This is a genomic window from Pseudomonas sp. QS1027 (genome assembly GCF_002814235.1).
Classification (GTDB): Bacteria; Pseudomonadota; Gammaproteobacteria; order Pseudomonadales; family Pseudomonadaceae; genus Aquipseudomonas.
This window is the reverse complement of the sequence record NZ_PHSU01000042.1, coordinates 56,859-112,304: the sequence shown is the minus strand read 5'-3', so window position 1 is coordinate 112,304 and position 55,446 is coordinate 56,859. Positions and strand designations below refer to the sequence as shown.

Below are 55,446 nucleotides of genomic sequence, written 5' to 3'. Positions count from 1 at the left end.
GAAACCGTCGATGCGCTTGCCGGCGGTGGCGCCCAGGGTATGGGCGAAATGCCGGGCCAGTGGCGCGATGTCCTCGACCCGCTCGCGCAGGGCGGGTAGGGGAATCGGGAAGACGTTCAAGCGGTAATAGAGGTCTTCGCGAAACTCCTTGTCGGCCACCGCTTGCAGCAGGTTCTTGTTGGTCGCGGCAATCACTCGCACATCGACCTTGCGCTCGCGCGGATCGCCCACCGGCTCGATGATCCTCTCCTGTAGTGCACGGAGGATCTTGGCCTGCAAGGCCAGGGGCATGTCGCCGATTTCATCGAGAAACAGCGTGCCCTTGTCGGCCTGCATAAAGCGCCCGACGCGGTCCGCAACGGCCCCGGTAAAGGCGCCCTTGCGATGGCCGAACATCTCGCTTTCCAGCAAGCCTTCGGGAATTGCCGCGCAGTTGACCGCGACAAACGGCATGTCGGCGCGGTTGCCATGCTTGTGGATGGCCCGGGCGACCATTTCCTTGCCGGTGCCGCTTTCACCGGTCAGCAGGATCGTGGCGTTGCTCTCGCGCACCGAATCCACGGCTTGCAGGACCCGGCGGAAGGTCGGGCTGTCGCCCACCAGGCTGTCGATCTGCTGGTGCTCGTCAAGCTCGGCGCGCATGCGCGCGTTGTCCCGCAGGATGTCGCGAAATTGCAGGGCCTTGTTGACGGTGATGTCCAGCTCGTCGATGTCGAACGGCTTGGCGATATAGTCGAAGGCGCCGTTGCGCATCGATTGCACGGCATTCTTCACGGTGCTGTAGGCGGTCATCACGATGACCGGCAACTGCGGGAAACGCAGCTTGACCTCCGAGAGCAACTGCGGCCCGTCCATGCCGGGCATGCGCCAGTCGCTGATGACCAGATCGATGTCTTCCTGTTCCAGCACCACCAGGGCTTCCAGGCCGTTGCCGGCGGTGAAGACCCGGATATCGTTCTGGCTCAGTGCCGAGCTCAGCAGGTCGCAGAGTTTGGGCTCGTCATCGACCACCAGAACGTTATGCGTCATCGTCTTCTTCCTCATCCTCGTGGTCCAGGTCGCCACCATGGGCCGGAATGTACAGGTTGAAGGTCGCGCCGGCATCTTTTTCGCTGATGCACTCGATACGCCCGTCATGGTTTTCCATGATCGAATAGACCTTCGCCAGGCCCAGGCCGGTGCCCGAGGCCTTGGTGGTGACGAACGGCGTGAAAATACGTTCGATCATGTCCGGTTCTATGCCCTGGCCGGTGTCGGTCACGCTGATGATGGTGTAGCGCGGGTCCTTGGTAATGCCAATGGTCAGGCGCCCGCCCTTGGGCATGGCGTCGATGGCATTGAGGATCAGGTTCAGGCAGGCCTGTTTCAGCTGCCGGGAGTCGGCATACAGGGTGGCGCCGGGCGCCTGGTCGTCGATCTGTGCGTCGATATTGTGGATCGCCAGTTCCGGGGCGCAGAAACCGAGGATTTCCTCGGCCAGCTCGCGGGCCGGGTAGAGCGCGCGAATCGGTGCGCTGGGCTTGGCGAAATCGAGGAACTCGGTGATCAGGTCGTTGATCCGCGAGACTTCGCTGATCACGTATTCCAGGTGACGCTTGTCGGTGTCCGGCAGGTTGGCGCGACGGTGCAGCAACTGCGTGGCGGTCTTGATGATGCCCAGCGGGTTGCGGATTTCGTGGGCCAGGCCCATGGCGACTTCGCCCAGGGCGTGCAGGCGATCGCGACGGCGCAACTGGGCTTCGAGGTGATGCAGTTCGCCCAGGCGCTCGGTCATGTGGTTGAAGGTATGGCTCAGTTCCGACAACTCGTCGCTGCCGGTCACCGGGATACGCTTGTTGTAGTCGCCGGAGATCACCGCGCTGACGCCTTCGGCCAGGCCGCGCAAGGGCAGGGTCAGGCGCCGCGAGACCAGCCAGCCGACACTCAGGGACAAGACCGAGCCGAGCATGAAAATCAGGATGAACAGGTTGCTCTGGTTGACCAGGCCGACCAGGCTGGTATGGCGCAGCAGGCCACTGAAAATCACCCCTTGCAGGTCACCGGTGTCGTTGAAGATCGGCCAGTACAGGCCGCTGTAGCGATTGGTGAAGACCTCGCTGGGCTGGCGGGTTTCACGCAGGTTGTCGGTGATGTTGTCGGGCACGTTGCTGGGGTGATCTTCGAAACGCTGGGTGGAGAATATTTCCGAGAAGCCCTGGGGGTTGGCCAGGTACAGGCGCAGGTCCAGGGAGTGCACGTCGGCGACACTGTTGAGGAAACTGCTGTCCAGGTAGGTGGCGATGACCATCTGGTAGTCGACGCCGTCCTGGGTGGTGTCGAAGGTCGAGACCACCACGCCGGTGGTCACGCCCGCGACCTGGATGGTCTGCAACACGGCATTCGGCGCGGTGCTGATCTGCGAGACGATGTCATCCGGCTGGGTGGTGAACACCACCTTGTGATCCTGGGTGCGCACCAGCGCGACCAGGTCGATGCCCATGGCGTCGGCGATGTCGGCGGTCAACTTGTCATGCTTGGCGGCCCGGTGCGAGCTGGGCGGGCGGGTGTAGAGCAGGAACAATTGCGCGACGCGGGCGTTGGAACGCTTGATCTCGCTGATTTCGTCCTTGACCACCTTCGTCGATTCTTGCAGCCAGATGCGCACGTTGCTGTCGAAAATCTGCGACAGGGTAGTGGCCGCCAGTTCCGCGGCAATCATGGTCGGTATCACGCTGACCAGCCAGAACGCCAGCAGCAACTTGCGTTGCACGCTCCAGCGCGAGATCGAGAAGGGGCGTCGTTTTCGGCGGCGTTCTGGCGTGGTGGTCATCAGGTTTCGCTTATTGCAGCAGACATGGCAGGGTCGAATCGATCCGGGCGAACCAACAGTTTGACCCCTCTGAGGACATTGTTGATCAGCCAGTTGCGATGATGGAAAAACATATTGTTGCCCTGGAAGCTGCATCCCAGGCGAATCTTGCTGGCATAGCCGGCCTGCCCGGACTCGTAGACCGGAATCTGGTGGCGGATGCAGTACTCGACATTGGCCAGCCAATTGCGGAAATAGAGATTGGGTTCGCGGCTTTGGTTCACCTCATGCCCGAAAAACTTGTCGATCAGGCGGTCGCCGTCGAACAGCACCAGGTTGAACGCCACGAGGCGGTCGCCGGCCCAGTACAGGACGCAGGCCGCGCGTTCGTCCATGTGTTCGAGCACATTGGTGAAGTAACCCGCCGGTAGCCGTTCGAATTGCAGCTCGCTACGGGCCAGCGTTGCCTGGTACAGGTCCATGATCCGTGGCAGCACATCGTCGATGTTGCGTCGCCATTCGATCCGTGGCCCGGGCAGCCGCAGTTTGCGCCGCAGGTCCTTGCGGGTGGTCTTGTCCAGGGTCCCCAGGTAGGCGTCGATGGAGCCGAACGGGATCGGCAACAGCGCGTTGGGCAGGCTGGGCATGGCCTGGTAGCCGGCGGCCTTGCAGCTGCGGCTCCAGTCGTTGTCGTCGCTGGGGGCGTCCTTGACGGCGATCAGGCGGATGCCCAATTGCCGGGCGTCATCGCGGGCCAGGGCGAGCAACTGTCCGAGCAGGGCCTGGCGCCGTACCGGCGGCACATGGCTGGCCGTTCCGGCGGTGCAGCGCTCCGCCACCGGCGAGCCGATGGCGTAGAGCGGAAATTCGAGCAATCCTGGCAGGAATCGATTGATCCAACCGGTGATGCGTTTAACCAAACCCTGCACCGTGGTGTCGAGTTTGTAGGAAGTCAGGAAGGCGGGGGCGACCGCCAGCAAACGACCGTCTTCGAACAGCGCCAGGTAGCGCCATTCAAAGTCTTCGATGCCGGCTTTCTCCACCGCCAGGTAATACTCCCAATTCTCCAGGACGCCGACAAAGCAATCGTTCCAGGCGTTACGGTCGATAGCCTCGATGGTCGAGAAGGCTTGGGCGCTGATCACGGGGTCTTTCCTTAGGCCTGTTGCCGCTGTGCTTCAGGCTCGCTCGAGATGCCGCTCAAACGCTCGACGTAGTCGGCGCTCAGCTCGATCACTTCCTTGTATTGCAGGTCGACGGTGATCATGTGATAGCAGTTGTCGAGCATGACCTTGGTCACCGGACCACCCAGGTGACGCTCGACGTAGTCGGCGTTCCATGGGCTGGTGATGTCGTCCTCGATGGAGTGGATCACCAGGGCCGGGGTCTTGATCGACGGCATGCGGCGCATGACCACGGCGTTCATCCGGTGCAGTTCGCGCACCGTGATGCCTTCCATGGTCAACAGCCCCGCATCGCTGCTCTGGCCGGCTTTCATCTGGCGCTCGACGATGGCCCGCAGGCGTTCGTTCTTGATGCCATACGGCGGCTTTTCCTCGAAACGGCAGATGTGCACGCCGAACGGGATCTTCATCAGCAACGGCGTCAGGAACGCCAGCTTGTGAATGCTCCAGCCGTCGTAGCGCAGGGTGGTCGAGTACATCAGCAGCCCGGCGATCTGGCCCGGGTGCTCGGAGGCCATGTACATGGACATCACCGCACCCATGGACAGGCCGCCGACGAAAACCTGTTCGTGGCGTTGTTTCACTGCCACGAACGTCTTGCGTACGCCTTCATACCAGTCCAGCCAGCCGGTGGCCTGCAGGTCTTCGTTGCCGCCGCAGTGCCCGGCCAGGGTCGGCACGTAAACCGTGCAGTTGCCCTTCTTGGCCAGGCCCTGGGCCACCCGACGGAGTTCCGTCGGGGTGCCGGTCAGGCCGTGGATCAGCAAGATCCCGACCGGACCCGAGCCGAGTACGAAGCCAGCATCGCCTTCGCCCAGATCGATAGGTGTCATGTTCACCGCTTCATGGCTCGGTTCAGCAGTTGCTCGAGCAGTTTCAGACCCAGGTCGATTTCCGGATAGCTGATTTCCAGCGACGGAGCCAGGGTGATCACGTTCTTGTAGTAGCCGCCCACGTCGAGAATCAGGCCGAGTTTCTGACCGTCAACCACCATGTCGCCCTTCATGCCTTCCTCGACCATGTAGTCCAGGGTCGCCTTGTCCGGGGTGAAGCCGTCAGCGGTGCAGATTTCGCAACGCAGGGCCAGGCCCAGGCCATCGACGTCGCCGATGATCGGGAAGCGTTTCTGCAGCTCTTGCAGGCCTTCGAGGAAGTACTTGCCCTTGGCCATGACCATGGCGCCGTAGTCGACTTCACTGGTCATTTTGAACATTTCCAGGCCAACGGCCGTACCCAGTGGGTTCGAGGCGAAGGTGGAGTGGGTGGAGCCTGGTGGGAAGATCTTCGGGTTGATCAGTTCTTCACGGGCCCAGATGCCGCCCAGCGGGTTCAGGCCGTTGGTCAGCGCCTTGCCGAAGACGATCACGTCCGGCTTGACGTCGAAGTGTTCGATCGACCACAGCTTGCCGGTACGCCAGAAGCCCATCTGGATTTCGTCGACGACCATCAGGATGCCGTGCTGGTCGAGGACCTGCTTCAGCTCGCTGTAGAAGTTCATCGGCGGGATCACGTAGCCGCCGGTGCCCTGGATCGGCTCGACGTAGAACGCGGCGTATTCGCTGGTACCGACTTTAGGGTCCCAGACACCGTTGTATTCGGTTTCGAACAGACGGGCGAACTGCTGCACGCAGTGGCTGCCGTATTCTTCCTTGGTCATGCCTTTCGGGCCGCGGAAGTGGTACGGGAACGGGATGAACTGTGCGCGCTCGCCGAAGTGGCCGTAGCGGCGACGGTAGCGGTAGCTCGAAGTGATCGAGGACGCGCCCAGGGTACGGCCGTGGTAGCCGCCTTCGAAGGCGAACATCAGGCTCTTGCCGTTGGTGGCGTTACGCACGACTTTCAGCGAGTCTTCGATGGACTGCGAACCGCCGACGTTGAAGTGCACGCGACCGTCGAGGCCGAACTTGTTCTTGGCGTCGACTGCGATCATTTCCGACAGTTCGATCTTGCCTTTGTGCAGGTACTGGCTGGCGATCTGCGGCAGGGTGTCGATCTGCTTTTTCAGGGCATTGTTCAGACGTGGGTTGGCGTAGCCGAAGTTGACCGCCGAGTACCACATTTGCAGGTCGAGGTAGGCTTGGTCTTCGGTGTCCCAGACATAGGAACCTTCGCAGCGGCTGAAAATGCGCGGTGGTTCGATGTAGTGAACTGTATCGCCGTAGGAGCAATATTTGGCTTCTTTTTCCAGAAGCACCTGGTCTTCGGCTGTAGCGATACGAATATCAGACATGGTGGAAGAGTTCCTGTTGTTCAAGATCGATAGAGTAGTTGCCGGCGTTCGCCGCGATGTCGTTCGGCAGCAGGGCCAGCATGGCTGGCAGCTCGGCGAAGGAGTCGAAGCGCGCGTAAGGAATGTTGTTGCGTTCGCAATGCTCGGCCAGGCGGCCCTTGGCGAAAACGAAGTCGGCGGTGCCGGCCACGCACATGTCCGATTGACCGTCGCCGATCACCAGGATGCGTTTGCCCTTGGGCGCGGACTTGCATTTGCAGTTGCCGGAGGCGGCACGGCAGGCGTCGCTGGAATACGGGAAGTCGATGCGCCAGCTGTTGTGGTCGACCTGGCGCAGGCGGTTGGCGAGGATCGGCAGCAAGGTCACGTAGTTGCGCGAGAGGATCCGCGCGATGCCTTGTTCGATGCCGTCGCTGACCACTTCGATGGACGCGCCCAGGCCCATGACATGATCGACGAAGTCCGGGAAGTCCGGGTCGATATCGATGGTGTCGAAGTACGCCAGCAAATCAGCGGGCGAAGCCTTGACCAGCGCCAGTTGGCGGCTGAGGCATTCACGCGAACCGATATGACCGTCCAGCCACTCTTGTTCGATGCTTTCCCAGCTCGGGTCGGCGAATCGCTCAAGGATGTTGTCGATCGCGTCGGTGCGGGAGATGGTCCCATCGAAATCACACACGATATGCCAGTGCATCATCTGCTTGTACCTGTTGAATAAGAGCGCACACTGCGCATGCCCTACGCAGAGCACGGAGTGTGCCAAGTGCTTAAATCCGGTATTCTCGTGGGATAAATCCCGTGCATGTATCAGATTACGTACATGGAGCTACAAAATTTGTAGCTTCCTACAAACAACATCAGTGCTTGCCTACTAAAAGTCGTGTTCGTGAACGCGAAGGCATGTATCGACAAGGACACTTTCATGATTCGTCTGACCTCCTCATTGCTGCTGGCCGGCCTTTTTTCGTTGGGTGGCTGGAGCCACGCCGCCCTGGCGGATGAAGGTCCGACCGGGCAGGTAGGGGCTGGGGTGGGTTATCAGCCCTATGATCCGTCGGGTAGCCGTTATGAAGTCACGCCCCTGCCGTATGTGGACCTGGACTGGGGCAATGTCAGCCTCAGCGGCGATGACGGCCTGACCTGGGACGCGTTCAAGGCCAACGGTTTCAGCATCGGGCCTTTTGCCAATTACGTGCCAGGGCGCGACTCCAACGGCTCGTTGCGTGGTTTGCGCGATGTGCCGGACATGGGCGTGGTGGGTGGTTTCGTGGAATACGCGCCGGCCGACTTCTGGCGGCTGTTCGCCGAGCTGGGCAGTGCCGTCGGCGGCGGTAGCGGGCAGGGCGGCCTGTTGGGACGCCTGGGCGGTGAGCTGGGTTATCCGCTGGGCATGGGGATTATCGGCCGCAGCAACTTCACCGCGCACTATGCCGATGAGCGCCAGGCGCAGACTTTCTTCGGTGTGAGTGCCCAGGAGGCACAGGACTCGGGGATCCGTCAGTACCACGCCGGCGGTGGTTTCCAGAATGTGACGCTGACCCAGAGCTTTGCCATCCCCCTGGGCGGCAACTGGTCGCTGATGACCAGCGCCAGCTGGATTCACCTGGTGGGTTCGGCGGCGGACAGCAGCATCGTCAAGCAGAAGGGCGACAGCGACCAGGGTCAGATCCAGACGGCGATCAGCTACAAGTTCTGAGGCCGGAGCTGATCCTGCAGGAGCGTCGGTCGACGCTCGATTGCCGGCGATAGCGGTGTCACATTCACCGCCATCGCTGGCTAGTTCTTCTCACCTTCGGCCAGCAACGCAATCCCGCCGATGATCACCGCCACACCGATCCAGTGCAGCAGGCTGATCTGCTCGTTCAGCCCCAGCCAGGACGCCAGCAGCACCGCGACAAACACCAGCGAACTCAGCGGAAACGCCAGGGACAGCGTGCTGCGTCGCAGAATCAGCATCCAGACGAAAAACGCCCCGATATAACAGGCTACCGCCACCCAGACACCCGGGTTGAGCAGTACCGCGTGCAGCCATTGCAAACTGAAATCGGTCTGCCCGAGTTGGTCGCCGCCGATCTTGGTGGCGATCTGTCCGCCGCTTTCGCAAGCGATCAGCAAGGCCCAGAGCACGATGGTGCCGAAGCGCCCGTGCAGCCAATCGATGTGTTTTGAACCGCTCATCAACAATTTCCTTCGAACATGAATGGAGCCCTCAAGCGCCGGAAATGGCCACCAGCATCACGCCGGCGGTGATCACCAGGGTGCCGAGCCAGCGGCGGCGGCTGACGGTCTCGCCCAGCACCACCTTGCCAGCCAGCACCACGCCGCAATAGGCCAGGGCCCCGATGGGAAACACCAGGCTCAACGGGGCCCGGGACAGGGCTTCGATCCAGACAAAAAACTCGATGACATAAGAACCGATCCCGCACCACAGCAGGGGCGCGTTGAAGACCTGGCCCCAGAAGGCTCTCAGCCTGAAGCCACCTTCCAACTCTGGCAGACGGTCCAGGCCCATCTTGAAACAGAGCTGGCCGATCACGTCCAGGACAACGGAAAAAAGTACCAGCAAAAAAACGCCAAGGGTCACGGAAACAGCTCCTAGAACAGCAGGGTCAACGCTTTATGGCGCGCCGGATTGCACAGTCGCTCGGCTTCGCTCCAGCGTCCATGAAGGCGCACAGCGTAAGGGCTTTGCCGGCAAATGCAAAGGACAGGCCTGCACAAAACGGACGGGGAGCCGGGCGACGGCGGCGGATCAGCCGTGAAAACGCAGCCAGAGGCTGACCAGCACGCTGGCCGCCAGCAACCAGGCGAGTACCGCCAGTGCCAGCGATGTCTCCAGGCGCAGCCGGTCCACCAGCACATACAGGGTCGCCAGGTAGATGAAGTAGGGAATGATCGACCACATGCCGAACAGGATCGTGGTCTTCAGGTCCTCGATCGAACGCCCCTTGCCGACGATGTAGTGCGCGATCAAGGCAAAGGTCGGGAACAGTGGCACCAGCCCGGCAATGTAGTAGTTGCGGGTTTTCGACAGGGCGGCGAGCAGCACCACGACCAGGGCGCCAAGGGCGGCTTTCAACAGTAAATCCATTGTGCTTGCCCGCCGTCAGTGACTCAAACCGTACTTCTTGACCTTGTCGAACAAGGTGGTCTTGGCCATGCCGAGTTCGTGGCTGGCCTGGCTCAGGTTGCCGCCGCTGCGTTGCAGGGCCTCGTTGAGCAGGTTGCGTTCGAAGGCTTCCACGGCCTCGGCAAAGCCCAGCCCGCTGCTGCTTTGCGCGCCGGCTTTCTTGAAGGGCGGCAGGCCCAGGGCGAAGCGCTCGGCGACGTTGCGCAGTTCGCGCACATTGCCCGGCCAGTCGTGGCTCATGAGGCTGGACAGGGTCTGGTTGTCCAGTTCCGGGGCGATACGGTCGAAGCGCAGGGAGGACTGCTGCAGGAAGTGCTCGAACAATTGCAGGATGTCTTCGCGCCGTTCGCGCAGGGGCGGCAGTTCCAGGGTCACCACGTTCAGCCGGTAATAGAGGTCGCTGCGAAATTCGCCGGCGCGGCCCATTTCGTCGAGGTCGAACTTGGTGGCGGCGATGACCCGGCAATCGACGGCCACGCTCTGGTTCGAGCCCAGGCGTTCCAGGGTGCGCTCCTGCAAGACCCGCAGCAGTTTGATCTGCATGGGGATCGGCATGCTTTCCACTTCGTCGAGGAACAGCGTGCCGCCATGGGCGTGCTCGATCTTGCCGATGCGGCGTTTGCCGGCGCCGGTAAAGGCATTGGCCTCATGGCCGAAGATTTCACTCTCGAACAGGTTTTCCGGCAGCCCGCCGCAGTTGAGCGCGACGAACTGTTGCGATTTACGCCGGCTGAAGTCATGCAGGCAGCGGGCGACCAGTTCCTTGCCGGTGCCGGTCTCGCCTTCGATCAGCACGTTGGCCGAGGTGTCGGCGACATTGGCGATCAGTTCCCGCAGGTTCTGCATGGCCGGCGAGCGGCCGATGATCCGGCCTTCCAGCGAGTCGCGTTCGGCCAGTTGCCGACGCAGCGACCAGACTTCCCGGGCCAGGCCGCGCTGCTCCAGGGCGCGGCGGGCGACGTCCACCAGGCGCTCCGGGGAAAAGGGCTTTTCCATGAAGTCATAGGCGCCGTTGCGCATGGCACCGACGGCCATGGAGATATCGCCGTGACCGGTAATCAGCACCACCGGCAGGCTGCTGTCGCGAGCCTTGAGCCGGGTCAGCAGTTCCAGGCCGTCGATGCCCGGCAGGCGGATGTCGCTGATGACGATACCGGGGAAGTTGTCGCCGATCCGCGCCAGGGCTTCCTCGGCACTGCCGACGCCTTCGCTGTGGATATCTTCCAGGGACAGCGCCTGCTGGCAGCCGAGCAGGACATGGGGGTCGTCCTCGACAATCAGGACAGTGAGGTCGTTGTTCATATCGGCTGGGCCTTGGCAGGGTTGACCCGCGGTAAAGTGAGGACGAAGGCGGTGCCACCCATGAGGGGATGTTCGACCCCGAGGTGGCCGCTGGCCGCCGCCGCGAGGCTGGCGGAGAGGGTCAGGCCGAGGCCCAGGCCCTGTTCTCCCGGCTTGGTGGTGAAGAAGGGTTCGAACAGGTGCTTGCGCGCCTCGGGCTCGATGCCGTGGCCGTTGTCGCGCACCAGCAGACGGTATTTGCCTTCGACGAAGTCGCCTTCCAGCCACAGTTCCGGCAAAGGTTGGGCCTGCATGGCGTCGAGGGCGTTGCCGACCAGGTTGACCAGGATCTGTTCCAGGCGGGTCTGGTCGATGGCCAGTTGCACGTCGTCGAAGTCTCGATGGACTTCCAGGTGCAGGGTTTCGACCCGGCTGCCGAGGACCTGCAGGGTGGCGTCGATGGCCTTGGCCAGGCTCGACTCGCCCTTGTCGTCGCCACGCCGGGCAAACGCGCGCAGGCTGGCGGTGATCCGGCCCATGCGGTCGATCAGGTCATTGATGGTGCGCAGGTTGGTGCTGGCGGTGTCCAGCTCGCCGCGCTCGAGGAAACGCACGGTGTTGCCGGACAGGGTGCGCAACGCGGCCAACGGCTGGTTGAGTTCATGGGCGATGCTGGTGGACATCTGGCCGATGGCGGCCAGCTTGCCGGCCTGGACCAGTTCGTCCTGGGCGCGGCGCAGGGTTTCCTCGGCCTGGCGCCGTTCGCGGATCTGGTCCTTGAGCCGATCGTTGCTGGCGCGCAGGTCGACGGTGCGCTCGGCAATCCGCCGCTCCAACTGGCTGTTGGCTTCCTGCAGGGCCTCGCGGGCGGCCAGGCGGGTGGCGATAACCTTGCGCCGCTCGTTCCACGCAATCAGCAGAAAGGCCACCAGGGCGAAGGCCACGGCCACCAGCATGCCCTGGTTGGCGGCTTCGCGGCGCAGGTCCTGCAAGGGGGTGAGCAGGGTGAGATGCCAGGGCGTATCGCTCAGGCGCCGGGTCTGGGCCAGGTAGCTGACGCTGTCGCCGTCCTTGGCCAGCTCGGTGTTGGCCGGGAAGGTCAGGGTTTCCACACCCTCGGCCAGGCGTTCGCGGGCGAGGGGTTGCAGCTCGTTCAGCGGCCACCAGTAATATTGCAGGCTGCGGGCCAGGCGCTCCTTGATCTCCGGGGTCAGCGGGCGCACGGACTTGAGGCGCCGGGCCGGGTCGCTGGAGAGGATGATGATGCCGTTCTCGTCCGTGACAAAGGCCTCCAGGCGGGCCCGTTGCCAGCGTTCTTCAAGGGCTTCGAGGCGCACCTTGATCACCGCCACGCCGATGATCTTGCCATGTTCTTCCAGGCCGTGGGCCAGGTAATAGCCGGGTTCGCCGCTGGTGCTGCCGATCCCGTAGAAACGCCCGGGCAGGCCGCGCACGGCGTCCTGGAAGTAGGCGCGAAAGGACAGGTCTTCACCCAGGTAACTGTCGGCATCGCGCCAGTTGCTGGCGGCCAATACCCGACCGGTGGTGTCCATGACATAGATGGCCCGACTGCGGCTGCGCCGGTTCAGGCCTTCGAGGTAGTCGTTGACCGCCTGGCGGTGTTCGGCGTCGGGCTCCTTGAGCAGGGCCGAGACGCTGGATTCAAGCTCCAGCAGGCTGGGCAGGTAGGTGTACTTGCTGATCTCGCTTTCGACGGTGCGGGCGTGCAGCTCCAGCTGGCGTTCGCCGTTTTCGCTGAGGGTGCGGATGCCATAGTGTTCGCTGATGCGATAGCCGGCGTAGCCCAGGCCGATCATCAGCAGGATGATCAGGGGCGGCAGGAACAGTTGGCGGATCAGGCGGGGTTTCACGGCGAATGAGGGCGGCGTCGCGCGATAGAGGTTGGGGTCGCATTTCATCACGTTTGCCTTGGGTCAACCAGATCGTATTTCTTGTGGAAAAGAGGATCGGGATGTACGCATAACCTGTGGGAGCAGTGCTCTGCTCCCGCAAATGTCCGCTCCCCCACAGCTATGGCGCTGTGTCGGGAGCGGGTCGTTTCAGTGCTGCAGGATTTTCTCGAGGAAGTGCTGCGCACGTTCCGAACGGGCACTGATGTCGCCGAAGAACTCGTCCTTGTTGCAGTCCTCGATGATCTTGCCCTGGTCCATGAAGATCACGCGGCTGGCAACCTTGCGCGCAAAGCCCATTTCGTGGGTCACGCACATCATGGTCATGCCTTCCTGGGCCAGTTGCACCATCACGTCGAGCACTTCGTTGACCATTTCCGGGTCGAGGGCCGAGGTCGGTTCGTCGAACAGCATCACCACCGGGTCCATCGCCAGGGCGCGGGCAATCGCCACACGCTGTTGCTGGCCGCCGGAGAGTTGCCCCGGGTGCTTGTGGGCATGGGCCGACAGACCGACGCGATCCAGCAACTGCAGGCCTTTCCTGGTGGCTTCTTCCTTGCTGCGACCGAGGACCTTGATCTGCGCGATGGTCAGGTTTTCGGTAATGGTCAGGTGCGGAAACAGCTCGAAATGCTGGAACACCATGCCGACCCGCGAGCGCAGCTTCGGCAGGTTGGTCTTCGGGTCGGCGATGGAGGTGCCGTCGACCACGATGTCGCCTTTCTGGAAGGGTTCCAGGGCGTTAACGCACTTGATCAGGGTGGACTTGCCCGAGCCCGAAGGACCGCAGACCACCACCACTTCACCCTTGCTGACCTCGGTGCTGCAATCGGTCAGCACCTGGAAGTCGCCATACCACTTGTTGATGTTCTTGATAGAGATCATACGGCAAACCTTTTTTGCAGACGCTTGACCAGCAGCGAGGCGGCAAAGCTGATTGTGAAGTAGACGAGCCCTGCGAAGATCAGGAATTCATTGGAGCGGCCGATGATATCGCCGCTCGAGCGCGAGGCGTTGAGGAAGTCCACCAGGCCCACGGTGTAGACCAGCGACGTGTCCTGGAACAGGATGATGCTCTGCTGCAACAGCAGTGGGGTCATCTTGCGGAACGCCTGGGGCAGGATGATCAGGCGCATGGTCTGGCCATAGCTCATGCCCAGGGCCTGGGCGGCGCCCATCTGGCCCTTGGCGATCGACTGCACGCCGGCCCGGACGATTTCGCAGAAGTACGCCGCTTCGAACATCATGAAGGCCACGATGCAGGAGGCGAACGCACCGATCGGCGTGTCTTCGCCGGTGATCCAGCGCAGGACGAACGGCACTGCCAGGTAGAACCAGGTGATCACCAGCAGCAGCGGGATCGAGCGGAAGTAGTTGACGTAGGCACCGGCGAGGTTGGCCAGCAGCTTGTTCGAAGACAAGCGCATCAAGGCCAGGAGCGTACCGATGACCAGGCCGCCGACAACGCCCAGCACCATCAGCTGCAGGGTCATCAACATGCCGTTCCAGAGACCCGGAATGGCCGGGACGATACCACTGAAATCGAAGTCCATTATTTACCCCCCACGGAGATCAGGCCGGGCACCGCGACTTTCTTCTCGACCAGGCGCATCAGCAGCATCAGGCTCATGTTCAGGGTGAAGTAGATCAGCGTCGCCAGGGTGAAGGCTTCGAACAGGTTGGCGGAGAACTCGGCGGTCTGCTTGGTCTGCGCGAGCAGTTCCATCAAGCCGATCAGCGAGGCCACGGAGGAGTTCTTGAAGACGTTGAGGAATTCCGAGGTAAGCGGCGGAATGATGATCCGGTAGGCTTGCGGCAGCAGCACGTTCCAGTAGATCTGCGGCAGCTTGAAGCCCATGGCGCGGGCCGCCGATTCCTGGCCGCGGGGCAGCGCCTGGATACCGGTGCGCACTTGTTCGCAGACCCGCGCGGCGGTGAACAGGCCCAGGCAGACGACGACGCTCAGGTAGGCCGAGGTGGTCGGGTTGAGGTCCTGTTTGTACCAGTCCTGCAGGTTTTGCGGCAGCAGATCGGGCACCAGGAAGTACCAGATGAACAGTTGCACCAGCAGTGGCACGTTGCGGAAGATTTCCACGTAGACCGTGGCAATGCCCGATACCACGCGGTTTGGTACGGTGCGCATCACGCCCAGCAGCGAGCCGAGGATCAGTGCAACGATCCAGGCCACCACGGCGATGGCGATGGTCCAGCCCAGCCCGGAGATGAACCAGTCGAGATAGGTCTCGCTGCCCACGCCGGTGGACTTGAAGAACACGCCCCAGTCCCAGTTGTAATTCATTCGGGTCTCCCCTCGGATCAATCAGTGGTCACGCACGTGCTTCCCGGGACTCCGCCCCGCCTGACGTGCTTCGTCAGGCACACACGTACCGCTCGCGGTCCGAGTGTCTTTCCCATCTCAATAGAAGAAGCCAGTACAGCAGGTGTCAACAAACTCCCGGATGCGCGTTCGCGCCACCGGGAGTTCGCTCAGAGGTGCATCAGATCTTTTTGTCCGGTGCTGGCTTGTCGTTCGGATTGGCCAGCAGCGCCTTGAGCTCTTCGCTCATCGGGAAGTTCAGGTTCAGGCCTTTTGGTGGAATCGGCTGGGTGAACCACTTGGCGTAGATCTTGTTGATCTCGCCGGACTTGTAGGTCGCGACGATGGCGTCATCCACGGCTTTCTTGAAGGCCGGGTCGTCCTTGCGGACCATGCAACCATAGATTTCGTAGGACTGAGGGGTACCGGTCACGGCCCAGTCATCCGGCTTCTTGGCCTTGGCCATTTCCCCGGCGAGCAGGGCGTCGTCCATCATGAAGGCCACGGCGCGGCCGCTTTCGAGCATGTTGAAGGCTTCGCCATGGTCCTTGGCGGAGATAACGTTCATGCCCATCTGCTTGTCGGCGTTCATCGCCTTGATGATGCGCTCGGACGTGGTGCCGGCGGTGGTCACGACGTTCTTGCCCTTGAGGTCGGCGAAGTCCTTGTAGGTGGAGTCTTTCTTCGACAGCAGGCGGGTGCCGATTTCGAAGATACCAACCGAGAAGTCCACTTGCTGGCCACGTTCGGCGTTGTTGGTGGTGGAACCACACTCAACGTCGACGGTGCCGTTCTGCACCAGCGGGATACGGGTCTGGGAAGTGACCAGGTTGTACTTGACCTTGAGGTCCGGCAGACCGAGGTCTTTCTTGATGCCGTCGACGATGGCCAACTGGATATCGTGGGAGTAGCCCACTGGCTTGCCGGAAGCATCCGCGATGTAGGAGAACGGAATGGAGCTGTCGCGATGCCCGAGGGTGATGGTGCCGGACTCTTTGATCTTCTTCAGGGTGCCGGTCAGTTCATCGGCGAAAACTGGAGTACTGATCAGAGCAACAGCGATAGCTGCGCCCAGAAGCTGGGGAACGATGCGCATCAGATGATTTCCTCGAGATTGTTTTTCTTATGGAGTCGGTTAGCCGACTCTCGGGTGCTTCGAACCGCTCATACGACCCAAGGGACGGCTTGAGTATTCGGTACCGAGTGTAGAGCACGACTCATGCCAGGCTTGGCGGTGTGGGTTTAGCTATTGATTTTAAAGGGGATTCTGATTGTTTCGAGAGATTTCGGAGCGTCTGGCGTCCGGTTCGCCGAATGGTGGGCGAAGGCTTGTTCGGAAAACCGAATGGGAAAGGGATGTAGGAAGGATGTGGATTTCGAGGCTTTCGGTGATCTTGGACATGTTGAAAAAACTGTAGGAGCCGGCTTGCTGGCGATGGCGCCCGGATGGGCGCTGCAAGGCTCAGGGCCTCATCGCCAGCAAGCCGGCTCCTACAAAGGGAAAGCGTTCAGTCTTGAGACGGGCCTGAAGTCAGGCCGCTTCGATCTTGCCGCGATGCTGCTCGACCTTCTCCAGGTAGTGCTGCAGCTGTTGCTGTTCGGCCGCCGTGGTAAACAGGCCCAGCTTGCTGCGCCGCCACAGGATATCCACCGCCGCGCAAGCCCACTCTTCGCTGCACAGGTAATCGACTTCGCGGGTATAGAGGCCGCCACCCAGGTGTTCGCCCAGGTCGCTGAGGTTCTGCACGCCCTCCAGCAGACGCCAGGTGCGGCTGCCGTAGGTGCTCGCCCAGCGCCGGGCAATCTCGCTCGGAATCCAGTCGAAGCGGGTGCGGATCTCGTGGCTCAGGGCCTGGCGCGTGGTCATGTCTTCGCCACCGGGCAAGGTCGAGGTGGCGGTCCAGCTTGGCTTCATGTTCTTGAAGAACGGCGCCAACTGGGCCAGCGCCGATTCGGCGAGCTTGCGGTAGGTGGTCAGCTTGCCGCCGAACACCGAGAGCAGCGGGGCTTCGGCGTTGCCGCCGGACAGCGCCAGGGTGTAATCGCGAGTCACCGCCGAAGGATTGTCGGACTCGTCGTTGCACAGCGGCCGAACGCCGGAATAGCTGTGCACGATATCGCCGCGGGCCAGCTGCTTCTTGAAGTGCGCATTGACCACCTTGAGCAGGTAGTCGGTTTCAGCTTCGGTGATGCTGACCTTGGCCGGGTCGCCCTGGTATTCGCGGTCGGTGGTGCCGATCAGGGTGAAACGGTCCAGGTACGGAATGGTGAAGACGATGCGCTGGTCCTCGTTCTGCAGGATGTGCGCGTGTTCACCTTCGTACAAGCGGGGCACGATCAGGTGGCTGCCCTGGATCAGGCGGATGCCGTAGGGTGATTCCAGCTTCAGGTCGTCCTTGATGAACTTGGCGACCCAGGGGCCGGCCGCGTTGACCAGGGCCTTGGCCTGGATCGAGAAGCGTGTGCCGTTGCCGCGTTCCATCTCCAGGTGCCACAGGCCGTTGTCGCGGCGGGCGCTGACGCAGCGGGTGCGGGTGTGCACATGGGCGCCGTTTTCCCGCGCCGCCATGGCATTGAGCACCACCAGGCGCGCGTCGTCGACCCAGCAGTCGGAGTATTCGAAACCCTTGGTGATTTCGGCCTTGAGCGCACTGTCGGCGCCGAACTTCAGGCTTTTCGAACCGGCGAGTTTCTCGCGCTTGCCCAGGTGGTCATAAAGGAACAGGCCGGCACGAATCATCCAGGCCGGACGCAGGTGCGGACGGTGCGGCAGGACGAAACGCATCGGCTTGACGATATGCGGGGCCTTGGCGAGCAGGACTTCACGTTCGGCCAGGGCTTCGCGTACCAGACGGAATTCGTAGTGCTCCAGGTAACGCAGGCCACCGTGGATCAGTTTGCTGCTGGCCGAGGAGGTGTGGCTGGCCAGGTCGTCCTTTTCGCAAAGGAACACCGAGAGACCGCGACCGGCTGCGTCCGCGGCAATCCCGACACCATTGATACCACCGCCAATCACGGCGATGTCATACAGCTCGGCAAGGGGTGGGGCAGGCAAGGTGCTGGGGTTCATCGGTGAGCCTCGCAGGGTCTTCTCTATATTTGAATTCGAACATTAATGTTCATTTTCGAAAATAGTAGCGGATAAACGCGCCCACGACCAGTCAACCCTGATTGAAAAAATCCATCAGGATGGGTGGAAAGGAAAATTATCGAACATTGTAGGGCGAGAGCCGCGTAGGCGCTGTGGCGAGCGGGCTTGTCGGAACGCCGCACCGCCGCGCTGGGGCGCGCAGCGGCCCTAAAACCTGCGAGCTCGGTCTTTCAGACAGATCGAGATGACCGATTTTGCGACTGGTTCGCAGCCGAGCGCGGGCAAGCCCGCTCGCCACAGGGGGCAGGCCTGAACCTCAGACCACTTCCAGGCGGATCTTGTGCTGGTGCAGCAACTGGGTCAGCGAGGGCACGGGCGCCTGGTCGGTCACCAGGCAGTCGATCAGGGTGATAGGTCCCAGGCGGACCATGGCATTGCGTCCATACTTGCTGGAATCTGCCGCGAGGATGACCTGACGGGCGTTGGCGATGATGGCCTGGGAAACCCGGACTTCCTGGTAATCGAAATCCAGCAGGCTGCCGTCTTCGTCGATGCCGCTGATGCCCACCAGGGCGAAGTCGACCTTGAACTGGTTGATGAAGTCGACACTCGCCTGGCCCACCACACCACCGTCACGGCGCACGTTGCCGCCGGCCAGTTGGACTTCGAAATCGTCCTTGGCGCTGAGGATCGAAGCCACATGCAGGTTGTTGGTGATGATCTTCAGGTGATTGTGATTGAGCAGCGCCCGGGCGATGGATTCGGTGGTGGTGCCGATATTGATGAACAGCGAGGCGTGGTCGGGAATATGGGCGGCGATGGCCTCGGCGATGCGTTGTTTTTCATCGCGCATCTGGTCGGCGCGCATGGCGTAGGCGGTGTTTTCCACGCTGGAATCGTAGGCCGCGCCACCGTGGTAACGACGGAGCAGATTGGAGTCCGCCAGTTGGTTGATATCGCGGCGGATGGTCTGCGGGGTCACGACAAAAAGCTGGGCCATTTCCTCGATGCTGACATAACCGCGTTCGCGGACCAGTTCGAGGATTTGTTGCTGGCGGGGAGGCAGATTCATTGGGCGTCCTTTGGGCTGCCGTACAAATTCTTCCATCATGCCGCAGGAAGGACCTGTCTGCCACTTGCGGGGCCAATCAATCGTGGATGTGCGGTGGGTGCGTCGTGTGTTGTTGCTATCGAGGTCGCTCTTGTTCCGGCGGCCCGTTGAATGTCGTCCGATCTCGGGAACACCACAACACCTGTAGGAGCAGGGCTTGCCCGCGAAGCTTTTGGCGGCCTCAAGGGCCTCTTCGCTGGCAAGCCAGGCTCCTACAGGAGTGTATTCAACCTAACGATCAACGTCAGGCTTGGTTGCTTTCTTCGTGCGGTTCCCAATCGCGGGTACGGCTCACAGCTTTCTGCCAGCCAGCATAGAGTTTTTCCTTCTCGGCCTCAGGACGCTGCGGCTCGAACTCGCGCTCGATCACCGCCTTGCCCCGCAACTCTTCCAGGCTGCCCCAGAAACCGCACGCCAGGCCGGCCAGGTAGGCCGCGCCGAGTGCCGTGGTTTCGCGCATTTGCGGGCGCTCGACCTGGGTCCCGAGAATGTCGGCCTGGAACTGCATCAGGAAGTTGTTGGCCACCGCGCCGCCGTCCACGCGCAGGGCCTTGAGGCGTTCGCCCGAGTCCTGTTGCATGGCGTCCAGCACGTCGCGGGTCTGGTAGGCGATCGATTCCAGGGCGGCACGAATGATGTGATCCACCTTCACCCCGCGGGTCAGGCCGAACAGCGCGCCACGGGCATAGGGGTCCCAGTACGGAGCGCCCAGACCGGTGAAGGCCGGTACCAGGTACACGCCGTTGCTGTCCTTGACCTTGCTGGCGAAGTACTCGGTGTCGAAGGCGTCGTTGATCAGCTTGAGTTCGTCACGCAGCCACTGGATGGTCGAGCCACCGTTGAACACCGCGCCTTCCAGGGCATACGCCACTTCGCCGCGTGGGCCGCAGGCGATGGTGGTGAGCATGCCGTGCTTGGAACGAACGGCCTTGGTGCCGGTGTTCATCAGCAGGAAGCAGCCGGTGCCGTAGGTGTTTTTCGCCTGGCCTGGCTCCACGCACATCTGGCCGAACAGGGCGGCCTGCTGGTCGCCGGCGATACCGCCGATGGCGATGCCGCTCTTGGTGTGGCCATAGATTTCCGAGGACGACTTCACTTCCGGGAGCATTTCACGGGGAATGTCGAGGATCTCGAGCATCTTCGAATCCCACTCCAGGGAGTGGATGTTGAAGAGCATGGTGCGCGAGGCGTTGGTGTAGTCGGTGACGTGGGTCTTGCCGCCGGTAAATTTCCAGATCAGCCAGCTGTCGATGGTGCCGAACAGCAACTCGCCGTTGCGTGCGCGATCGCGGCTGCCTTCGACGTTGTCGAGGATCCATTTCAGCTTGGTGCCGGAGAAGTACGGGTCGGTGACCAGGCCGGTGGTTTCGCGGATGTACTCTTCGTGACCGTCGCGCTTGAGCTGCTGGCAGATCTCGGTGCTGCGGCGGCACTGCCAGACGATGGCGTTGTAGATCGGACGGCCGCTGACCTTGTCCCAGACCACGGTGGTTTCACGCTGGTTGGTGATGCCGATGGCGGCGACCTGGTCGTGGTGCAGGCCGGCTTGCGCCAGGGCTTCGACCATCACCGCGCTCTGGGTGGCGAAGATTTCCATCGGGTCGTGTTCGACCCAGCCGGCTTGTGGATAGTGTTGCTGGAATTCGCGCTGGGCGGTGCCGACCACGTTGGCGTCGCGATCGAAGATGATCGCCCGCGAGCTGGTCGTACCCTGATCGAGGGCAATGATGTAGTTCTTATTCTGAGTGTCGGTCATTTTCGATTGCCTTGATGAATAGAGGGAAAAAGTGCCGGGATGAGTGCCCTCAGGGAGAAGGGCGCTCACAGGGAGTGGCATCTTGCGGGTGTTTCAGGAAGCCTGGACCTTTTTGGCAGCGATCGCGGGCTCTTCCTGTAGTGCGGGTTGGGCGCTGGGCAGATGGCGGGCAATCATCCCGCGGTACGCCGCGGCGCCGAGGGAGGCACCGATAATCGGTGCAAAGATCGGAATCAGGAAATACGGAATGTCGCGCCCGCCGGTGAAGGCGATGTCACCCCAACCGAAGAGGAAGGTCATCAGCTTGGGCCCGAAATCCCGCGCAGGATTCATCGCAAAACCGGTCAATGGACCCATCGCGCTGCCGATCACGGCGATCAGCAGGCCGATCAGCAGGGGGGCCAGCGCGCCTTTGGGCAGGCCGTTGTTGTCGTCGGTCAGGGACATGATCACGCCCATCAGGATCGCGGTGATCACCACTTCCACGAGGAACGCCTGGGCGGTGCTCAGGGCCGGGTTGGGGTAGGTGGAAAACACCGACGCCAGCTCCAGGCTGGCCTGGGAGCCGCGGATCATATGGTGGGTTTGTTCGAAATCGAAGAACAGGTTGCTGTAGAGCGTGTAAACCAACGCGGCGGCACAGAAGGCCCCGGCGATCTGGGCGAGGATATAGAACGGCAGTTTGCGTTTGTCGAAATCGGCGAACAGGCACAGCGCAATGCTCACGGCCGGGTTCAGGTGAGCGCCGGAAACGCCAGCGGTCAGGTAGATCGCCATGCTCACGCCCATGCCCCAGATGATGCTGATTTCCCACAGACCAAAGGTGGCACCCGCGACCTTGAGCGCGGCAACGCAGCCGGTGCCGAAAAAGATCAACAGCGCGGTGCCGAGGAATTCGGCGATGCATTGGCCCGAGAGCGATGGTTGTTTCAAAGCGGTACTCATTGGACACCTCGATTTTTGTTGTTGTTAGACGTCCGTCCCAATGACGGACGTGGACTTTCACCGATGCTCAGGAATCCCCATCTCTGATTTCGGCTTACCGCTCGTTGCTGCTGAGTGTAGGACTGTAATCTTCAGTTTCGAAAAAATATAGACAAGAAACGCTGATGTCAAAGGTCGAAAATGAACGATAGTCCACTTTTTGGGGAATGACTGCGTAAATGAGGATGATTTGTATGTAGGACTCAGGTGTTTTTTACGTATTTATTGGCTATGGTCAGCCTGGGAAAAGCGTGATGCTTGGCCTGTCATAGAGCCTTTTCGTTGTGAATAGCCTAAAATCCACGCCTGTCTTTCGAGCCGCCTGGACCTGCCATGACCCCCGCATTGGACCTGCTGAAAAAAGTTCGTGCCGAACATCGCGTGCACAGTTATGAACACGATCCGAAAGCGGCTTCCTATGGCCTGGAGGCCGCGGAAAAACTGGGATTGGCTCCGGCGCAGGTGTTCAAGACACTGCTCGCCAGCACGGAAAAGGCCGAATTGCTGGTGGCGGTGGTGCCGGTCGTCGGAAGTCTGGACCTGAAGGCGTTGGCCCAGGCGGCGGGGGTCAAGAAGGTCGAGATGGCGGATCCGGCGGCGGCCCAGCGGGCCACCGGTTATCTGCTCGGCGGCATCAGCCCGCTCGGGCAGAAGAAGCGCCTGCGGACTTTTATCGATCAGAGCGCGCAGCCCTTCGCGAGTATTTTCGTCAGTGCCGGCCGTCGGGGTCTGGAAGTGGAATTGGCGCCAGCGGTGCTGGCCGAGCATACCCAGGCGAAGTTCGCCGATATCGGCCGCGCCTGATCCCGCTCACGGTCTACGCGGCGGGCTGGAACAGCACCAGGTGCTCGGCCGCCACGCGAATACCGACCTGGATCCCTGGCAGGTGATCGACGTGACTGGGGAAAATCGATTCCAGCTGGCTGCCCGTTGGCAGTTGCAGGCGATACAGGGTCGAGGCGCCAAGGAAAGTCTTGCCGATGACCGTTGCCTTCAGTGCGCTGTCCGGGGCATGGACGATGTCATCCGGCCGCAGCAGCACATCCACTGCGCCGCCGAGGGGCCAGGCGTAGGCCCGGTTGCCACGCAGCACGCCGAGTTCGGTTTGTACTGACTCGGGGCTGCTCAGTTGCCCACGAATGAAGTAGCCCTGGCCGACAAAACTCGCGACGAAAGGCGTCTGCGGTTGGTGATAGAGGTTGTAGGGCGTATCCCACTGTTCCAGGCGGCCCTCCTTGAACACACCGACCTGGTCGCTGACGGCGAAGGCCTCTTCCTGATCATGGGTCACCAGGATCGCGCTGGTGCCGCGTTGCTTGAGGATGTCCCGGACTTCCTGGCTGAGCTTGCGCCGCAGCTCGACGTCGAGGTTGGAAAACGGTTCGTCGAGCAGCAGCAATTGCGGCTCCGGCGCCAGGGCGCGGGCCAGGGCCACCCGTTGCTGCTGGCCACCGGAGAGTTCATGGGGATAGCGCTTGCCCAGCCCCTTGAGGTTGACCAGCTCGAGCATTTCTTCGGTGATACGGGCCTTGCGCGGGTGCAGGCGAATACCGAAGGCGATGTTGTCGGCGACGCTCAGGTGCGGAAACAGCGCGTAGTCCTGGAACACCATGCCGATCCGGCGTTTCTCCGGCGCGAGGGTGAAACCGGCGCGGGAGATGACTTCGCCCGCCAGCTGGATTTCGCCTTCGTGCACCGGCTCGAAACCGGCAATGGCTCGCAGGGTGGTGGTCTTGCCGCACCCGGACGCGCCGAGCAGGCAACCGATGTCCCCGCTGTTGAGATGCAGGTTGAGGTTCTGCACAACCCGTTGCGCTTGATAGCCGCAGGCCAGGTCATGCAGGTTCAACAGCAACGAATGACTCATGCAGGGCGATACGCCGGCGCGACCAGGAATTCGAGCAGGGCCTTTTGCGCATGCAGGCGGTTTTCGGCCTGGTCCCAGGCAACCGAGCGCGGGTCGTCGAGCAGGTCGAGGCTGATTTCCTCGCCACGGTGGGCTGGCAGGCAGTGCAGGAACAGCACGTCGGGCGCGGCCAGGTCGAGCAGTTCGCGGGTGACTTGCAGGGGCGCGAACAGGGCCAGGCGCTTGGCGGTTTCTTCTTCCTGGCCCATGGAGGTCCAGACATCGGTGCTCACCAGGTGCGCGCCGCTGACCGCTGCACGCGGATCGCGGACCAGCTGGACCCGCTCGCCGGCCTGGGCCAGCAGCGCCGGGCTGGGGTCATAACCCTCGGGGCAACTGACCCGCAACTGGAAGTCGAACTGGATGGCCGCCTCGATATAGCTGTTGCACATGTTGTTGCCGTCGCCGATCCAGGTCACGGTCTTGCCCTGAATCGAGCCGCGGTGTTCGAGGAACGTCTGCATGTCCGCGAGCAACTGGCAGGGATGCAGGTCATCGGACAGGCCGTTGATCACCGGTACCCGGGAGTTGGCGGCGAACTCGGTCAGGGTGCTGTGCTTGAAGGTACGGAGCATGACCGCGTCGAGCATGCTCGACAGGACGATGGCGCTGTCGCCGATAGGCTCGCCCCGGCCCAGTTGGGTGTCGCGCGGCGAGAGGAAAATCGCCTGGCCGCCCAGCTGGATCATGCCGGCTTCGAAGGACACGCGGGTGCGCGTCGAGGATTTCTCGAAGATCATCCCGAGAATCCGGCCCTTGAGTGGCTCGAAGAGTACGCCGCGGTTACGCAGGTCCTTCAGCTCGATGCCTCGACGAATCACGCTGACCAGCTCTTCGGGCGTGCAATCCATCAGGGAGAGAAAGTGCCTTGCGCTCATCATTAACTACCTTTTTGCAACAGACCGCAGATACTCAAAGCCGGGTTTTACGGAAAAACGGGCGAGACCTGCGGCGTAAGCCGCACGGGGCGACGAAATAGGGGAAGACGCGATCGTATAAGAAAATGTCGCGTGTTACCAATAGGAGGCTTAGATTCAGGGTGGTTGGGGTTCGCATCGTCTCGATGAACGTGACCTTTTCCCGGCCTGATACACGCCTGCCCACTGGCGACAGCGGGTCTTTGTACACTGTGCCCCGAACCCTTGGCAATCGGGGGCGGCGGGCGCAGGCGGCCCCTGGTCGCTTTCTGACTGCCCAGGCGAAGTATTGGCGTGCAAGATGGCACTCGTGGAAACATTTCCTAAACTAATCTGCTAGGTTGTAAAATGTGTCACCGTGGACACAGGGAGGCTTTGGAATGGAATCGAAAGAGCAACAGTTGATGGAATTGCTGAAGCTGACGGCACAGGCACTGACTCATATGACCGCCTCCGTGACCTCGATGTCGTTCGAGTTGTTGCGTAGCGAAGATGAAGTGACCCGGGCGGCCGGCCGCCGGATGATTGATCGGATGGCGACTATCAGTTCCGGTCTCGACGAGCATTGGCGCCTGATCGGCGAGCTGACCGGGGTCCATATGAGCCAGGAGCAGCTTGAGACGATTCAGGAGATCCAGTTGCAACCCGCCCCCAGGCTGCCCCTGGCCTGACTTCCAGGCCGCCATCGGCAGGCCTGATGCCCCCCGATTCACAAGACGAACGTCGCTGGCATGCTGCCCGGCGTGGGGCCATAGTTTTGTTCTCGCAACCGATCCGGGTTGCCTTGAACAAAACAGAGACTGGCCATGACCAAGACTCTCCATCACCGTGCCTGCCACCTGTGTGAGGCCATTTGCGGCCTGACCATCGAAACCACCGCCAGCGAAGAGGCGGTGCTGATCACCTCGATCAAGGGCGATCCGCTGGATACCTTCAGTCGTGGGCATATCTGCCCCAAGGCAGTGGCGCTGCAGGATATCCAGAACGACCCGGATCGCCTGCGCCAGCCGATGCGTCGGGTGGGCACTGAATGGTTGCCGATCGAGTGGGATGAGGCCTTTGCCCTGGTGGCCGAGCGCCTGTCGGCGATCCAGGCCCGACATGGCCAGAATGCCGTGGCGATCTATCAGGGCAACCCCAGCGTGCACAACTATGGGTTGATGACCCACAGCAACTACTTTCTCGGCCTGCTGAAAACCCGCAATCGCTTTTCCGCGACCTCCGTCGATCAATTGCCGCACCACCTGAGCAGTCACCTGATGTACGGCCATGGCCTGTTGCTGCCGATTCCGGACATCGACCACACCGATTTCATGCTGATCCTGGGCGGCAATCCCCTGGCCTCCAACGGCAGTATCATGACCGTGCCGGATGTGGAGAAACGCCTGAAGGCGATCCAGGCCCGGGGCGGCAAGGTCGTGGTGGTCGATCCCCGCCGTAGCGAGACGGCGGCCATGGCCGACCAGCACCTGTTCGTTCGCCCGGGCGGTGATGCAGCCTTGCTCTTCGGTCTGCTCAACACCCTGTTCGCCGAAGGGCTGACGCGTGCCAGTCATCTGCCGGTGGACGGCCTCGACGAGGTACGCCAGGCCGTGGCCGGTTTCAGCGCCGAATCCATGAGCCCGCTGTGCGCGGTGCCGGCGGCGCAGATCCGCCAGTTGGCGCGGGACTTCGCCGCGGCGGACAAGGCGGTCTGTTATGGGCGGATGGGTGTCTCGACCCAGTCGTTCGGCACCCTGTGCCACTGGCTGGTGCAGTTGATCAACCTGGTGACCGGCAATCTCGATCGGGTCGGCGGGGCCTTGTGCACGGAGCCTGCGGTGGACCTGGTGGCCTCGACCTCCGGCGGCCATTTCAACCGCTGGCAAAGCCGGGTGTCCGGGTTGCCGGAATACAGTGGTGAGCTACCGGTGTCGGCCCTGGCCGAGGAAATGCTCAGCGAAGGGGAAGGGCAGGTGCGGGCGCTGGTGACGATTGCCGGCAACCCGGTGCTGTCCACGCCCAATGGCCGGCAACTGGAGCAGGCGCTGGACGGCCTGGAGTTCATGGTCAGTATCGACCTGTACATCAACGAGACCACCCGTTATGCCGACCTGATCCTGCCGTCGACCTCGGCCCTGGAAAACGATCACTACGACACCACGTTCAATATGTTCGCGGTGCGTAACGTCAGTCGTTTCAACAAGGCGATCCTGGCCAAGCCCGTGGGCGCGTTGCACGACTGGGAGATTTTTGTCGGCCTGGCCAAGGCGTTTTCCAGCCTGACCGGCCAGGTGCTCAAGCCGACCATGGCCCCGGCGCAGATGATCGACATGGGCTTGCGCATGGGGCTGTATGGCGATGCTTCACCGCACCAGCTGTCGCTCAAGACCCTGGAAGACTTTCCCCATGGCGTCGATCTCGGTGCGCTCAAGCCCAACCTGGCGTCACGTCTCAAGACGCCCGGGCAACGGGTCCAGGCGGCGCCGGCGGTGATCCTCGCGGACCTCGCCCGCTTCGCCGCGCAACAGGCACCGCCAGTCGGGGAGTTGCTGATGATCGGTCGCCGGCATGTGCGTAGCAATAATTCCTGGATGCACAATTATCACCGGTTGGTGAAGGGCAAGCCGCGCCATCAATTGTTGATGCACCCCGATGACCTGGCCAGCCGCAGCCTCGAGGATGGCCAGCGGGTGCAGGTCCGTTCGCGGGTCGGCATGATCGAAGTGGAGGTGCTCGCCAGCCTGGAGATGATGCCCGGCGTGGTCAGCCTGCCCCATGGCTGGGGGCATGCGCGGCCCGGGGTGAGGATGGGCATTGCCAGCGGCCAGCCGGGCTCCAGCGCCAACGACCTGACCGATGAGCGCCACCTGGATATGTTGTCGGGCAATGCGGCGTTGAATGGCGTGCCGGTCACCGTGGCGGCCGCCTGATGGCGGATGTCGGGGAGACCGAGCACCACGCTTGGCTTTCCGTTACAATGCCTCACCGTGCCGACAACAGAGTCGGAAAGTTCAGAAGAGGTGCCTTGTGGATATCATCGAAACGATTAAAGAGCAGATTGCCAACAACACCGTTCTGCTTTACATGAAAGGCTCGCCGAATGCTCCACAGTGCGGCTTTTCCGCCAAGGCCGCGCAGGCCGTGATGGGTTGTGGCGAGAAGTTCGCTTACGTGGACATCCTGCAGAATCCGGAAATCCGCGCCAACCTGCCGAAGTACGCCAACTGGCCGACGTTCCCACAACTGTGGGTCGGTGGTGAGCTGGTCGGCGGCAGCGACATCATGGCGGAAATGTTCGCCAACGGTGAGTTGCAGACCCTGGTCAAGGAAGCAGCGACCAAAGCGGCAGCGGCCAAGACCGAAGCCTGAGTCGATTGCACAGAACCCTGCAGGAGCCGGCAAGCCGGCTCCTGCAGGGGGGGGTGTTTATTCGGCACCCGTAAAAAAGCCCCGCACTCTGAACAAGAGTGCGGGGCTTTTTAATGGGCGCTGTTTATTCGCCCATTTGCGACTGCAGGTAGTTCTCGAGACCGACTTTGTCGATCAGGCCCAGTTGGGTTTCCAGCCAGTCGATATGTTCTTCCTCGGATTCGAGGATATCTTCCAGCAGTTCGCGGCTGCCGAAGTCGCCTGTGGCTTCACAGTGGGCAATGGCGGCTTTCAGGTCGGCATGACCGGTGCGTTCGATACGCAGGTCACACTCGAGCATTTCCTTGGTGTGTTCGCCGATGTGCAGCTTGCCCAGGTCCTGCACGTTCGGCAGGCCCTCAAGGAACAGGATGCGCTTGATCAGCTTGTCCGCGTGTTTCATCTCGTCGATGGACTCGTGGTACTCGTGCTTGCCCAGCTTGTTCAGGCCCCAATCTTCATACATGCGTGCGTGCAGGAAGTATTGGTTGATCGCGACCAGCTCATTGGCAAGGATCTTGTTGAGATGCTGGATGACCGTGATATCGCCTTTCATGGTAGGGACCTGTCCTGTAGTAACTGACTATAAGACGGAGTTTGATCCCGGCAACTTCGAGTGTCAAACCTAAGTTATTGAATCATATATGAAAATTAATCGGAATAAGAATGTTTGTGTTCCGCGTCTTAGTCCTAAGCAATTGAATTGCAGGCATAAAAAAACCGGACACGGGGTCCGGTTCTTTGGGAATGGGTTCTTTACGCGGCCGAAAATTCTACCGGGTAGGGGATCGCCGCCTGCTGGCTTTGCAGCTCGGTCAGGGTTTCGCGCACCACTTGCTTGGCGAGGCACGCACATTTGCCGCATTGGCTGGCCACGCCGGTGGCTTGTCGCACTTCGCGATAGCTGCAGCAACCGTCATAAATCGCTTCGCGGATTTGCCCATCGGTGACGCCAGTGCAGAGGCAGACATACATAAGGTGAGAACCATCGCTGATTAAGGCTCGATTGCGCTGGATCTTAATGTTAACGAGAATGATTGTCAAAGTGCTTTCGGTAAAGCTTTTGTCAACGGACTGCTTGTCTGACGAATGGTGTCACCGTCGTGGCGGGCGAGTTTGTAAAAAGCGTTGGGGACAGTCGAAAAACGCGGTGTATGATGGTCGGTCCTTAAGGAAGGTAGGTCACGTCACAGTCCTGTCGTCTGCTTATGGCAGGCTGGGCTTTGACCTCAGTTCTTCACCGCATCACACCAGGAGATATCCAATGAGCGTACTCGTAGGCAAACAAGCCCCCGACTTCACCGTCCCTGCCGTACTGGGCAATGGCGAAATCGTTGAAAGCTTCACCCTGTCCTCGGCCATCAAAGGCAAATACGGCCTGGTGTTCTTCTACCCGCTGGACTTCACCTTCGTCTGCCCGTCCGAGCTGATCGCCCTGGACCACCGCATGGACGATTTCAAGGCACGTAACGTTGAAGTCGTGGCCGTTTCGATCGACTCGCACTTCACCCACAACGCCTGGCGCAACACTGCCATCAACGACGGCGGCATCGGCAAAGTCAAATACACCATGGCTGCCGACATGAAGCACGACATCGCCAAGGCCTACGACGTTGAGTCCGAAGGCGGCGTGGCATTCCGTGGCGCGTTCCTGATCGACGACAAGGGCGTTGTCCGCTCGCAGATCATCAACGACCTGCCGCTGGGCCGTAACATGGAAGAACTGATTCGTCTGGTCGACGCCCTGCAATTCCACGAAGAGCACGGCGAAGTCTGCCCGGCCAACTGGAAAAAAGGCGACAAGGGCATGGACGCTTCGCCAGAAGGCGTTGCCAAGTACCTGACCGAGCACGCCGGCAAGCTGTAAGCGCCTGGCTTCACGCGTCACCCATAAAAAAACCGGTCTTCATGACCGGTTTTTTTATGGGCGGGGATTTTTTCGTCGACCCAATCAGTCGTTGTAGTCTTCCCAGCCGCCCATCTGCTTCCAGCGGTTGACGATGCCGCAGAACAGATCGGCGGTCTTCTCGGTGTCGTAGCGGGCCGAGTGGGCTTCACGTCCGTCGAAGTCGATATCGGCTGCCTGGCAGGCCTTGGCCAATACGGTCTGGCCGTAGGCGAGGCCGGCGAGAGTGGCGGTGTCGAAGCTGGAGAACGGATGGAACGGGTTGCGCTTCATGTCCAGCCGCGCCACGGCGGCGTTGAGGAAGCCCAGGTCGAAGCTGCTGTTGTGACCGACCAGGATCGCGCGTTTGCAACCGTTGGCCTTCAGGGCCTTGCGCACACCACGGAAAATGTCGGTCAGCGCGCTTTCTTCGCTGACGGCCATGCGCAGTGGGTGATCGAGCTTGATCCCGGTGAATTCCAGGGCAGCGGCTTCGATATTGGCGCCTTCGAACGGTTCGACGCGGAAGAAGTAGGTGTGCTCCGGGAACACAAAGCCTTTTTCGTCCATGCCGATGGTGGTCGCGGCGATTTCCAGCAGGGCGTCGGTGGCAGCGTTGAAACCGCCGGTCTCGACATCGACGACAACCGGCAGGTAGCCACGAAAGCGTGCGGCCATCGGGTGCCGGGAGCCGGTACCGCCGCCATTGCCTTCTTGTTCGTCGTCGAAATGCTCTTCACTCACAGCGTTTTCTCCAGCAGGCGCCAGCGCAGTTTTTCACCGGCGCGCAGCGGGATGACTGACAGCTCGCCGAATGGCAGGCTGGTCGGGGCGGTCCATTCTTCACGGACCAGGGTGATCTGTTCGGTGTTCGCCGGCAGTCCGTAGAAACGCGGGCCATGCAGGCTGGCGAAACCTTCGAGCTTGTCCAGCGCGTTGCGCTGTTCGAAGGCTTCGGCATACAACTCGATCGCGGCATAGGCGGTGTAGCAACCGGCGCAACCGCAAGCGGCTTCCTTGGCGTGCTGGGCGTGGGGCGCCGAGTCGGTGCCGAGGAAAAACTTCGGATTACCGCTGGTTGCCGCCGTCAGCAGGGCTTCCTGGTGCGTGCCGCGCTTGAGGATCGGCAGGCAGTAGAAATGTGGCCGGATACCGCCCACCAGCATGTGGTTGCGGTTGTACAGCAGGTGATGGGCGGTGATGGTCGCGCCGACGTTGGCCGAGGCCTCGCTGACGAACTGCACCGCATCCGCCGTGGTGATGTGTTCGAACACCACCTTCAGGCTCGGGAAACGTTCGACGACGCGGCGCATATGCTCGTCGATGAACAGCTTCTCGCGGTCGAACACGTCGACCTCGCCACGGGTGACTTCACCATGGATCAACAGCGGCATGCCGACGTCGGCCATGACTTCCAGGACCGGGAAAATCGTGTCGATGCTGGTGACGCCGGAGTCCGAGTTGGTGGTCGCACCGGCCGGGTAGAGCTTGGCGGCGTGGACGAAACCACTGGCCTTGGCGGCACGGATGTCCTCGGGCTGGGTCCGGTCGGTGAGGTAGAGCACCATCAACGGTTCGAAGCGGCTGCCGGCCGGGCGCGCAGCGAGAATGCGCTGGCGATAGGCGTCGGCTTCCTCGGCGTTGCGCACCGGTGGCACCAGGTTTGGCATGATGATGGCGCGGCCGAAGGTGCGCGCAACATCCGCGACAGTGTGGGGTAACGCAGCACCATCGCGAAGATGAATATGCCAGTCGTCGGGACGCAGCAGGGTCAGGCGGTCGGACATTGGGGATTCCAGGCGGGTCGAACTGAAGGGAATGCTACCGGAAAAGACGGCCTCAGGCACTCGCTATCAAGTTTTGCCACGGCCAACCGATACCACAGAGGTAGGGCGTGGAATCGGCATGCCTGTCTTGACGATGTAGACATTCAGTGGAGCCTCCCGTGCGCCAGCGTTATTTAGCCTTGCTCAGTATGTTCGCCAGCCTGCCCGCCATGGCCATGACTTTCCAGACCCGTCTGGAGAGCATCGAGTGGAAGGTGGAGGGGGACAAGTTCGAGTGCCGGTTGAGCCAGCCGATCACCGACTTCGGTGCCGGTGAGTTCGTGCGCCGGGCCGGCGAGCAGGTGACCTTTCGCCTGAAATCCTACAACCACGTACTTGGCGGCGGTTCGGCGACCTTGCTCGCCGCCGCGGCGCCGTGGCAGCCGGGGCGTGGCGACATCAACCTGGGCTCGGTGCAGATCGGCAGTGGCGATGTGTTGTTCAACAGTTCCCAGGGCCAGGCCGGACGCCTGGTCAGTGGCCTGATGGAGGGGCGCAGTCCATTGGTTCGCCACTATTCGCGAGACGGTGGCGTTTCGGAAGTCCGCCTGCTGCCGGTGAAGTTCAGCAAGGCCTACAGCGACTATCAGGAGTGCACCGCGAAATTGCTGCCGAAGAATTTCGAGCAGGTGAAGCAGGCGCAGATCGGTTTTCCCGGTACTGGCGTCGACCTCGATGCCCAGGCCAAGGCCGAGTTGCAGGTGATGCTTGATTTCATCAAGGCCGACCCGACCGTCAACCATATCGAACTCGACGGGCATTCCGACAATGCCGGCAATCGCCTGGCCAACCGTGACCTGTCGCGCCGTCGGGCGCTGGCGGTGATGGACTTCTTCAAGGCCAACGGCATCCCCGAATCGGAAATCGTCATGCGCTTTCATGGCGAACGTTATCCCCTGGTGCCGAACACCAGTGCGGCCAATCGGGCGAAGAACCGCCGGGTCAATATCCATCTGGAGCGTGTCCCGGTCGCCGAGAAGTCCGCGCCGGCACCGGCTCCCGCGCCTACCGCCAATGCGGCGAGTGCTGCGAAGACCTCCTGAAGCGGCTGTTTTCGTCGCCGCCTCGACATTATCTGTCGCTTTGCCGTCCTAAGCTGTCGCGCCTCTGTAAATCCACCGGTTTGAGCGTTAGAATCGACGCCTTTCCGTACAACCCCGTGGAGTGATGGCATGGCCGACGTAAACAAGGTCGTTCTGGCGTATTCCGGCGGCCTGGACACTTCGGTGATCCTCAAGTGGCTGCAGGATACTTATAACTGTGAAGTGGTGACGTTCACCGCTGACCTGGGTCAGGGCGAAGAGGTCGAACCTGCACGTGCCAAGGCGCAAGCCATGGGCGTGAAAGAGATCTATATCGACGACCTGCGCGAAGAATTCGTGCGCGATTTCGTGTTCCCGATGTTCCGTGCCAATACCGTCTACGAAGGCGAGTACCTGCTGGGTACCTCCATTGCGCGTCCGCTGATCGCCAAGCGCCTGATCGAGATCGCCAACGAAACCGGCGCTGACGCCATTTCCCACGGCGCTACCGGCAAGGGCAACGACCAGGTCCGTTTCGAACTGGGTGCCTACGCCCTCAAGCCCGGCGTGAAAGTCATCGCTCCGTGGCGTGAATGGGACCTGCTGTCCCGTGAAAAGCTGATGGATTACGCTGAAAAGCACAACATCCCGATCGAGCGTCACGGCAAGAAAAAATCCCCGTACTCGATGGACGCCAACCTGCTGCACATCTCCTATGAAGGCGGCGTGCTGGAAGACACCTGGACCGAGCACGAAGAAGACATGTGGCGTTGGACCGTCTCCCCGGAGAACGCGCCTGACAAGCCGCAGTACCTGGAACTGACCTACCGCAACGGCGATATCGTCGCGCTGGACGGCGTCGAAATGACCCCGGCCACCGTGCTGGCGACCCTGAACCGTATCGGTGGCGAACACGGTATCGGTCGTCTCGACATCGTCGAGAACCGCTATGTGGGCATGAAGTCCCGCGGCTGCTACGAAACCCCAGGCGGCACCATCATGCTGCGCGCGCACCGGGCGATCGAGTCGATCACCCTGGACCGCGAAGTCGCTCACCTGAAAGACGAGCTGATGCCCAAGTACGCCAGCCTGATCTACACCGGCTACTGGTGGAGCCCTGAGCGCCTGATGCTGCAGCAGATGATCGATGCGTCCCAGGCCCACGTGAATGGTGTGGTTCGCCTGAAACTGTACAAGGGCAACGTCATCGTCACCGGCCGCAAGTCCGATGAGTCGCTGTTCGATGCCAACATCGCCACCTTCGAAGAAGACGGCGGTGCCTACAACCAGGCCGACGCGGCCGGCTTCATCAAGCTCAACGCACTGCGCATGCGCATTGCGGCGAACAAAGGCCGTCGCTTGTTCTGATCGGTTGTTGCCCTGAAAAGCCCTGGCCTGTTGGCCGGGGCTTTTTTTTGCCGTCGGGACGGCATTATTCATCCCGATTGTCGCTGCGGTGATTGAGTTCGAAACGGTAGTTTTTCCCGAGTTCGCAGACCTGGCGTACGGTCAGGTCGAGTTTTTGTGCGATTTCGATGGCGGTGTAGCCGAGCGCGCAATAGTGCATGGCGTGTCCGGCAATCGCATCCTGGGCGAACTCGGCGGTGGCGGAGTGCGATGCCCGGTATTTTCGAGTGAGGTGCAGCGCGCGGCTCTGGACGATCTTCAGACCGTTTTCCCGGGCCATGCGCTTTATCTCGTTCTTGTTCATCTTGAGCGAGTACTGCAGTGCGCAGATGCCTGCACCTTTGGTAATCAGCTCACGCAGCAGTTCGGTTTTGCGTGCTCGTTCCTCTTCCTCCGACGCCGGGGAGTGATCGCCGGTGTCCGGCGGTGCCTGCTCGCAGACCGGGCCTTGCACGCGATCAATGGTGCCACCGCGTTTGAGGAAGTCGTCAATGGCCAGATCCAGGTCAAGATCCGGATGTTTGTGTGGGCTGAGATGCTTTTTGAATGTGTGGTCGTTCATTATATATGGCCTGCTCGTCCGAGTCGTAGGATAGACCTTTGCTAATGTCATTCGATGTTAGGAATTGAATAAACGATTGGGTGGTGTTCGAAGGTCTTGAAGTGAGTCAGCAAGTATCGAGTTTGCAGCCCGCCAGGAAAGGATCAAACCACAGGGGGTTGCTTTCGGGCGGTACTTGTAGAATTGAAGGTAAGCGTTCTTGGCGGGGTGTAGTCCATTTCCTGTTCTTTTTATCGGTTGTGGATTGGCGTTTTTTTAAGTGTGAGGTTTTGCTGCTGTTAACGTTGAGGGTCGGGCGGTATGGAAGTTGAACGACTCAAGGCAGGTTGTGTAGGCGCTTGCGAAGGGCGCGTGCAAGTTATCAAATGTTTCTGGCGACTGGGCATCAGGATAAACATCTTTTTGATAATGCCGTCCTTACTTATGTGTATACCGGGCGGCTTTATGGCGGTTTTCCCGAGCGCCGCCCCGTGCGGCCGTTGGGCATGGGGGCGCCCGGCGCCAGGTCGCCGGTCCGGGCGACGAGCACGTGGCGCGGCCCGGGCTTGGGCTGGCCGCGCGGGGACGGATTATTTCTTGTTGCAGAAATCCATTAGACACACCATCGCCTTGCGTTCTAATGTTTGAAACCGGCAAAACGAAGCGAGATGATCTCCTTCTACTGGAGGCCATAATAAAACTCCAGCGGGGTGGGTGTTTATCCTGGATTGTATGGCGCCTGGACGACTGGCTGTCTTCCGAGGCGTTGCACTTTTTATGATAGTGCTTTTTTTGTAGGGCAAATCTCTGTTGTTTGTAGGGAATGTCTTTGGCTGGTACTGCCCGGTGGAGGCGCTATGCCCAGGAGGGTATGACTAGGCTATTGTGCTGACTCTGAAAATTCGAACAGCGAAAATTGGACTTGCCCATGAATAAAGTGCTGATCGTGGATGATCATCCCGTCATTCGTCTTGCTGTACGTATGCTGATGGAACGTCATGGCTACGAAGTCATTGCGGAGACGGATAACGGTGTAGATGCTTTACAGTTGGCGCGGGAACATGCGCCGGACATTGTTATACTCGATATCGGGATCCCCAAACTGGACGGGCTGGAAGTCATTGCCCGTTTAACGTCTATGGGACTTTCTTTCAAAGTTCTGGTGTTGACCTCGCAGGCTCCCGGGCATTTCTCCATGCGCTGCATGCAGGCCGGTGCCGCCGGTTATGTGTGCAAGCAGCAGGACCTGACTGAAATGCTCAGTGCCATCAAGGCGGTGTTGTCCGGCTACAGCTATTTCCCCAACCAGGCGTTGCACACCGTGCGCTCCAGCCTGGGGAATGCCAGTGAGGCCGATATGGTCAATCGGCTTTCCGGCCGTGAAATGATGGTGTTGCAGCAATTGGCCAGAGGGAAGAGCAACAAGGAAATTGCCGATGGCATGTTTTTGAGCAACAAGACCGTCAGTACCTACAAAACGCGTTTATTGCTCAAACTCAATGCCCGCTCGCTGGTTGACCTGATCGAGCTGGCGCAGCGCAACGGCCTGGTTTAACGGCCGGTATCTGGCAGAGGACGCTTGAAGGAGGGGGAAGGCAGCAGGGACGACAAGGAAAACCCCTGGTATTCAGCCGGCAGGAGAGGGCCGGCGGTGTGGCATCGATGATGCCCCGTGTGAACAACGACACCTCTACAAACCGAAAAGCCTCCGCAAAGGAGGCTTTTGAGTGGGCGCATGTTAATTACAAATCAAAATCATAATCTGCCAATTGCCTTTTCAGGCGGCGCTCTTCCAGCAGGTTATCGATGGTGCGGCGCTTGCTGAGGTTGGTTTTTGCGACCTCGACCACGGGCTCGCTGTCCTCGGTTTCGGCAGCGATGAAGTCGTCTTCTACGTCCAATTGCTCTTTGTCGGTGCTCATAAACATAACTCCGGGCTAAGACTGCCGTTGGCGCCCCTTATATCGATAAATGCCGGCCCGGTAAAAAAGATTTTTTCAATCGGCTCATCAATAAAACCAATAGCGGCTCAATCGTCCGAGGTCTTGTCCTTGTAATCGCACAGGTCTTCGATCCGGCAACTGCCACAACGCGGTTTGCGCGCCTGACAGACGTAGCGCCCGTGGAGGATCAACCAGTGGTGGGCGTCGAGCAGGTAGGGCTTGGGTACAAACTTCATCAATTGCTTCTCGACCGCCACCACATCCTTGCCCGGCGCCAGGCCGGTGCGGTTGCTGACCCGGAAAATATGTGTGTCGACGGCCATGGTCAGCTGTCGGAACGCGGTGTTGAGTACCACGTTGGCGGTCTTGCGGCCGACGCCGGGCAGGGCTTCCAGGGCTTCGCGGGTTTGCGGCACTTCGCCGCCGTGGTTTTCCATCAGCAGGCGGCAGGTCTCGATCACGTTTTTGGCCTTGCTGTTGAACAGGCCGATGGTCTTGATATAGGCCGACAAGCCTTCGACCCCGAGGGCGTGGATGGCTTGTGGGGTATTGGCCACGGGATAGAGCTTGGCGGTCGCCTTGTTCACGCTGACGTCGGTGGCCTGGGCGGAGAGAATCACCGCGATCAACAGTTCAAAGGGGCTCGAGTAGGCCAGTTCGGTCTTGGGATCGGGATTGTCTTCGTGGAATCTGCGAAAGATCTCCAGGCGTTTGGCGGCGTTCATGGGGCGATGGATTCCTTTGAAATTGAGGTTGAGCCCGGCTGGGCTGGCCGGCGCTGGCTCCAGGCCTGTCTGGCGGCCAGCAGCAGGCCCAGGAGGATAAAGGCCCCCGGCGTCAGGCTGGCCAGGTGCAGTCCGTCCTGGATGGCCCACAGGCGTGGCAGCTCGCTTGCGCTCGGGACCAGCCAGCGTAAATGATCCAGCACTGTGCCGTTACCCAGCAGTTCCCGCAGTGCACCCATGAGCAGCAGGCCAACCCCGAGGCTGGCGAGCAAGGTGGCGCTGGTCGCCAGGTGACGGCGCTCGAATGCCCCCAGGCGTTCCAATAGCAGGCATTGCAGGCTGATCAGGGCCGGATAGATGCCCAGGGCCTGGTGCAGTTCCCAGGCCCAGGCCTGAAGACCGAGCGACAGGCAACTGACCAGGGTGGCGGCGAGCAGGATGCCGCTCAGCCCGGCCAGCCCCGGGTGAATCCAGGGCTTGAGGGCCCGGCTCAGCAGGCCATAGGCGCTGATCGCGATCAGGCTCAAGAGCCCGATCGAGAGCGCCTTGAGCAGCGAGTCGCTGGCACCGAGCAACGGCGTCAGGACCAGCGTTCCCCGGAGCATTGCGGGCCTATTCATGGGCGGCTGTTCCCATGAGTGGCGCCAGGTGTTCATCGAAGTAGCGCAGGGCATCATGAATGGCGTCGACGGCGGCGCGGGAGGTGATCGTGGCGCCGGCGATCTGGTCGAATTGCCCGCCATCCGTTTTCAGCTTCCAGTCGCTATCGGGGGTATCCGCGCGGGACTTGCCCAGCCACTGCTGCCACCAGAGATTGCCCTGGTCGGCGATTTTGGCCCCCAGCCCGGGTGTTTCCGAGTGCGACAGGGTCTTGATCCCGAGCAGCCTGCCGTTGGCGCCAATCCCGATCATCAGGTCAAGCGGGCCGCCGTAGCCCTGGGTCCGACTTTGCAGGACAACCGCTGCCGGTTGTCCGTCCTTGAGCATCAGGGCACCGCTGATCAGCAGGCTGTGGGGTTGCTGCGGGACCTCCAGCAGTAGCGGGCGGTTCTGGTATTGCCCCGGCGGCAGAACGTCGAGCAGCCGGCGGTTTTCAATCGCCTCGCGTTGCTCCTGGACCCGCGGCCGCGCCTGTTGCTGCGCCTGCCAGGTCAGGCCGATCCCCAGTCCGGCCAGGGCCAGCAGGATAAGTACCGAGGCGGTTCTGTTCACGTTGTCGGTTCCTCCACACTGCTGGCTGCCAGGCGTTCCAGGGACGGCACCGCGAGGTTCATCAACAGCACGGCAAAGGCCACGCCATCCGGGTAGCCGCCCCAGGTGCGGATCACGTAGGTCAGCGTACCGACTCCGACACCGAACAGCAGGCGCGCCCTGGGGCTTCTGGCGCCGGAGACCGGCTCGGTGACGATGAAAAATGCACCGAGCATGGTCGCGCCCGTCAGCAAGTGAAACAGCGGCGAGCCGTGGGAGTCCGAGCCGGAACCATTCCAGAACAGCAGGCTGAGGATAAACAGGCTGCCCAGCATCCCCACCGGCGCATGCCAGCTGAAGACTTTTTGCCTGAGCAGAAAGGCACCTCCGGCGAGAAAGGCCAGGTTGACCCATTCGCTGCCCTTGCCACCGAAATGTCCGAACGCGGGGTTGCCGGCGAAGAGCTCGTCCAGGGTCAGGCTTTTGTTGATATGCAGGGTGTCGAGCGCAGTGGCCTGGACCCAGGCGTCCGGTTGCCCGTCGAGATGCAGGCCGAATACGGCTTGCAGGCCGCCGAGCAGGTCCAGGCCATGGTTGACCGACCAATGGGTCATGGCGCCGGGAAAGCTGACGAGGACCAGGGCGTAACCGAGCATGGCCGGATTGAATGGATTTTTCCCCACTCCGCCATACAGGTGTTTGCCCAACAGCAAGGCGCTGGCCGCCGCCGTGACGGTCAACCACCAGGGGCAATAGGGTGGCAGGGCGATGGCCAGCAGGGCGGCGCTGACCAGGGCGCTGCCGTCCATCAACGCGGGGCGTAGCGGACGCCGTCGCAAACCCAGGGCCAGCGCTTCGGCTGCCAGCGCGCTGGCGCCGGCCAGCAGCAGATTGATCAGGATGGCCCAACCGCTGAGCCAGAGCAGCATCGCGATCCCTGGCAAGGTGGCGAGCAACACCCACTGCATGGCCTGGCGGGTGCGTTCGTCCGGTGTTTCAAGGGGCCGCATGGGCTTCCTCGGCGCTGCGCAGGGCCTGTTCCGCCGCCTCGAATTGCTGTTGCAGCAGCACCAGTTGCGCGGCCTGTTCGGCAATCGGTGGGTGACCGAAGGCTTTCAACGATTTGTTCAACTGCGCCCGGCTCATGGCCAGATTGATCTTGGCTTTTTTCAGCGCCGCATCGGCGGCCTCGGCTTTCTGCGCCTTGATCCGTGCAATCGCATCCTGCACCGGATTGGTCGCAACGGGCTCGGGCTGCGCGGCACGTTGTGTGCGGGCCAGGCGTTCGGCCTGCTTGCGTTGTTCTTCGGCGTGCAGCCGGGCATTACGGTTTTCGAAGCGCCGGCGGGCGCGATTGCGTTTCTCCGTGCGTGCCTGTCGCTCTTCGGCGCTGTTGGCCAGGCCGCCAACGACGGGGACGACCTGGGCGATGGGCAGCGGGTGCATCTCGATACAATCCACCGGGCACGGCGCCACGCAGAGGTCGCAGCCGGTGCACTCGTCGACGATCACGCTGTGCATCCACTTGGCCGCGCCGACAATGGCATCCACCGGGCAGGCCTGGATGCACTTGGTGCAGCCGATGCACTCGGCCTCGCGGATAAACGCGACCTGGGCCGGGGCGCTGCCGCGTTCCGGGTCCAGCAGCAGGACCGGCACGTGCAGCAGTTCGGCCAGGGCGGCAATGGTTTCGCCACCACCCGGTGGGCATTTGTTGATCGCTTCGCCCTGGGCGATGCCTTCGGCGTAGGGCTTGCAGCCCGGGTGCCCGCACTTGCCGCATTGGGTTTGCGGCAGCAGGGCATCGATACGTTGAATCAGGCTCATGGTTTGACCAATGCAGTGAAACCGAGGAAAGCCACGCCCATCAAACCGGCGCCGATCAGCTCGATCGGCAGGCCGCGAAAGGGCAGCGGGACCGCCTCGTGGAAAGTGCGCTGGCGCAGGTCGCTGAACAGGCTCAGGACCAGCCAGAATCCCAGCCCGGCACCCAGGCTGGTGACGAGCGCCCGGGCCAGTCCCTGGTCATCGGCGGCGTTGAGCAGGCTCAGGCCGAGGATCCCGGCATTGCCCAGCAGCAGCGCCGTGAGTCCGGCGAACGGCAGGCGTGGCAGGCAGCGTGCAAGCAGGGTCAGGAGCGGTCCGATCAGCAATACGCTGGTGGGCAGGAAGACGAACAGCTTGAAGGCTTCCAGGCCCCGCGGCAGCAGCACATAGTGGTAGAGGCTGTGGCTGATCAGCGTGGTGACCAGCATCAGGGTGCTGGTGGCAATGCCCAGCGCATGGAGTGTCAGGCGTTCCCCGGCGGCGGTTGGCCTGGCTTGCAGCAGCGGATCGACGCCCAGCGGCCAGTGCAACACGAGGTTGTTGAGCAGGGCGGCGCTGAAAAGGGGGAATACAAGATCAATCATGGTCATGCCGGGTTAGCGAACAGCGCTGATTATCCGGCAAGGAGGGACTGCGTACCAGTTTTGCGACATCGCGGGCCATGATTGCACATGGCCCGCGAGCAGGGGCGGGTGGTTACTTGATCCGCTGGCCTGGCTTGGCGCCGGTGTCCGGGCTCAGCAGGTAGATTTCCTCACCGCCAGGTCCGGCCGCCATCACCATGCCTTCGGAGATGCCGAAACGCATTTTCCGTGGCTTGAGGTTGGCGATCATCATGGTCAGGCGACCTTCCAGCTCGGCCGGGTTCGGGTAGGCGCTCTTGATCCCGGAGAACACGTTGCGTTGCTCATCGCCGATGTCCAGGGTCAGGCGCAGCAGCTTGTCCGCGCCCTCGACGGCTTCGGCCTTGAGAATCAGCGCGACGCGCAGGTCGATGGCGGCGAAGGCATCGAAGTCGATTTCCGCTGACAGCGGGTCCTTGGCCAGCTCGCCGTTGCCTTGCGGGGCGGCGCTGCCGGTGTCGGTCTGGCTGGCGGTGAGGTCTTCTTTCGAGGCGTCGGTCATGGCTTGCACTTTCACCGGGTCGATACGGGTCATCAAGGGCTTGAACTCGTTCAACTGATGGTTGGCGAGCAAGGTGGCGTGATCGTTCCAGGTCAGCGGCGCGACATTCAGGAACGCCTCGGCATCCGCGGCCAGCAGCGGCAGTACCGGCTTGAGGAAGATGATCAACTGGCGGAACAGGTTGATACCCAGGGCGCAGACGGCCTGGACTTCATCCTGCTTGCCTTCCTGCTTGGCCAGGGACCAGGGCGCCTTGTCGGCGATCCAGGCGTTGGCGCGGTCGGCCAGACCCATGATTTCGCGCATGGCCCGGGCGAAATCCCGTGCCTCGTAGGCCTCGGCGATGCTCGGGGTGGCGGCCAGGAAGGCGTCGGTCAGTTCCGGTGCGGCGTTGCCGGCCACCAGCACGCCGGCATTGCCCTTGTGGATAAACCCGGCGCAACGGCTGGCGATGTTGACCACCTTGCCGACCAGGTCCGAGTTGACCTTCTGCACGAAGTCATCCAGGTTCAGGTCGAGGTCGTCGACGCCTTTGCCCAGCTTGGCCGCGTAGTAGTAACGCAGGTATTCCGGGGACAGGTGGTCCAGGTAGGTACGGGCCTTGATAAAGGTGCCGCGGGACTTGGACATTTTCTGGCCGTTGACGGTCAGGTAGCCGTGCACGTTGATCCCGGTCGGCTTGCGGTAGCCCGCGCCTTCGAGCATCGCCGGCCAGAACAGGGCGTGGAAGTTGACGATGTCCTTGCCGATGAAGTGGTACAGCTCGGCCGTGGAGTCCTTGCCCCAGAACGCGTCGAAGTCCAGTTCCGGACGCCGTGCGCAGAGGTTCTTGAAGCTGGCCATGTAGCCGATCGGTGCGTCCAGCCAGACGTAGAAATACTTGCCCGGTTCATCCGGGATCTCGAAGCCGAAATACGGCGCATCGCGGGAGATGTCCCACTGTTGCAGGCCGGCATCCAGCCATTCGGCGATCTTGTTCGCCACGGCGTCCTGCAGGGTGCCGCTACGGGTCCAGGTTTGCAGCATGGCCTGGAAGTCCGGCAGCTTGAAGAAGAAGTGCTGGGAGTCCTTGAGTACCGGCGTGGCCCCGGAAATCGCCGATTTCGGGTCTTTCAGGTCGGTCGGTGCGTAGGTGGCGCCGCATTTCTCGCAGTTGTCGCCGTACTGGTCTTCGGTGCCGCATTTCGGACAGGTGCCCTTGATGAAGCGGTCGGCCAGGAACATCTGCTTTTCCGGGTCGAAATACTGGGTGATCGAACGCGTGGCGATATGCCCGGCGTCGCGCAGGCGCAGGTAGATCTGATTGGACAGTTCGCGGTTTTCCTCGGCGTGGGTCGAATGGAAATTATCGAACTCCACGAGGAAATCGGCGAAGTCGCCGCTGTGCTCGACCTGGACGTTGGCGATCAACTGCTCCGGGGTGATGCCTTCCTTCTCGGCGCGCAACATGATGGCCGAGCCGTGGGCGTCGTCAGCGCAGACGTAGATGCATTGATTGCCGCGGTGCTTCTGGAAACGCACCCACATGTCCGTCTGGACATACTCGACCATGTGGCCAAGGTGAATGGAACCATTGGCATAGGGCAGGGCGCTGGTGACGAGGATCTGGCGTGGCTCGGACATGGGGCTCGGCTACTTGAAGTGAAACGGAGATCGGCCACTATAAAGCCCCGGCGCACATAATTCACCCCTTGTGGAATGTCTCTGTGCTTCAGAACGGTTAGGATAGCTGCCTGTTTTACTCAGTCTTTTTCGGGAGTTGCCCATGAGCGCAGTCAATCGCGCAGCGGTGGAGGCCGTCCTTCGCCAATACACCGACCCTTATCTGAACCAGGACCCGGTCAGCGCCGGCTGCGTGCGGGCCATTGATATCCAGGGGGATCGCGTGACGGTCCGGCTGGAGCTGGGTTATGCCGCCGGGCTGTTCAAGAGTGGCTGGGCGCAAATGCTGCAGATGGCCGTCGAAGGCCTGGTCGGCGTGGCCTCGGCCAAGGTCGAGATCGACTGCGTGATTGCCGCGCACAAGGCCCAGGCGCAGATTCCGGGCCTGGCCAACGTGAAGAACGTGGTGGCGGTGGCCTCGGGCAAGGGCGGGGTGGGCAAGTCGACCACAGCGGCCAACCTGGCGCTGGCGCTGGCTCGCGAAGGCGCTCGGGTGGGGATTCTCGACGCCGATATCTACGGGCCGAGCCAGGGCATCATGTTCGGCGTTGCCGAAGGCACGCGGCCGAAGATCAAGGACCAGAAGTGGTTCGTGCCCATCGAGTCCCATGGCGTGGAAGTGATGTCCATGGCTTTCCTCACCGACGACAACACGCCGATGGTCTGGCGCGGTCCGATGGTGTCCGGGGCCTTGTTGCAGCTGGTGACCCAGACTGACTGGGGCAATCTGGACTACCTGGTGATCGACATGCCACCGGGGACTGGCGATATCCAGCTGACCCTGGCGCAGAAAGTCCCGGTGGCCGGCGCGGTGATCGTCACCACGCCGCAGGACCTGGCCTTGCTGGATGCGCGCAAGGGCGTGGAGATGTTCCGCAAGGTAAATATCCCGGTGCTGGGTGTCGTGGAAAACATGGCGGTGCATATCTGCTCGAACTGCGGTCATGCCGAGCATCTGTTCGGTGAGGGGGGCGGTGAGAAGCTGGCGAGCCAATATGGTGTCGAGCTGCTGGCTTCGTTGCCGTTGTCGATGCTGATCCGTGAGCAGGCCGATGGTGGCAAGCCGACGGTGATCGCCGAGCCGGACAGCCAGATCGCCATGGTCTACCAGGAACTGGCGCGGCACGTGGGGGCGCGGATCGTGTTGCAGGAAGCGCTCAGCCAGGCGATGCCGAATATCACCATCAGCGACGATTGATGCCGTTGCGCCTCAATCGAGGCGCAGCACGGTCCCTGTAGGAGCCGGCTTGCTGGCGATTGCGATCTGACAGTCGTTATCGTTGTCGCCTGATACGCCGCCATCGCCAGCAAGCCGGCTCCTACGGGTTGGCGTCGTACGGTTGATGGGCGTACAAACTGGCAAAAACACCCGGGCACAAAAAAGCCCCGCTTTTGAGGGCGGGGCTTTTTACTGGATCAGTACAAGTTAGATAACTTGAACTTCTTCAGCTTGCATGCCTTTCTGACCGCGGGTAGCGATGAAAGAAACCTGTTGGCCTTCTTTCAGGCTTTTGAAGCCGTCGGATTGGATTGCTTTGAAGTGTACGAACAGGTCGTCACCGGATTGTGGAGTGATGAAGCCGAAGCCTTTTTCATCGTTGAACCACTTAACGGTACCGGTTTGGCGATTAGACATTTGATGTCTCCTTGGACAAAGTTAACTGCGACGCAGGAAAAGCCCTGGCCGAGACTGAGTGCAAAGAGCAGGAAAAATTCTTGGAGATGGTTGGATCGAAATTCAACATCGTGTAGAGATTCTCAGTGACACAAGCAGCACAGTGGCGCCACCATACCCCACTTTCCGAGACGTGCCAATGGTCTTCAACAAGGTTTCGCCTATTTCGTGACTGACGGCGGCCGGCGAGGGGGACAGCCCCGCTCAAATAGCCGATTTGTCAGGCCTGGGGACAGCGTCATCGCGAGAAGCGGCGTCGGCGCTTTAACCCGGCGGCGCACCCCGGTAAGATGCCGGACAGAATTTCTCCACCTCGTTATATCAGGACACCCGCCATGAGCATCAAATCGGACAAGTGGATTCGCCGCATGGCGCAAGAGCACGGCATGATCGAGCCTTTCGTCGAGCGCCAGGTGCGTGGCGAAGCCGACAACCGGGTGATTTCCTTCGGTGTCTCGAGCTATGGCTACGATGTGCGCTGCGCCGACGAATTCAAGGTGTTCACCAACATCAATTCGGCGACCGTCGATCCGAAAAACTTCGACGCAGGCAGCTTCGTCGATGTGAAGAGCGACGTCTGCATCATTCCGCCCAACTCCTTCGCCCTGGCCCGCACCGTCGAATACTTCCGTATTCCGCGCAATGTGCTGACCATCTGCCTGGGCAAGAGCACCTACGCCCGCTGCGGCATCATCGTCAACGTCACGCCGCTGGAACCGGAATGGGAAGGCCACGTGACCCTGGAGTTCTCCAACACCACCACGCTGCCGGCGAAGATCTACGCCAACGAAGGCGTGGCGCAGATGTTGTTCCTGGAGTCCGACGAAGAATGCGAAGTCTCCTATAAGGACCGTGGCGGCAAGTATCAGGGCCAGCGTGGCGTGACCCTGCCGCGCACCTGACGAAGGGCGCAACGAAACAGGGAATTCCTCGGCGCAGGGGCACTCTATTGAGTGCACCTTCCCGGTTTGTGCAAGACAGACCGGGCTTCCACGCTCAGGAGTACCCCCATGAAGAACGATCCAAGTATCAGCGCTCAACTGGCGAAACTTGAACCCAATCAAGTGGGTCTGTTGGCCTGGTCGTTACTGGCGTATCCCCAGGGCATGGCCAGCGGCATTCCGGGTATCCCGGGACAGCCTGATCCCGACACGCCGCAACCTTCCGAGCCCTTCGAGCCTTCCAAACCCTCCCAGCCGCCGCCCGAGCGCGGTGTGCCGGAAGTTCCAGATGAGACGGGTTCTCCCACTGCCTGAGCCCGGTGTGTGCCGTGTCGATGGGCCCCGGCCAAACGCGGACCTGTAGGAGCCTGGCTTGCCAGCGATAGCGATCTCAAGTACGCCATCGCTGGCAAGCCAGGCTCCAAAGACGTAGTCGACTCCCGATCGTGTATACGATAAAACCCCTGTGGCCAAAACCAAGAAAAAGGGCCACTCATGACGTTTGCCATTCCCGCGTATTTTTCCCGCTGCCTGTTCGCCGGACTGTTACTGGCCGGCACTGCCATTGCCGCGCCGCAGCCGCTGACCAGTAGCGCTGTTTCCCAGCAGGAGGCCACCCACAGCCGCCTCGACCATATCGTCGAACAAGGCGTGCTGCGCGTCGGCACCACCGGTGACTACAAGCCCTTCAGCTACAAGAATGCGGATGGCTTTATCGGCCTGGATATCGAGCTGGCCGAAGGGCTGGCGGCGTCCCTGGGGGTCAAGCTGGAACTGGTGCCGACCACCTGGCCGACGCTGATGGGCGATCTGCAGGCCGACAAGTTCGACCTGGCGATCAGCGGGATCTCGGTAAACATGGAGCGCCAGAAGCTGGCGTTTTTCTCGCAGCCTTACCAGCGTGACGGCAAGACGCCGATCACCCTCTGTTCCCGGCAGCAGGCGTTCCAGACCCTGGCCCAGATCGACCGGCCGAACGTCAGGGCTATCGTCAATCCCGGCGGGACCAACGAGAAGTTCGCCCGTGCCAATCTCAAGCAGGCGCAGATTCTCGTGCATCCGGACAACGTGACGATTTTCCAGCAGATCGTCGACGGCAAGGCCGACCTGATGATGACCGACGCGGTGGAAACCCGGGTGCAGCAGAAATTGCATCCCGAGCTGTGCGCGGTGCATCCGGACCAACCGTTCGACTTCTCCGAGAAGGCCGTGTTGCTGCCCCGCGACATCGTGCTCAAGCAGTATGTCGACCAGTGGCTGCACCAGGATATGGAAAGCGGCCGCTTCGCCAAGCGTCTGGAGACGTGGCTGGCCTATCCATGGCCGGCGGCGCACGGCTGAAGAGCCGCGTTCTTGATGAAGGGCTTGTGTGGGTGCAGATCGCCCTTGTGGGAGCGGAGCTTGCCCGCGAAGAGGCCCGTGGGGACGCCAAAAGCTTCGCGGGCAAGCTCCGCTCCCACAAAAGCAGCCCCCACGAGACCCGTTTTGATTACTTCAGGTTGCCGCTCAGGAACTGCCGCAGCCGCTCGCTCTGCGGATTGCCCAGCACATCGTCCGGCGCGCCTTGTTCTTCCACCAGGCCCTGGTGCAGGAACAGCACCTGGCTGGAAACCTTGCGGGCGAAGCTCATCTCGTGGGTCACCATGATCATGGTCCGGCCTTCCTCGGCCAGCCCCTGGATCACCTTGAGCACTTCACCCACCAGTTCCGGGTCCAGCGCCGAGGTCGGTTCATCGAACAGCATCACTTCCGGCTCCATCGCCAGCGCCCGGGCAATCGCCACGCGCTGCTGCTGGCCGCCAGACAGGAATGCCGGGTACTGATCGGCGACCCGCGCCGGCAGGCCGACCTTGTCCAGGTAGCGACGGGCACGGTCCTCGGCGTCTTTCTTGCTCACCCCCAGCACCCGGCGCGGGGCCATGGTGATGTTTTCCAGCACACTCATGTGGCTCCACAGGTTGAAGTGCTGGAACACCATGGCCAGGCGGGTGCGCAGGCGCTGCAACTCGGCGTCGTCGGCGACGCGCATGCCGTTCTTGTCGCTGACCATGCGGATCGCCTGGCCGTCGAGGCTCATGGCACCGTCATTGGGTGTTTCGAGAAAGTTGATGCAGCGCAGGAAGGTACTCTTGCCCGAGCCGCTGGCGCCGATCAGGCTGATCACGTCGCCGGTCTTGGCCTTGAGCGAGACGCCCTTGAGCACCTGGTGTTCGCCATAGCTCTTGTGCAGGCCTTCAATGGTCAGTTTGTACATGGGCACCTCAAGGAGAAAGTAGATAGCCGCTGCGATAGGCTTCGCGGCCGGCGACATGGGCAATCACCATGCCGGCCGTGGCCATGCGGCGTAGCGAGCGGGCATAGAGCAGGCCCGCCGCGCTGCAATGAACAGGGGTGACGCGGTCGCTGAGCGGGTCGATGATTTCGGCGATCAACTGCCCGGCTTGCAGGTATTGCCCCGGCACGGCGCAGAACACCAGCAGGCCACCCACTGGCGTGCTCACCGGCTCGACACCGGCCAGCGGCGTTGCCGGGTACGGCAGCTCCGGCAAGGGCGCGGGCTCGCCGGCGATGGCGCCGAAGTGCGTCAGATAGTCGAGGATCGCCTGGCAATCGAGACGTGCCTGGGGATGATTCACATCGCCCTGGCCGCGCAGTTCCACGGTCACCGAGAAACTGCCCTGGGGAATGTCGAACCGTTCGCCGAAGCGCTGTCGCAGGTCCCACCAGAGCAGGGTGAAGCATTCGTCGAACGACTGGCCGCCGGAGTCGGTCGCCAGCAGGCTGGCTTGCGAGCCGATATAACGGGCCAGCGGTTCAACCTGGGGCCAGGCTTCGGGCGTGGTGTACAGATGGGCCACGGCTTCGAAATCGCAGTGCAGGTCGAGGACCATGTCCGCGTCGCAGGCCAGCCGTTGCAACGCCAGGCGCTGGGATTGCAACTGGGTCGCCGGCACCTCCGCCGCCAGGGCGGCCTTGAGATGGCTGCGGATCAGTTGCAGGTTGTGCGCCGGATCGTCACTGAGCTGTTCTTCGATCTGGTTGCCGATCTCGTCACTCAGGTCGACGAACCAGCGATTGAAGTTCTGCCCGCTCTCCAGCTCGTAGCGCCCCAGCGGTACATCCATCAGCACCTGTTCCAGGCCGATCGGGTTGGCCACCGGCACCAGCACGATTTCGCTGCGCAGCGCACCGGCCTGTTCCAGCTCGGCCAGGCGCTGCTTGAGGTGCCAGGCCACCAGCATGCCGGGCAGCTCGTCGGCGTGCAGGGACGACTGGATGTAGATCTTGCTTGCGGACCGCGACGGCCCGAAATGAAAGCTGTGGATCTGCCGGGCGGTGCCCGGCAGGGGAGCCAGCAGCTCGTGAGTCAGATGACGCATGCTCTGGAGTCCTAGTGTGCCGGGCCGAGGAAGGCCAGCCAGCGGCGCTCGGCCAGACGGAACAGACCGACCAGGGTAAAGGTGATCGTCAGGTAGATGATCGCGGCGATACCGAACGACTGGAAGGTCATGTAGGTCGCCGAGTTGGCGTCCCGGGCGATTTTCAGGATGTCCGGGATGGTCGCGGTGAACGCCACGGTGGTGGAGTGCAGCATCAGGATCACTTCGTTGCTGTAGTAGGGCAACGAGCGGCGCAGGGCCGAGGGCATGATCACATAGGCGTAGAGTTTCCAGCCGCTCAGGCCATAGGCCTTGGCCGCCTCGACTTCACCGTGGTTCATGCTGCGGATCGCCCCAGCAAAGATCTCCGTGGTGTAGGCGCAGGTGTTCAGGGCGAAGGCCAGGATGGTGCAGTTCATCGCATCACGGAAGAACGAGTTCAGCAGTGGCTGTTCGCGGACCGCTTCCAGGCTGTAGATCCCGGTGTAGCAGATCAGCAGCTGGATATACAGCGGCGTGCCACGGAACAGGTAGGTGTAGAACTCCACCGGCCAGCGGATGCGGCGCTTGGGCGAGACCCGGGCGATGGACAGCGGGATCGACACCAGGAAGCCGAAGAAGATCGAGGCGCTCAGCAGCCACAGGGTCATGGCCAGGCCGGTGATGTGCTGGCCGTCGCTGTAGAGGAACGGCCGCCAGTATTGCTGCAGGAGTTCGATCATCGCACGGCCTCCCGGGCGCCTGCTGCATAGCGGCGTTCCAGCCAGCGCAGGACATAGTTCGAAGCACTGGTAATGAGCAGGTAGATCAAGGCGGCGAGTACCAGGAAGTAGAACAGTTGATAGGTGCTCTTGCCCGCGTCCTGGGCGGCCTTGACCAGATCGGCCAGGCCAATGATCGAGACCAGCGCGGTGGCCTTGAGGATCACCATCCAGTTGTTGCCGATCCCCGGCAGGGCGAAGCGCATCATTTGCGGAAAGGTCACGAAGCGGAACCGCTGGGCCCGGGTCAGGCCATAGGCTGTGGCGGCTTCAAGCTGCCCGCGTGGCACGGCGAGAATCGCACCACGGAAGGTTTCGGTGAAATAGGCACCGTAGATAAAGCCCAGGGTGATGACCCCGGCGGCAAACGGGTCAATCTCGATGTAGTCCCAGTCCATGGCATCGGTCAGGGTCGAGAGCCAGGTTTGCAGGCTGTAGAAAATCAGCAGCATCAGCACCAGGTCGGGAACCCCGCGAATCAGCGTGGTGTAGAGCTGGGCCGGAATGCGCAACAGGCTGAAGCTGGATAATTTGGCACTGGCGCCGAGCAGGCCCAGTAGCACGCTGACCAGCAGCGAGAGGATGGAGAGCTGGACGGTCATCCAGGTGCCTTGCAGCAGAATCGGGCCAAAGCCCTTCAGGCTGAAGGCCGAAAGCCCCAGAGTTTGCAGGAGGTTGTCGAACATGAAAAATCAGACCTTTGGCAGTCGAAAAGGCGCCCCTCGGACGAGGGGCGCCAAGGGATCACTTCCCGCTGTACAGGTTCAGCTCACCAAAGTTCTTCTTCTGGATTTCCGCGTACTTGCCATCTTTGTGCAAGGCTGCAAGACCTTTATCCAACAGGGCTTTCAGCTCTTTGTTGCCTTTTTTGATACCGACTGCGGTTTTAGCTGGCAGCAGTGGATCGTCGATCGGCTTGCTGACTTCGTAGCCGGCGCCCGCTGGCGACTTCAGGAAGCCCAGCTCGGCTTGCAGCATATCCTGCACCGAAGCGTCGAGGCGGCCGGAGGTCAGGTCAGCATAAACCTGGTCCTGGTTGGCGTAGGCCTTGGTGGTCACACCAGCCTTGTCCAGTACGGCCTTGGCGTAGGCTTCCTGGATGGTGCCTTGCTCGTAGCCCACGGTTTTGCCCTTGAGGGACTCAGGCGTGGAGAAGTTCGCACCCTTTTTGAACACCAGGGAAGTCGGGCCGGAGAACAGCTCGTTGGAGAAGTCGATGGCCTTCTGGCGGGCTTCGGTCACGGTCATCGACGAAATCACACCGTCGAACTTGTTGGCGTTCAGGCCAGGGATCATGCCGTCGAAGTCACTTTCGACCCATTTGCAGGTGACCTTCAGCTCGGCGCAGATGGCGTTGCCCAGATCAATGTCGAAGCCGACCAGGCTACCGTCTGCAGCCTTGGACTCGAATGGCGCGTACGAAGGGTCGACGCCGAAGCGCAGTTCCTTGTATTCCTTGGCCATAGCGGAGCCGGCGGCCATGCAGAGAGCCAGTGCAGAAAGGGTCAGCAATGCTTTTTTCATTATTTATTCCCTAAAAACCAATATGAGCGCTTGTGGCGCACTGAGTACTGTTACTGGAACGCGTATGACCTGATAAAAGTAGCAATTTCCGAACCAGAGTCACGAACAAGTGTTTTAAAAGGCAGGAATATGGCTCCGAGCCAGCTAATCATGCCCGAAATTGGGCGGCTGAAATAAATTGCACAATATTGGTGCGTTCGCGAGTGAGAAAAGGGTGCAGTTACACGTTGGGAAGGGTGACACCCGTAACTTTAGGAACCGACTTGCCAGCGATGAGGCCATCGCTGGCAGGCCGGACCCGGCAGTGAGGTGTTACTTGCCGGGCGTCAGGGTCAGGCGCGTGGTGCCGTAGGCCTTGTCGAAGTTCTGCTGTTGCATCGGGAAGCTGACGTACTGGGCCTTCAACCAGCCATCGATACCGCTGGCGTAGCTCGGGCTGGCCGGATTGCCGGATTGCCCGGGGCTCTGCTGGCCGCTCATCGGTTCGATCTGGCCGAAGTCGACGATCATGCGCACGCCCGGCACCTGGGTGACGTCGAAGTTTCCGCCGCCCCAGGCATAGGCCGAGGTGTTCAGCGTGGTGTGGTCGCCGCCGGCCTGGATCGGTCCGCGAATCACCTGGCCGGCGCCGTTCTTCCAGCTATAACGGTGCAGCGTGCCCCATTGCCAGGCTTTGTGATCGCTGCCCAGCAGGCTGTCACCGGCGCTGATCGCGGCGGCCAGGCTGCGGGCCAGGATGACCGGCTTGTCTTCTTTCTGTGGCGTGCGGCTGTCATCCCAGAACGGGCTGTCCTCGCGGCCCAGCAGGTGATCGGCCTGGGCCGAGTAGGACAGCTTGCCGTTGGCGACAAAGGCCTGCCAGACCGGACCGTTCTCCGGGCCGAGCTTGTCGAGGAAGATCTGCTTCATGCTTTCCTGCAGGAACAGCTCATACAGTGCGGCATCGGCCGAGGTCGCGCTGAGCCTGCCGTCGAACGCCATCAACCGGCCGAGGGCTTCGCGTGCCTTGCCGCGTTCGGCTTCCGGCAGGGCGTCGATGGCTTGCTTGAGCGGCCCGGCCATGCCCGGTGCTTCGAACATTTTCTTCAGTTTGTTGGCGAACGTGGTGCTCTGGTCGTACTGCATGGCGATGGTGCTGCGGCCGTCCTGCTTGCCGGCAGCGGCCAGTTCAGCCAGGCGTTCGCCGCGTTCCGGGTAGTACCAGGCGTTGGACAATTGCATGCCGTAACCGCGCGCCGCGGTGCGCTGGTTGGCGGTGCCCAGCCAGCCCTGGCCCGGGTCCTGGTCATAAGGGTGGAGCATCGCGTCGGCGTAGCCGTCCCAGTCGAAGCGGCTGTCCCAGCCCGGCGACGGCAACAGGCCTTCGCCTTCGCGGCGGTTGGGGAAGCGCCCGGTGACCTGCCAACCGATATGGCTGGCGTCGGCGAAGACCATGTTCAGCGCGATGGCGCGGATTTCCCGGCTGGCATCGGAGGCTTTCTCGGCGCTCTGGGCACGGGACAGGTCGAAGAACGCATCCAGGCTCTTGTCGTCCTTGAACGAGGCGGTCTGCAGGGCCAGGCCGTAGCCGCCGGTCAGGGCGGTGTTGTCCAGTGCACTGTTGAGCAGCGGGCCGTGACGGGTTTCGAATACCGTCTCGCGGATCGAGCGCTGGCCCTTGATGAAGTAGGTTTCGTTGCGCACGATGGCCGGCAGCCACTTGCCGTCGGCTTCGTAATAGAGCGCATTGCCCTGGCGCTTGAGTTTTTCCAGGAACAGGTCCTGGTTGTCCCCCGGCACGGCGGCCATGCTCCAGGCCACCTTGCCGTTGAAACCGGACAGCAGCATCGGCAGGCCGGCGATCGAGGTCCCGGCGGCCCGATACTTCGGTGCGTAGATCTGCACGTAGTTCCAGGCGGCGGGGGCGCTGGTCGGTTGTTGCAGGTCGGCGGCCAGCAGGCTCTTGCCGCTGCGGGCGCGCTGCGGGCCGATGGCCCAGTTGGTCGAGGTGCCGGAGCCGAGGATATTCAGCGCGGCGACTTGCTCGGCGGCCTTGTTCAGCGCGCCCAGGCCCGAGACCTGGCTGAGGGCGATGCCCTTGAGTTTCTCGGCTTCGGCCAGGGGCAGCGGTTCGTCCGGGGCGGCCGGGGTCAGCCAGGCGAGTTTGTCGACGCCGACTTTCTGCGCCAGGACCAGGCTGGAAATCTCCTGCTGCAGGTTGGCCGACAGGTTGAAGTTGAGCAGGCAGAAGATCAGCGCGGAATCTTCCGGCTTCCAGTATTCCGGGCGGTAGCCGCTGCTGGCGAGGTCCGGCGGCAGCTTGTCGCGGTAGCGGAACAGGTAGGCGTTGACGCCGCGCGCGTAGACTTCGAAGAAGCGCTTGAGCCGTGGTGACGAGGCGTTGTACAACTCGCCGGCGCTTTTCTTCAGGTTGACGGCACGCATGAAACGGTCGGTGTCGAGGGCGTCCGGGCCGTTGATTTCGGCAAGCCGGCCCTCGGCGAGCAGGCGCAGGGTGACCATCTGGGTGATGCGGTCGCTGGCGTGGACGTAACCGAGGGTGAACAGCGCATCGTGAAAGGTGTTGCTTTCGATCAGCGGCATGCCGAGGCTGTTGCGGCGCACCGAGACGTTCTGCGCCAGGCCTTTGATCGGCTGTACGCCGGAGGTCGGTGGCAGGCTGTCCTGGGAGTTCCAGGTCTGGCAACCAGTCAGGCCGAGCAGGCCCGCCATGGCGGCGGCAACGCCACATTGCTTGAGAGAGAAGGAAAAGGCTGGCGAGGCCATGGCAAAGCTCCTGCGGGGGGTAGCGTCAGTAAAGGCGCTACGTTAGTGAGCAGGAGGAAGGCGCGCAAGACGGCGGGCGGGCTTATTTCGAGTTTTGAGCGATAAATCGGAAGGGAAAAGGCATGAACAGGGATATCCAGGTAAACGCGGCGTTGATCCTGATCGACCAGCAGCAAGGCATTCTTCATCCGAAGCTGGGGCCACGCAACAATCCCGAGGCTGAAGAGCGGATGCTTGAGTTGCTGCAACACTGGCGTCGAACCGCGCGTCCGATTGTGCATGTCCAGCATCTGTCGCATTCGCCGGAGTCGGTGTTCTGGCCCGGGCAGTCGGGGGTTGAGTTCCAGCAGCGTTTCGCGCCGGGGCCGGGCGAACGGCTGGTGCAGAAGCGGGTGCCGGATGCGTTTTGTGCGACCGGGTTGGAGGGTTGGCTGCGCGAGACCGGTATCGAGCAGTTGGTGATTGTCGGCGTGGCGACCCACAACTCCGTGGAGGCGACTGCGCGGACGGCCGGCAACCTCGGGTTTGAGACCTGGGTGGTGGAGGATGCGTGCTACACGTTCGACAAGACGGATTACTTCGGTGCGTTCCACTGTGCCCAGGAGGTCCATGCCATGTCCCTGGGCAATCTGCACGGCGAGTACGCAACGGTGGTGTCCAGCCAGAGACTGCTTGTCGCCTGACACGCCGAACACTGCACCACCGGATGAACGCAAAACCTGTAGGAGCCGGCTTGCTGGCGATTGCGATCTGGCGGCCGATATCCCTGTCGCCTGATACACCGCTATCGCCAGCAAGCCGGCTCCTACACGGACCGTGTTTGACCCGCAGGGAGCGGCGAACCCGAGAACGGGTTACAGGGCGTGATCGACCATGACCTGCACCGTGTCCCGTGAACAGCGCTCGATCCGCGCCTGCACGCCATACACCTCGGCAAACAGCGCCGGGCTGAGAATCGCCTGGGGGGCGCCGCTGGCAAACAGGCGTCCCTCGCGCAGCACCGCCAACTGGTCGGCATAACGCGCCGCCAGGTTGATATCGTGCAGCACCACCACGGCAATCAAACGGTGTTCACGCACCAGCGAGCGCACGCATTCCATGACCTTCAACTGATAGTTCAGGTCCAGCGCACTGGTGGGCTCGTCCAGCAACATCACCTGCGGCCGGCGCGCAATCAACTGTGCCAGGCTGACCAACTGCCGCTGCCCACCGGACAAGGTACTCAACCACTGGTCCGCCAGATGGGTGAT

Annotated in this window: 55 protein-coding genes and 1 pseudogene (2 of these 56 running past the window's edge); 14 read left to right on the top strand and 42 right to left on the bottom strand. The window is 61.6% G+C overall.

The features are described from left to right. The 6 genes in view from CWE01_RS31795 to CWE01_RS31770 are tightly spaced (at most 11 nt apart) and all read right to left on the bottom strand, a layout consistent with a single transcriptional unit that may run on beyond the window. Window positions 1-1,029, bottom strand: partial view of a sigma-54 dependent transcriptional regulator gene (locus CWE01_RS31795; protein ID WP_100944511.1) — the 5' portion only. 369 nt of this gene lie to the left of the window's left edge; only the first 1,029 of its 1,398 coding nucleotides appear in the window; its start codon is at window positions 1,027-1,029; the stop codon falls past the left edge of the window. Beyond that, window positions 1,019-2,809, bottom strand: coding sequence for a HAMP domain-containing sensor histidine kinase (locus CWE01_RS31790; RefSeq protein WP_100944510.1), 1,791 nt, complete (start codon window positions 2,807-2,809; stop codon window positions 1,019-1,021). Before CWE01_RS31790 ends, CWE01_RS31795 begins: the two co-directional genes overlap by 11 nt. Continuing rightward, complete coding sequence (locus CWE01_RS31785) at window positions 2,809-3,933, bottom strand: GNAT family N-acetyltransferase (RefSeq protein WP_100944509.1); 1,125 nt, start codon at window positions 3,931-3,933, stop codon at window positions 2,809-2,811. The genes CWE01_RS31790 and CWE01_RS31785 overlap by 1 nt, the downstream gene beginning before the upstream one ends. An 11-nt stretch (window positions 3,934-3,944) precedes the next feature. Continuing rightward, complete coding sequence (locus CWE01_RS31780) at window positions 3,945-4,811, bottom strand: carboxylesterase (protein ID WP_177143309.1); 867 nt, start codon at window positions 4,809-4,811, stop codon at window positions 3,945-3,947. Next, window positions 4,808-6,202: an aspartate aminotransferase family protein gene (locus CWE01_RS31775; protein WP_100944507.1), complete on the bottom strand. Its 1,395-nt coding sequence runs from the start codon at window positions 6,200-6,202 to the stop codon at window positions 4,808-4,810. Before CWE01_RS31775 ends, CWE01_RS31780 begins: the two co-directional genes overlap by 4 nt. Then, window positions 6,195-6,899: an HAD-IB family phosphatase gene (locus tag CWE01_RS31770; protein ID WP_100944506.1), complete on the bottom strand. Its 705-nt coding sequence runs from the start codon at window positions 6,897-6,899 to the stop codon at window positions 6,195-6,197. The genes CWE01_RS31775 and CWE01_RS31770 overlap by 8 nt, the downstream gene beginning before the upstream one ends. A gap of 225 nt (window positions 6,900-7,124) precedes the next feature. Here CWE01_RS31770 and CWE01_RS31765 point away from each other — a divergent pair, with 225 nt between their 5' ends. Continuing rightward, window positions 7,125-7,898 carry a MipA/OmpV family protein gene (locus CWE01_RS31765; protein ID WP_100944505.1) on the top strand — a complete coding sequence of 258 codons (774 nt, stop codon included), beginning with the start codon at window positions 7,125-7,127 and terminating at the stop codon, window positions 7,896-7,898. An 80-nt stretch (window positions 7,899-7,978) separates the two neighbouring features. On the opposite strand, the gene CWE01_RS31760 is transcribed toward CWE01_RS31765, so the two are convergent. From CWE01_RS31760 to CWE01_RS31700, 13 genes are all read right to left on the bottom strand, one after another. Further along, the gene (locus tag CWE01_RS31760) at window positions 7,979-8,380 is read right to left on the bottom strand and encodes an EamA family transporter (protein WP_100944504.1); all 402 of its coding nucleotides are present in this window, start codon (window positions 8,378-8,380) and stop codon (window positions 7,979-7,981) included. 31 nt (window positions 8,381-8,411) lie between these two features. Beyond that, window positions 8,412-8,786 (bottom strand): EamA family transporter, encoded by a 375-nt coding sequence (locus tag CWE01_RS31755; RefSeq protein WP_100944503.1) that lies wholly within the window; start codon window positions 8,784-8,786, stop codon window positions 8,412-8,414. A gap of 168 nt (window positions 8,787-8,954) precedes the next feature. Next, complete coding sequence (locus CWE01_RS31750; RefSeq protein WP_177143382.1) at window positions 8,955-9,284, bottom strand: GlpM family protein; 330 nt, start codon at window positions 9,282-9,284, stop codon at window positions 8,955-8,957. A 24-nt stretch (window positions 9,285-9,308) separates the two neighbouring features. Further along, window positions 9,309-10,634 carry a sigma-54 dependent transcriptional regulator gene (locus CWE01_RS31745; protein ID WP_100944501.1) on the bottom strand — a complete coding sequence of 442 codons (1,326 nt, stop codon included), beginning with the start codon at window positions 10,632-10,634 and terminating at the stop codon, window positions 9,309-9,311. After that, window positions 10,631-12,532 carry a cache domain-containing protein gene (locus CWE01_RS31740; protein ID WP_100944500.1) on the bottom strand — a complete coding sequence of 634 codons (1,902 nt, stop codon included), beginning with the start codon at window positions 12,530-12,532 and terminating at the stop codon, window positions 10,631-10,633. Before CWE01_RS31740 ends, CWE01_RS31745 begins: the two co-directional genes overlap by 4 nt. Window positions 12,533-12,673: 141 nt before the next feature. Then, the gene (locus tag CWE01_RS31735; RefSeq protein WP_100944499.1) at window positions 12,674-13,408 is read right to left on the bottom strand and encodes an amino acid ABC transporter ATP-binding protein; all 735 of its coding nucleotides are present in this window, start codon (window positions 13,406-13,408) and stop codon (window positions 12,674-12,676) included. Beyond that, entirely contained in the window at window positions 13,405-14,076 is a 672-nt protein-coding gene (locus CWE01_RS31730; RefSeq protein ID WP_100944498.1) for an amino acid ABC transporter permease, read from the bottom strand. Before CWE01_RS31730 ends, CWE01_RS31735 begins: the two co-directional genes overlap by 4 nt. Next, the gene (locus CWE01_RS31725) at window positions 14,076-14,822 is read right to left on the bottom strand and encodes an amino acid ABC transporter permease (RefSeq protein ID WP_100944497.1); all 747 of its coding nucleotides are present in this window, start codon (window positions 14,820-14,822) and stop codon (window positions 14,076-14,078) included. The genes CWE01_RS31730 and CWE01_RS31725 overlap by 1 nt, the downstream gene beginning before the upstream one ends. A 199-nt stretch (window positions 14,823-15,021) precedes the next feature. Next, complete coding sequence (locus CWE01_RS31720; protein ID WP_100944496.1) at window positions 15,022-15,936, bottom strand: glutamate/aspartate ABC transporter substrate-binding protein; 915 nt, start codon at window positions 15,934-15,936, stop codon at window positions 15,022-15,024. Window positions 15,937-16,371: 435 nt separating this feature from the next. Continuing rightward, complete coding sequence (glpD, locus tag CWE01_RS31715) at window positions 16,372-17,910, bottom strand: glycerol-3-phosphate dehydrogenase (protein WP_100944495.1); 1,539 nt, start codon at window positions 17,908-17,910, stop codon at window positions 16,372-16,374. Between the two features lie 337 nt (window positions 17,911-18,247). Then, the gene (locus CWE01_RS31710; RefSeq protein WP_100944494.1) at window positions 18,248-19,003 is read right to left on the bottom strand and encodes a DeoR/GlpR family transcriptional regulator; all 756 of its coding nucleotides are present in this window, start codon (window positions 19,001-19,003) and stop codon (window positions 18,248-18,250) included. 283 nt (window positions 19,004-19,286) lie between these two features. Beyond that, the gene (gene glpK / locus CWE01_RS31705) at window positions 19,287-20,798 is read right to left on the bottom strand and encodes a glycerol kinase GlpK (RefSeq protein WP_100944493.1); all 1,512 of its coding nucleotides are present in this window, start codon (window positions 20,796-20,798) and stop codon (window positions 19,287-19,289) included. Between the two features lie 93 nt (window positions 20,799-20,891). Further along, complete coding sequence (locus CWE01_RS31700) at window positions 20,892-21,743, bottom strand: MIP/aquaporin family protein (RefSeq protein ID WP_100944492.1); 852 nt, start codon at window positions 21,741-21,743, stop codon at window positions 20,892-20,894. A gap of 372 nt (window positions 21,744-22,115) precedes the next feature. On the opposite strand from CWE01_RS31700, the gene ybaK reads away from it, so the two are divergent. Beyond that, window positions 22,116-22,586: a Cys-tRNA(Pro) deacylase gene (gene ybaK / locus CWE01_RS31695; RefSeq protein ID WP_040070355.1), complete on the top strand. Its 471-nt coding sequence runs from the start codon at window positions 22,116-22,118 to the stop codon at window positions 22,584-22,586. A 13-nt stretch (window positions 22,587-22,599) separates the two neighbouring features. Here the strand turns inward: ybaK and CWE01_RS31690 are convergent, their stop codons facing one another. Together CWE01_RS31690 and argF are read right to left on the bottom strand one after the other, a co-directional pair. Continuing rightward, window positions 22,600-23,649, bottom strand: coding sequence for an ABC transporter ATP-binding protein (locus CWE01_RS31690; protein ID WP_100944491.1), 1,050 nt, complete (start codon window positions 23,647-23,649; stop codon window positions 22,600-22,602). Beyond that, window positions 23,646-24,566, bottom strand: coding sequence for an ornithine carbamoyltransferase (gene argF / locus CWE01_RS31685; RefSeq protein ID WP_100944563.1), 921 nt, complete (start codon window positions 24,564-24,566; stop codon window positions 23,646-23,648). Before argF ends, CWE01_RS31690 begins: the two co-directional genes overlap by 4 nt. A gap of 419 nt (window positions 24,567-24,985) precedes the next feature. On the opposite strand from argF, the gene CWE01_RS31680 reads away from it, so the two are divergent. The 3 genes from CWE01_RS31680 to grxD all read left to right on the top strand — a co-directional run bounded on the left by CWE01_RS31680 (window position 24,986) and on the right by grxD (window position 27,956). Beyond that, window positions 24,986-25,276, top strand: a complete 291-nt coding sequence (locus tag CWE01_RS31680) for a hypothetical protein (protein WP_100944490.1) — start codon at window positions 24,986-24,988, stop codon at window positions 25,274-25,276. 135 nt (window positions 25,277-25,411) lie between these two features. After that, window positions 25,412-27,517 carry a molybdopterin oxidoreductase family protein gene (locus tag CWE01_RS31675; RefSeq protein ID WP_100944489.1) on the top strand — a complete coding sequence of 702 codons (2,106 nt, stop codon included), beginning with the start codon at window positions 25,412-25,414 and terminating at the stop codon, window positions 27,515-27,517. Window positions 27,518-27,614: 97 nt separating this feature from the next. Beyond that, complete coding sequence (gene grxD / locus CWE01_RS31670; RefSeq protein WP_100944488.1) at window positions 27,615-27,956, top strand: Grx4 family monothiol glutaredoxin; 342 nt, start codon at window positions 27,615-27,617, stop codon at window positions 27,954-27,956. Window positions 27,957-28,080: 124 nt separating this feature from the next. On the opposite strand, the gene bfr is transcribed toward grxD, so the two are convergent. After that, window positions 28,081-28,551 (bottom strand): bacterioferritin, encoded by a 471-nt coding sequence (gene bfr / locus CWE01_RS31665; RefSeq protein WP_100944487.1) that lies wholly within the window; start codon window positions 28,549-28,551, stop codon window positions 28,081-28,083. A 200-nt stretch (window positions 28,552-28,751) separates the two neighbouring features. Continuing rightward, the gene (locus CWE01_RS31660) at window positions 28,752-28,970 is read right to left on the bottom strand and encodes a bacterioferritin-associated ferredoxin (protein WP_100944486.1); all 219 of its coding nucleotides are present in this window, start codon (window positions 28,968-28,970) and stop codon (window positions 28,752-28,754) included. Window positions 28,971-29,259: 289 nt separating this feature from the next. On the opposite strand from CWE01_RS31660, the gene CWE01_RS31655 reads away from it, so the two are divergent. Further along, window positions 29,260-29,862: a peroxiredoxin gene (locus CWE01_RS31655; RefSeq protein WP_100944485.1), complete on the top strand. Its 603-nt coding sequence runs from the start codon at window positions 29,260-29,262 to the stop codon at window positions 29,860-29,862. 84 nt (window positions 29,863-29,946) lie between these two features. On the opposite strand, the gene rnt is transcribed toward CWE01_RS31655, so the two are convergent. Together rnt and pyrC are read right to left on the bottom strand one after the other, a co-directional pair. Next, window positions 29,947-30,624, bottom strand: a complete 678-nt coding sequence (gene rnt, locus CWE01_RS31650) for a ribonuclease T (RefSeq protein WP_100944484.1) — start codon at window positions 30,622-30,624, stop codon at window positions 29,947-29,949. Beyond that, window positions 30,621-31,667: a dihydroorotase gene (pyrC, locus tag CWE01_RS31645; RefSeq protein WP_100944483.1), complete on the bottom strand. Its 1,047-nt coding sequence runs from the start codon at window positions 31,665-31,667 to the stop codon at window positions 30,621-30,623. Before pyrC ends, rnt begins: the two co-directional genes overlap by 4 nt. Before the next feature lie 158 nt (window positions 31,668-31,825). On the opposite strand from pyrC, the gene CWE01_RS31640 reads away from it, so the two are divergent. Beyond that, the gene (locus CWE01_RS31640) at window positions 31,826-32,749 is read left to right on the top strand and encodes an OmpA family protein (RefSeq protein ID WP_100944482.1); all 924 of its coding nucleotides are present in this window, start codon (window positions 31,826-31,828) and stop codon (window positions 32,747-32,749) included. Between the two features lie 129 nt (window positions 32,750-32,878). Continuing rightward, window positions 32,879-34,096, top strand: coding sequence for an argininosuccinate synthase (locus CWE01_RS31635; protein ID WP_100944481.1), 1,218 nt, complete (start codon window positions 32,879-32,881; stop codon window positions 34,094-34,096). A gap of 64 nt (window positions 34,097-34,160) precedes the next feature. On the opposite strand, the gene CWE01_RS31630 is transcribed toward CWE01_RS31635, so the two are convergent. Then, window positions 34,161-34,697 (bottom strand): hypothetical protein, encoded by a 537-nt coding sequence (locus CWE01_RS31630; protein ID WP_100944480.1) that lies wholly within the window; start codon window positions 34,695-34,697, stop codon window positions 34,161-34,163. 907 nt (window positions 34,698-35,604) lie between these two features. Here CWE01_RS31630 and CWE01_RS31625 point away from each other — a divergent pair. After that, a complete protein-coding gene (locus CWE01_RS31625) occupies window positions 35,605-36,231 on the top strand; it encodes a response regulator transcription factor (RefSeq protein ID WP_040070340.1) in 627 nt (208 codons plus the stop codon). Between the two features lie 187 nt (window positions 36,232-36,418). Here CWE01_RS31625 and CWE01_RS31620 read toward each other — a convergent pair whose 3' ends face one another. The 8 genes and pseudogenes from CWE01_RS31620 to metG all read right to left on the bottom strand — a co-directional run bounded on the left by CWE01_RS31620 (window position 36,419) and on the right by metG (window position 43,110). After that, entirely contained in the window at window positions 36,419-36,598 is a 180-nt protein-coding gene (locus CWE01_RS31620; protein ID WP_100944479.1) for a PA3496 family putative envelope integrity protein, read from the bottom strand. 107 nt (window positions 36,599-36,705) lie between these two features. Continuing rightward, a complete protein-coding gene (gene nth / locus CWE01_RS31615) occupies window positions 36,706-37,344 on the bottom strand; it encodes an endonuclease III (protein WP_100944478.1) in 639 nt (212 codons plus the stop codon). Continuing rightward, window positions 37,341-37,964 carry an Rnf-Nqr domain containing protein gene (locus CWE01_RS31610; RefSeq protein ID WP_100944477.1) on the bottom strand — a complete coding sequence of 208 codons (624 nt, stop codon included), beginning with the start codon at window positions 37,962-37,964 and terminating at the stop codon, window positions 37,341-37,343. Before CWE01_RS31610 ends, nth begins: the two co-directional genes overlap by 4 nt. Continuing rightward, a complete protein-coding gene (locus tag CWE01_RS31605; protein WP_100944476.1) occupies window positions 37,957-38,556 on the bottom strand; it encodes an RnfABCDGE type electron transport complex subunit G in 600 nt (199 codons plus the stop codon). The genes CWE01_RS31610 and CWE01_RS31605 overlap by 8 nt, the downstream gene beginning before the upstream one ends. Beyond that, window positions 38,553-39,545 carry an RnfABCDGE type electron transport complex subunit D gene (locus tag CWE01_RS31600; RefSeq protein ID WP_100944475.1) on the bottom strand — a complete coding sequence of 331 codons (993 nt, stop codon included), beginning with the start codon at window positions 39,543-39,545 and terminating at the stop codon, window positions 38,553-38,555. Before CWE01_RS31600 ends, CWE01_RS31605 begins: the two co-directional genes overlap by 4 nt. Then, a pseudogene (gene rsxB / locus CWE01_RS31595) lies at window positions 39,538-40,362 on the bottom strand (electron transport complex subunit RsxB); the annotation flags it as partial. The pseudogene rsxB and the gene CWE01_RS31600, both read right to left, overlap by 8 nt. Continuing rightward, window positions 40,359-40,946 (bottom strand): Rnf-Nqr domain containing protein, encoded by a 588-nt coding sequence (locus CWE01_RS31590; protein WP_100944562.1) that lies wholly within the window; start codon window positions 40,944-40,946, stop codon window positions 40,359-40,361. The pseudogene rsxB and the gene CWE01_RS31590, both read right to left, overlap by 4 nt. A 112-nt stretch (window positions 40,947-41,058) precedes the next feature. Next, a complete protein-coding gene (gene metG, locus CWE01_RS31585) occupies window positions 41,059-43,110 on the bottom strand; it encodes a methionine--tRNA ligase (protein ID WP_100944473.1) in 2,052 nt (683 codons plus the stop codon). Between the two features lie 142 nt (window positions 43,111-43,252). On the opposite strand from metG, the gene apbC reads away from it, so the two are divergent. After that, window positions 43,253-44,347: an iron-sulfur cluster carrier protein ApbC gene (gene apbC, locus CWE01_RS31580; protein WP_100944472.1), complete on the top strand. Its 1,095-nt coding sequence runs from the start codon at window positions 43,253-43,255 to the stop codon at window positions 44,345-44,347. Between the two features lie 228 nt (window positions 44,348-44,575). Here apbC and CWE01_RS31575 read toward each other — a convergent pair whose 3' ends face one another. Further along, the gene (locus CWE01_RS31575) at window positions 44,576-44,785 is read right to left on the bottom strand and encodes a cold-shock protein (protein ID WP_002554837.1); all 210 of its coding nucleotides are present in this window, start codon (window positions 44,783-44,785) and stop codon (window positions 44,576-44,578) included. 374 nt (window positions 44,786-45,159) lie between these two features. On the opposite strand from CWE01_RS31575, the gene dcd reads away from it, so the two are divergent. From dcd to CWE01_RS31560, 3 genes are all read left to right on the top strand, one after another. Beyond that, on the top strand, window positions 45,160-45,726 hold the full coding sequence (gene dcd, locus CWE01_RS31570; RefSeq protein ID WP_100944471.1) for a dCTP deaminase: 567 nt from the start codon (window positions 45,160-45,162) through the stop codon (window positions 45,724-45,726). Between the two features lie 108 nt (window positions 45,727-45,834). Beyond that, a complete protein-coding gene (locus CWE01_RS31565; protein WP_100944470.1) occupies window positions 45,835-46,080 on the top strand; it encodes a hypothetical protein in 246 nt (81 codons plus the stop codon). Between the two features lie 180 nt (window positions 46,081-46,260). Continuing rightward, window positions 46,261-47,106 (top strand): transporter substrate-binding domain-containing protein, encoded by an 846-nt coding sequence (locus tag CWE01_RS31560; RefSeq protein ID WP_100944469.1) that lies wholly within the window; start codon window positions 46,261-46,263, stop codon window positions 47,104-47,106. A gap of 148 nt (window positions 47,107-47,254) precedes the next feature. Here the strand turns inward: CWE01_RS31560 and CWE01_RS31555 are convergent, their stop codons facing one another. The 6 genes from CWE01_RS31555 to CWE01_RS31530 all read right to left on the bottom strand — a co-directional run bounded on the left by CWE01_RS31555 (window position 47,255) and on the right by CWE01_RS31530 (window position 54,196). Then, window positions 47,255-48,019 (bottom strand): ABC transporter ATP-binding protein, encoded by a 765-nt coding sequence (locus tag CWE01_RS31555; RefSeq protein ID WP_100944468.1) that lies wholly within the window; start codon window positions 48,017-48,019, stop codon window positions 47,255-47,257. Window positions 48,020-48,026: 7 nt separating this feature from the next. Then, window positions 48,027-49,145, bottom strand: a complete 1,119-nt coding sequence (locus tag CWE01_RS31550; RefSeq protein WP_100944467.1) for a succinylglutamate desuccinylase/aspartoacylase family protein — start codon at window positions 49,143-49,145, stop codon at window positions 48,027-48,029. A gap of 11 nt (window positions 49,146-49,156) precedes the next feature. Further along, window positions 49,157-49,867, bottom strand: a complete 711-nt coding sequence (locus tag CWE01_RS31545) for an ABC transporter permease (protein WP_100944466.1) — start codon at window positions 49,865-49,867, stop codon at window positions 49,157-49,159. Then, entirely contained in the window at window positions 49,864-50,592 is a 729-nt protein-coding gene (locus tag CWE01_RS31540; protein WP_100944465.1) for an ABC transporter permease, read from the bottom strand. Before CWE01_RS31540 ends, CWE01_RS31545 begins: the two co-directional genes overlap by 4 nt. Window positions 50,593-50,650: 58 nt before the next feature. Continuing rightward, the gene (locus CWE01_RS31535; protein WP_100944464.1) at window positions 50,651-51,430 is read right to left on the bottom strand and encodes a transporter substrate-binding domain-containing protein; all 780 of its coding nucleotides are present in this window, start codon (window positions 51,428-51,430) and stop codon (window positions 50,651-50,653) included. Between the two features lie 312 nt (window positions 51,431-51,742). After that, window positions 51,743-54,196 carry a penicillin acylase family protein gene (locus tag CWE01_RS31530; protein WP_100944463.1) on the bottom strand — a complete coding sequence of 818 codons (2,454 nt, stop codon included), beginning with the start codon at window positions 54,194-54,196 and terminating at the stop codon, window positions 51,743-51,745. A gap of 122 nt (window positions 54,197-54,318) precedes the next feature. Here CWE01_RS31530 and CWE01_RS31525 point away from each other — a divergent pair, with 122 nt between their 5' ends. Further along, window positions 54,319-54,879 carry a cysteine hydrolase family protein gene (locus CWE01_RS31525; RefSeq protein ID WP_100944462.1) on the top strand — a complete coding sequence of 187 codons (561 nt, stop codon included), beginning with the start codon at window positions 54,319-54,321 and terminating at the stop codon, window positions 54,877-54,879. Between the two features lie 171 nt (window positions 54,880-55,050). On the opposite strand, the gene CWE01_RS31520 is transcribed toward CWE01_RS31525, so the two are convergent. Continuing rightward, a protein-coding gene (locus CWE01_RS31520) for an ABC transporter ATP-binding protein (protein WP_100944461.1) crosses the window boundary here: on the bottom strand, window positions 55,051-55,446 show its 3' portion. 384 nt of this gene lie beyond the right edge of the window; 396 of the gene's 780 nt are visible here — the last part of the coding sequence; its start codon lies beyond the right edge, outside the window; it ends in the stop codon at window positions 55,051-55,053.

Coding starts and splice junctions, on each gene's coding strand:
- CWE01_RS31735 (WP_100944499.1), bottom strand. CDS start 13,408: ATGATCTCTATCAAGAACATCAACAAGTGGTATGGCGACTTCCAGGTG.
- nth (WP_100944478.1), bottom strand. CDS start 37,344: ATGAACGCCGCCAAACGCCTGGAGATCTTTCGCAGATTCCACGAAGAC.
- CWE01_RS31790 (WP_100944510.1), bottom strand. CDS start 2,809: ATGACCACCACGCCAGAACGCCGCCGAAAACGACGCCCCTTCTCGATC.
- CWE01_RS31725 (WP_100944497.1), bottom strand. CDS start 14,822: ATGAATTACAACTGGGACTGGGGCGTGTTCTTCAAGTCCACCGGCGTG.
- CWE01_RS31625 (WP_040070340.1), top strand. CDS start 35,605: ATGAATAAAGTGCTGATCGTGGATGATCATCCCGTCATTCGTCTTGCT.
- apbC (WP_100944472.1), top strand. CDS start 43,253: ATGAGCGCAGTCAATCGCGCAGCGGTGGAGGCCGTCCTTCGCCAATAC.
- CWE01_RS31740 (WP_100944500.1), bottom strand. CDS start 12,532: ATGAAATGCGACCCCAACCTCTATCGCGCGACGCCGCCCTCATTCGCC.
- CWE01_RS31610 (WP_100944477.1), bottom strand. CDS start 37,964: ATGAATAGGCCCGCAATGCTCCGGGGAACGCTGGTCCTGACGCCGTTG.
- dcd (WP_100944471.1), top strand. CDS start 45,160: ATGAGCATCAAATCGGACAAGTGGATTCGCCGCATGGCGCAAGAGCAC.
- glpK (WP_100944493.1), bottom strand. CDS start 20,798: ATGACCGACACTCAGAATAAGAACTACATCATTGCCCTCGATCAGGGT.
- CWE01_RS31760 (WP_100944504.1), bottom strand. CDS start 8,380: ATGAGCGGTTCAAAACACATCGATTGGCTGCACGGGCGCTTCGGCACC.
- CWE01_RS31710 (WP_100944494.1), bottom strand. CDS start 19,003: ATGAATCTGCCTCCCCGCCAGCAACAAATCCTCGAACTGGTCCGCGAA.
- CWE01_RS31730 (WP_100944498.1), bottom strand. CDS start 14,076: ATGGACTTCGATTTCAGTGGTATCGTCCCGGCCATTCCGGGTCTCTGG.
- CWE01_RS31550 (WP_100944467.1), bottom strand. CDS start 49,145: ATGCGTCATCTGACTCACGAGCTGCTGGCTCCCCTGCCGGGCACCGCC.
- CWE01_RS31660 (WP_100944486.1), bottom strand. CDS start 28,970: ATGTATGTCTGCCTCTGCACTGGCGTCACCGATGGGCAAATCCGCGAA.
- CWE01_RS31700 (WP_100944492.1), bottom strand. CDS start 21,743: ATGAGTACCGCTTTGAAACAACCATCGCTCTCGGGCCAATGCATCGCC.
- CWE01_RS31530 (WP_100944463.1), bottom strand. CDS start 54,196: ATGGCCTCGCCAGCCTTTTCCTTCTCTCTCAAGCAATGTGGCGTTGCC.
- CWE01_RS31575 (WP_002554837.1), bottom strand. CDS start 44,785: ATGTCTAATCGCCAAACCGGTACCGTTAAGTGGTTCAACGATGAAAAA.
- CWE01_RS31770 (WP_100944506.1), bottom strand. CDS start 6,899: ATGATGCACTGGCATATCGTGTGTGATTTCGATGGGACCATCTCCCGC.
- CWE01_RS31775 (WP_100944507.1), bottom strand. CDS start 6,202: ATGTCTGATATTCGTATCGCTACAGCCGAAGACCAGGTGCTTCTGGAA.
- CWE01_RS31560 (WP_100944469.1), top strand. CDS start 46,261: ATGACGTTTGCCATTCCCGCGTATTTTTCCCGCTGCCTGTTCGCCGGA.
- CWE01_RS31745 (WP_100944501.1), bottom strand. CDS start 10,634: ATGAACAACGACCTCACTGTCCTGATTGTCGAGGACGACCCCCATGTC.
- CWE01_RS31635 (WP_100944481.1), top strand. CDS start 32,879: ATGGCCGACGTAAACAAGGTCGTTCTGGCGTATTCCGGCGGCCTGGAC.
- CWE01_RS31565 (WP_100944470.1), top strand. CDS start 45,835: ATGAAGAACGATCCAAGTATCAGCGCTCAACTGGCGAAACTTGAACCC.
- CWE01_RS31555 (WP_100944468.1), bottom strand. CDS start 48,019: ATGTACAAACTGACCATTGAAGGCCTGCACAAGAGCTATGGCGAACAC.
- metG (WP_100944473.1), bottom strand. CDS start 43,110: ATGTCCGAGCCACGCCAGATCCTCGTCACCAGCGCCCTGCCCTATGCC.
- pyrC (WP_100944483.1), bottom strand. CDS start 31,667: ATGTCCGACCGCCTGACCCTGCTGCGTCCCGACGACTGGCATATTCAT.
- CWE01_RS31540 (WP_100944465.1), bottom strand. CDS start 50,592: ATGTTCGACAACCTCCTGCAAACTCTGGGGCTTTCGGCCTTCAGCCTG.
- CWE01_RS31680 (WP_100944490.1), top strand. CDS start 24,986: ATGGAATCGAAAGAGCAACAGTTGATGGAATTGCTGAAGCTGACGGCA.
- CWE01_RS31535 (WP_100944464.1), bottom strand. CDS start 51,430: ATGAAAAAAGCATTGCTGACCCTTTCTGCACTGGCTCTCTGCATGGCC.
- CWE01_RS31655 (WP_100944485.1), top strand. CDS start 29,260: ATGAGCGTACTCGTAGGCAAACAAGCCCCCGACTTCACCGTCCCTGCC.
- bfr (WP_100944487.1), bottom strand. CDS start 28,551: ATGAAAGGCGATATCACGGTCATCCAGCATCTCAACAAGATCCTTGCC.
- CWE01_RS31590 (WP_100944562.1), bottom strand. CDS start 40,946: ATGATTGATCTTGTATTCCCCCTTTTCAGCGCCGCCCTGCTCAACAAC.
- CWE01_RS31620 (WP_100944479.1), bottom strand. CDS start 36,598: ATGAGCACCGACAAAGAGCAATTGGACGTAGAAGACGACTTCATCGCT.
- CWE01_RS31765 (WP_100944505.1), top strand. CDS start 7,125: ATGATTCGTCTGACCTCCTCATTGCTGCTGGCCGGCCTTTTTTCGTTG.
- ybaK (WP_040070355.1), top strand. CDS start 22,116: ATGACCCCCGCATTGGACCTGCTGAAAAAAGTTCGTGCCGAACATCGC.
- CWE01_RS31525 (WP_100944462.1), top strand. CDS start 54,319: ATGAACAGGGATATCCAGGTAAACGCGGCGTTGATCCTGATCGACCAG.
- CWE01_RS31545 (WP_100944466.1), bottom strand. CDS start 49,867: ATGATCGAACTCCTGCAGCAATACTGGCGGCCGTTCCTCTACAGCGAC.
- CWE01_RS31675 (WP_100944489.1), top strand. CDS start 25,412: ATGACCAAGACTCTCCATCACCGTGCCTGCCACCTGTGTGAGGCCATT.
- CWE01_RS31690 (WP_100944491.1), bottom strand. CDS start 23,649: ATGAGTCATTCGTTGCTGTTGAACCTGCATGACCTGGCCTGCGGCTAT.
- CWE01_RS31600 (WP_100944475.1), bottom strand. CDS start 39,545: ATGCGGCCCCTTGAAACACCGGACGAACGCACCCGCCAGGCCATGCAG.
- CWE01_RS31720 (WP_100944496.1), bottom strand. CDS start 15,936: ATGCGCATCGTTCCCCAGCTTCTGGGCGCAGCTATCGCTGTTGCTCTG.
- glpD (WP_100944495.1), bottom strand. CDS start 17,910: ATGAACCCCAGCACCTTGCCTGCCCCACCCCTTGCCGAGCTGTATGAC.
- argF (WP_100944563.1), bottom strand. CDS start 24,566: ATGAGCGCAAGGCACTTTCTCTCCCTGATGGATTGCACGCCCGAAGAG.
- CWE01_RS31630 (WP_100944480.1), bottom strand. CDS start 34,697: ATGAACGACCACACATTCAAAAAGCATCTCAGCCCACACAAACATCCG.